The sequence below is a fragment of the Streptomyces sp. NPDC054961 genome, assembly GCF_053609145.1.
This window is the reverse complement of the sequence record NZ_JBSGWY010000004.1, coordinates 246,684-290,266: the sequence shown is the minus strand read 5'-3', so window position 1 is coordinate 290,266 and position 43,583 is coordinate 246,684. Positions and strand designations below refer to the sequence as shown.

The window sequence follows — 43,583 nt, the reverse complement described above, 5'->3', positions numbered from 1 at the left end:
GCGTCCCCGCCCGGCGCGCGCGCGCGCGGCGGGGCGGGGCGGGGGGGGGCGCGCGCCCCCCCCCGCCCCCGCCCGCGCGCCCCCCCCCCCCCCCCGGGCTTCGGCGTATGCGGGCCGCGCCTCCCGGAAAATTTCTGCAAGACATTGCTGAACTTCTCCTGACAAGTGGGGTCAGTGGCTGGATCCGACGTGCCGGGCGGCGAAATTCATCGTTCACGAGGGCTTCACGCACTGGTGACGGGCCGCTAGCCTCCGCGCAAAACCTTGCGGCAAGTTTCCAATGCCGCGGAGCCGCTGGGCTGTTGGGCCCCGCTTCGAGGAGCAGACCGTGAGACCACGCACACGATCAAGCGCGCGATGCGGCACGCGATCACGTACACGATCAGGTGCCCGGCCGGGCGCGAGGCCGGGCCGGGGAGGGCGCCCGACGGCCCTGGCCCTGGCCCTGACCCTGGCCCTCGCGGGCTGCCTGGCGGCCGCCCTGCCGGCGGCCGCGGGCGCCTCCGTCCCCGGCGCCCCCGTCCCCGGGGCCTCCGTCGCCAAGGTCGCCCCGGCCGCCGGGGCGACGGCCGCCACGACGGCGGCTGCCGACGGCACGGCGACGGTCTTCTACTACACCAAGACCCGCAACTGGGCCGCGTACGCCATGCATTGGGCCCCCGACGGCGGCAGCTGGACGACCGTCCCCGGGACCGGGATGGAAGCCGCCTGTACCGACTGGGTGAAGAAGACGGTCAGCCTCGCCGCCGCCACCGGCCTCCAGGCCACCTTCAACAACGGGCAGGGCACCTGGGACAACAACGGAGGCAAGAACTACGCGCTGGGGACCGGCGTCGTCACGGTCAAGGACGGGGTCGTGGCCCACAGCGACCCGTGCGCGGGCGAACCCGGCACGGGTACCGGCACCGGAGCGACCGCCACCGTCTACTACGCGACCACGACGGTCGGATGGCCGACGGTCAACCTGCACTGGGCTCCGACCGGCGGATCCTGGACCGCCGTCCCGGGCGCCGGCATGGATCCGGCCTGCGCGGGCTGGGTGAAGAAGACGGTCGCGCTCGGTTCCGCCACCGGCCTCGCCGCGACCTTCAACAACGGCAACGGCACCTGGGACAACAACAACGGCAAGAACTACGCCCTCGGTCCCGGTCCGTCCACGGTGAAGGACACCAAGGTCACGGCGAACGCCGCCGACCCGTGCGCCGCCGTCGTCCCCGACACCACCGCGCCCACCGTGCCCGCCCTCGTCCGGGCCGCCGCCACCGACGTGTCCACCGTGGTCACCTGGGACGCGGCCACGGACGACCGGGGCGTGAGCGGCTACCAGGTGACCCGCACCGGCGGCACCAAGGGCGCCGTCGTCACCGACACCACCTCCACCGTCCTCACCGAGTCCGGCCTGGAGGAGCGCACCGTCTACACCTACACGGTGAAGGCCGTGGACGCGGCCGGGAACCTGTCCGCCGCGTCCGCCCCGGCCGTCGCCACCACCGGCACCCGGCCCCCGGCGCCGGCCGCCTCCGCGCCCCTGGGCGGCGACCCCCGCAAGGACCCGGTCTACTTCGTGCTCACCGCCCGCTTCAACGACGGCGACACCGCCAACGACCGCGGCGGCAGCCAGCACGTGAAGTCCGGCAACGCGGCCGCCGACGACCCGATGTTCCGGGGGGACTTCAAGGGACTCGTCGAGAAGCTGGACTACGTCAAGGCCCTCGGCTTCTCCGCGATCTGGATCACCCCGGTCGTCCTGAACCGTTCCGACTACGACTACCACGGCTATCACGGCTACGACTTCTACAAGGTCGACCCGCGCCTGGAGTCCGCCGGCGCCTCCTACCAGGACCTGATCAACGCCGCCCACGCCAAGGGCATCAAGATCTACCAGGACGTCGTCTACAACCACAGCTCCCGCTGGGGCGCCAAGGGCCTGTTCACCCCCACCGTCTACGGCGTGCGCGACGCGCAGTGGTCCTGGTACTACGACGAGAAGCAGTCCGGCTTCGCGTACGACGGCCTCACCGTCGACCCCAAGAGCGGCAAGTCGTACTACAACGGGGACCTGTGGTCGACCGCCGAGCCGGCCGGGAACACCTGCGTCAACTGGGGTGCGCCCACCCCGTACAAGAGCGCCGAGGGCTACACGGTCTACAACTGCCAGTGGCCGAACCCGACCTCGGGCATGTTCCCCAAGACGCTGTTCCATCAGTGCTGGATCGGCAACTGGGAAGGTGAGGACGCCCGTTCCTGCTGGATCCACGAGGACCTCGCCGACTTCAACACCGAGAACCCGGCCGTCCAGAACTACCTGATCGGCGCCTACGACAAGTACATCGACATGGGCGTGGACGGCTTCCGCGTCGACACGGCCGTGCACGTCCCCCGCGTCACCTGGAACCGGCGCTTCCTGCCCGCCATCCAGCAGCGGGTGGCCCAGCAGTTCGGGGCGCAGAAGGCGAAGGACTTCTACGTCTTCGGCGAGGTCGGCTCCTTCGTCAACGACAAGTGGAACCGCGGCTCGGCGAACCAGTCCGCCCAGTACTACACCTGGAAGGAGTCCGCGACGTACAGCGCGGACGACGCGACCGCCGCCCTCCAGCAGTACGCGGGCGACAACGACCCGGCCAGGCAGCCGACGAGCGCCAACGCCTTCCTCAGCGGCAACCTCTACCACGCCCCCGACCACAGCATGTTCTCCGGTATGAACGTCATCGACATGCGCATGCACATGAACTTCGGGGACGCGGACAACGCCTTCCAGAACGGCAAGGACTCCGACGACAGCTACAACGACGCGACCTACAACGTCGTCTACGTCGACAGTCACGACTTCGGTCCGGGCAAATCGTCCACGCGCTACGCCGGCGGCACCGACGCCTGGGCCGAGAACATGGCCCTGATGTGGACCTTCCGCGGCATCCCCACCCTCTACTACGGCTCCGAGATCGAGTTCCAGGCCGGAAAGCAGATCGACTGCGGCCCGACCTGCCCGCTGGCCGGCACGGGCCGCGCCTACTACGGGGACAAGATCTCGGGGTCGGTCACCGCCTCCGACTTCTCCAAGGTCGCCACCTCCTCCGGAGCCGTCGCCACCACCCTCGAAGCGCCGCTCGTCAAGCACCTCCAGCGGCTGAACGAGATCCGTCGCGCCGTCCCGGCGCTCCAGACGGGGCAGTACTCGACCGAGGGCATCTCGGGAGGCATGGCCTTCAAGCGCCGCTACACCGACGCGGCCACCGGCGTGGACAGCTTCGCCCTGGTCGCCGTCACCGGCGGGGCCTCGTACGCGGGCATCCCCAACGGCACGTACAAGGACGCGGTCACCGGGGACGTGAAGACCGTCACCGACGGCACGCTGTCCGTCACCGCCCCCGGCAAGGGCAACCTACGGGTCTACGTGCTGGACCTGGGCGGCCGCAACGCCGCCCCCGGCAAGGTGGGCGCCGCCGGCCCGTACCTGAGGTAGCCGGCCCGGGGGCGCCGGCCGGTCCGGCGCCCCGGCTCCGGAGCCGGGGCCGTGGCCGTCAGTGCGGCGGCCCCGGCTCCGGGCCGGATGCCACCCCTGAGGTTGATATCGAGCGTATGTTCGAGTGGAGCGCTAGGCTGGACCCATGCAGCACGCACTCCAGGGTTCCCTCTTCGACCAGGGTGACGAGATCCGGCTCGGGCCGCCGACGGGTCTGCGGCGTACGGAGCTGGGCGCCGGGGCCTGGGTGGACCACCTGCCCGGCTGGCTGTCGGGCGCCGACGCGCTGTTCGAGCGGCTCGCCGCGGACGTGCCGTGGCATGCCGAGCGGCGGCAGATGTACGAGCGGGCCGTGGACGTGCCGCGCCTGCTCGCCTTCTACGGTGAGTCCGACCCGCTGCCGCACCACGTGCTCGTCCAGGCCCGCGAGGAGCTGACCCGCCACTACGGGCCCGAGCTGGGCGAACCCTTCGTCACCGCCGGCCTCTGCCTCTACCGCGACGGCCGCGACAGCGTGGCCTGGCACGGCGACCGCACCGGCCGCTCCGCCACCGAGGACACCATGGTCGCGATCCTCTCGGTCGGCGACCCCCGCGACCTGGCACTGCGCCCCCGCGACGGCGGCCCCACCCTGCTGCGCCTTCCCCTGGGCCATGGCGACCTGGTGGTGATGGGCGGATCCTGCCAGCGCACGATGGAGCACGCCATCCCCAAGACGGCCCGCGCGGTGGGCCCCCGTATCAGCGTCCAGTTCCGCCCGCGCGGCGTCCGCTGACGCGGGCGGGGGTGCGGGCGCGGGTGCGGGCGCGGGCCCTCTACGTCGCGTCGAGTTCCTTCCGGGGGCGGGCCGCCGAGGCCGCCGCGTGCAAGGAGCGGAGCGCCAGGAGCAGGATGCCGATGTCGTCGAGGTAGACCGGGTCCGGGATCAGGTCCACCGGCGAGACGGTGTACACCACGGCGGCCCAGAACAAGGCCTTGTCGTGCAACGGGATCCCCGCGTCGCGCAGCAGCCGCCGGGCCGAGAAGACCCGTACGAGGAGTACGGCCGCGGTGACCGCCAGGCCGGCCGCGACCACCGTGCCCACGATGAGCCAGGCCGTCGTCGAGTCCATCAGGTGCCCTGTTCCCGCAGTCGTCGGCTGACCTCGCCGAGCCCGTCGGCGAGCGCGTCGAGCTGTTCACGGGTGAGTACGTCCACGAGTATCTCCCTCACAGTGGTCACGTGCCCCGGTGCGGCCTCCGCCAATCGCGCGCGGCCGGTCTCGGTGAGGACGGCGTAGACCCCGCGGACATCCGAGGGGCAGGTGCGGCGGCGGACCAGGCCCGCCTTCTCCATCTGGGTGACCTGATAGGTCAGACCGCTCTTGGAGTTGATCAGCCCGTTGGCGAGCTCCGTCATGCGCAGTTCGCCCTCCGGCGCCCTGGCGAGCCGGACGAGGATCTCGTACTGCGGATGGGAGAGTCCGGAGTCGTCCTTGAGCTGCTGGTCGAGGCGGCGGTTCACCAGCGCGGAGGCGGCCAGGAAGCCTTCCCACGCGCGCATCTCGCGGTCGTCCAGCCATCTCGTCTCAGCCATGGATTCAGCCTACACGGGTCGTTCCAATTTGAATCACCGACAGGTGGAGGTTAGGGTTCCGGAGTAATTCCAATTTGAACAACATGCGCGGGCGGTGCCTCCGGCTCCGCCCGCGCCCCCCCTGCCCGCTCTGCCGCCCGAACGACTGGAAGGCCCCCCATGACCAGCTCCAGCCCCGCCGTCACCCCGCGCGCCGTTTCCGCCGCCCCGCCGAGCGCCCACGCCGTGGCCCTCTCCACCCCCGCCCACGACGTGGGCCTGCTCCTCCTGCGCGTGGTCCTCGGCCTGACCATGGCCGCCCACGGCGGCCAGAAGCTCTTCGGCTGGTTCGGCGGCGGCGGTGTCAGCGGCACCGGGAAGTTCTTCACCGCCAGCGGCTACCCCGCGGGTGACGCCATGGCCGTGCTCGCCGGGCTGACCGAGACCCTCGGCGGGCTCGGCCTCGTCGCCGGACTGCTCACCCCGCTCGCCGGCGCGGCCGTCGTCGGCACGATGATCAACGCCATCGCCGTCCACGGCGCCGGCTCGTTCTTCGCCCCCCAGGGCGTCGAGTACGAGATCCTGCTCACCGTCGGCGCCGCGGCCCTCGCCCTCACCGGCCCCGGCCGCTACGCCGCCGACCGCTTCCTGCCCGTCCTGCGCGGCCACCGCCTCGCCCACGGCGCCCTCGCGGTCGCCCTCGGCGCGGTCATCGCGGGGGCACTGCTCCTCGTACGGAACTAAAGGTTGCTGCAGAGGGCTCGGGTTCGGGTATTTCGCCTGTATGGGTGGGGTGTTGAGGGCTGAGCCGGTGTGGGTGGAGACGATCACGGGCTTGCGGATGGTCCGGTTCGCGAGGCTGGTGAAGGTCGTGCGGGACTCGCCCGAGCACCCTGTCGGCGCGGATCAGGTTCGTCGCTGCGCTGATGCGCTGCTCACGCAGAGCAGCGGCGTGGGCCTCTGCTGCGGCGTGGTCAGCCTGTTCCCGGACCGCTTGGAGGGTTGCTGTCGCAGCTGCTTTCGCTGCCTTCTCCGCGGCCTTGGCCTGTGCGACTCCTCCGGGAGGCCGACGACCCTGCCTCAGGCCTAGGGCCTGGGCCAGAGTGCCCCTGGTGGATCTCCGTGATGCTTTCGCTTCCCGGGGCCGGCCGACCACCATGCCCGCACGGCAGGGGCCCAAGTAACCCTGCACCGAGGTCACCCGCACCCCTGCGGGGCCGGACAACAGACTGTGGTCTATTGAAGATGACCGGCCCGGACCGCGGATGAGTTCCGTGGTCCGGGCCGGGCGCGACCGATGTCAGGCAAAGTGGCTGGGTCAGGTGCTGCGGCGCTTGGACCAGGAGCGGATCTGCTCCAGGGCGGGCAGCAGGGCCCGACCGTCGGGGTGTAGGTGGCGGGGCCGGGTGGGAGCTGGGCGTGGGGCCGCAGCCGGCCGGGGGGATGCCCGGCTGCGGCCCCGGGGCCACCTCGCCCGTTCCGGCGACGCGAGGCGGCGGCAGAGGGGTCAGGGCACCAGGACGACCTTGCCCTGGTTGCGGTGGGCTTCCAGGTCGGCTTGCGCCTGGGCCGCCTCCGCCAGGGGGTAGGTGCGCCAGACGGGCACGGTGAGCTTCCCGGCGGCGGCCAGCTGCACCAGCTCGGGCAGGGACTCCCCGATGTGCTCGGACGTACCGGCGCTGAAGCGCACGCCGTGCTGCGCGGCCGTCATGTCGGCGATGGTGATGACCTTGCCCGCGTCGCCGGTCAGGGCGACGGAGCCGTCGAGCACACCGGCGCCGGAGGCGTCGAACACGAAGTCCACGCCGCCCGGGGCGGCGGCCTTCACCCGCTCCGTCCAGCCGTCCCCGTAGCGGACCGCGGTGGCTCCGAGGGTGGTGACGCGCTCCAGGTCGCGCTCGGCGGCGGTGCCGATGACGGTGATCCCGCGGGCGGCGGCCAGCTGCACCGTGATGACGCCCACGCTGCCGGCGGCGCCGTGGATCAGCAGGGTCTGACCCGCCTGCACGCCCAACTGGGCAAGGACACGGGCCGCGGTCCGGCCGACCGTGACCAGTGAGGCGGCGACCTCCCACGACAGGGGTTCGGGCTTGGCCACCGGCCCCTCCAGCAAGGCGTACTCGGCGTAGCTGCCGCCGGCGGTGGAGCCGAGGACCTCGTCCCCCACCGTCGCGCCGGCTCCCTCACCGACGGCGTCGACGACACCGGCCGCGTCCAGGCCGGGGACCACGGGGAAGTCGGCCGGGGCCATGCGGGCCATCAGGCCGGACCGGATCTTCATGTCGATCGGGTTCACGGAGGCGGCCCTGACCTTGATCCGGACCTGGCCCGGGCCCGGCGTAGGCGGGGTGACCTCCGACAGTCGCAGCACCTCGGGCGCGCCGTACTCGGAGAAAGTGATCGCTTTGGACATCGGATGCTCCAGGGAAAGGACACGGATGCGAAGTGATCCGCGTCACAAGAGTGGGGTCAAAGCGGCGGGACGCCCCCGCGGCAGGCCGGAGGCCCGGGCCACGGAGGCTGCCTCGTCAGCTGGTGAGAGCGGGGTAGTCGGTGTAGCCGCGATGGTCGCCGCCGTAGAAGGTCGACTGGTCCGGGCTGTTGAACGGGCCGCCGGCCGCCAGGCGGGCCGGAAGGTCGGGGTTGGCCAGGAACAGCGCACCGTAGGCGACCATGTCCGCCGTGCCGTCCTCGATCGAGCGCAGCGCCTCGGGTCCGGTGGCCTCGGGGTAGGTGAACGGGTTGAGAACGAATGTGCCGGGCCAGGCCTTGCGCAGACGCGCGGTCAGCTCGCGGTCCGGGCCCTCCATCAGGTGCAGGTAGGCCAGGTCCAGGCCGGCGATCGTCCCGATCAGCGCCTCGTACGTCTCGGCCGGGCTGTCCTCGGCCATGTCGTTGTACGGGTTGCCGGGCGAGATCCGCAGGCCCACCCGGTCGCCGCCGATCGCCCCGGCCACGGCCGTGGCGACCTCGACGGCGAAGCGGATCCGCCCCTCGGCCCCGCCGCCCCAGGCGTCGGTGCGCCGGTTGGTGTTCGGCGCCAGGAACTGGTGGATCAGGTAGCCATTGGCTCCGTGGAGCTCCACCCCGTCGAACCCGGCCTCAATCGCGTTGCGGGCCGCGTCGGCGAAGTCGGCGATCGTCTGCCGGATCTCCGCCTCGCTCAACTCCTTCGGCGTCACGAACTCCTTCGGCCCCTCGGGGGTGAACACCTGGCCCTTGGCGGCCACCGCCGAGGGGCCCACCGGCACCAGGCCCTCGGGCAGCAGGCTCGGGTGGCCGATCCGGCCGGTGTGCATCAGCTGCGCGAAGATCACCCCGCCCTCGCGGTGCACCGCGTCGGTCACCTGCCGCCACGCCGCCACCTGCCCGGACGTGTGCAGCCCGGGGGTGTTCGGGTAGCCCTGGCCGGCCACCGAGGGCTGGATGCCCTCGGTGACGATCAGGCCGGCGCTAGCACGCTGCGCGTAGTACGTCGCCATCAGCTCGGTGGGCTCGGCGCCCGGCCCGTAGGCGCGGCTGCGGGTCATCGGCGCCATCACGACGCGGCTGGCCAGGCGCTTGCCGCCCAGGACGATCGGATCGAAAGCGGTGGTCATGATCAAAGCCCTTCACGCGGGAGAGGGGGGGGGTAGTGGCCGCGACGGCCTCTGTTCGCGGGGGCCACTGGTGCGACCCGGCGATTTACCTGTTCGAACAGTAAAATGCCGCAGCGGCATTCCGCAAACGACGTGACCCCCGTCACAGCGGTCGAGCTAACGGTCAGCGTCGAGCCGGATTGCGCAAGGAAGCGAGAGGGTGAATCGGGCGGGCCTGAACTGGCAGAGGTATCCTGTTCGAGCAACATTCACCATGAGCCAGGAGTGTCAGAGACCATGGCGGAATCCGCAGCCAGCAGCGAGGGCCGCTCCCCGGCCCCGGCCGACGCGACCGTCCCCCTGCCCGCAGCAGCCACCGGAGGACCCGTCAGTCACGCGATCTTCCGGGTGGCCCGCACGCACCGCATGATCGCCGGACACCTCCTGCGCCGCGTGGGCCTGCACCCCGGCCAGGAGCTGGTGATGATGCAGCTGTGGGGACTCGGACCACAGCGACAGGTCGACCTCGTCCGCCTGCTCGACTCCGACGCCGCCACCATGACCCGCACCATCCGACGCCTCGAACACGCCGGCTTCGTCCGCCGCTCACCCTGCCCCGACGACAAACGCGCCTCCGTCATCGAGGCCACCACCGCCAGTCACGCGCTGCGCAAGGAAGTCGAACAGCTGTGGCGCCAGCTCGAAGACGCCACCGTCGGCGACACCACCGACGACGAACAGGCCGCCGTCCTGCGCGCCCTGGAAGACATCGAGAAGCGACTCACCCGCACCGCCGCGCAGCTCGGAGCCTGACGGCGCACCACGGCGAAGAACCGACCGGCCGCGGGAGGCCGGACGCCGACCGCTGGGCAAACCGTCGGTCGGCAACGGCGCGAGCAGGCGAAGCTGCGGCTGTACCTGGACGGCCGCGACGTCCCCGATCCGTGGAAGCAGCCCGAGGAACCGTTGGCAGCGTCACGGCCGCGGAGGCCGGCGCTGAGGCGGACGTGACCTGCGTGTAGACACCGAGCATGTCGAGGAGCGGCCCTGACCCGCCAGGTCGGGGCCGCCCTCCGATGTCGATGGGGCCCGGTGCTTGCCCGGCAAGCGGCCGGCCCGGCTTCTTCGCTCCGCTCACGCAGCAGGCGACGCAAGCACAGACCATGGCGAAGCCGAGGCTGCCGAGGGAACTCGGGCGGGGCGCCGAGGAGAACTTCGTGCATGCGGGGATGGCGGGGCACGCCACGGCGGGGACCCTGGCGTGCCGTGCTCGGTTCGCGGTGCGGCGGACAAGAAAGCTGCACCCGGGCCCCTGGGTGCGTTGTGGGCGGGGGTCGGTCGCACGCAGCTCCGGTGAGTCGGCACCACGAGCTATCGGTGCCCCGCGAACGTCCGTCGCGTGACGCAGGTAGCTGCCCTGTCATCTTCTGGTCCGGCCGGGCACCGCGACCAGCAGCCTCACCCGGGCCCAAGGGAATGCCGATTCTCGCTGTTTACCAGGATGGAGTAGCTGGCACTCTCGCCTTCGAAGGAATTTGGTAGCTATGTGCGGGATGGCTCTTCTCGTTGAGGCCTAGAGCCAGACGGAAGCCGGTCGCCACCGTATTTCTCGGACTCGGATTTCATGAACCCTCTTTCTGCCCTCGTTCACCGGAACTCCGGAAAGCGCCCTGCAGCCACCTGCCTTCCCTGGCGGTGCTGCCGACTGCCCTGAAACGGGGGCGACTTGAACCATGGAACGTCACCCCAGAGGTGGACCTGCATAGTTCTCATTGATGATGCCGCGCCACGAGGCTTCAGACAGTATGAATTCGTGTCCGCGTAGGAGACTTATCCGACCACTAGTGGCAGTGCAGGCTCGCTGGCGTCTTTGTCCCTGGACGGCAGCACAATTCCAAGGAAGCCGAAGGGCATCGCATGCTGAAGCAGGGCCCCGAAATCCGGGAGCGGAGACGAGTGCTTACCAGAACGTTGCCAAATGTGTCCCGACGGGCGCGGATTTCGGCCCATCTTGTGCCCATCATCACACTGCCCTCCGGGCTCTGGCGGATCGCTCTGGTCGTGGGGCTTCCGGTGGACAGCAACGGCCCCCTCCTCTGGTGGGAACCGGCGTACATCACCTCGCTGACCCTCGTCTCCGAAGGCATCGCGCTGCTGACGCTCGGTCTCATCCAGCCGTGGGGCGAGACCGTGCCCCGCTGGATCCCGCTGCTGGGCGGACGGCCGATCGCCCCATTGGCAGCTGTCATACCGGCGCTGCTCGGTGCGGCAGCCTTGATCGCAATCACGACCTACGGCGGACTCGTTGCCCTCTTCGGCTCCAACCCCTCCATGGGTTCGCCGGCCAAGGACTGGTTGCTGGCTGTCTGCTACGCACCGCTGCTGGCCTGGGGCCCGTTGGTGGCAGCGGTCGCCATCTCCTACTACCGCCGCCGGCGCGCAACAACCACTTCATGGGGCGGTTCGTGAAGGTCCGTTTCCCGGTGAGACCAGGGCAGGGCTGCTGGTAGCGGTGCTCGGTCGGCTACTGCTTCCTGGTGAAGCCGCCGACGTCGACGTCTGTTGGTACCGCAGTACCAGGGCGCACGCCCCTCGCGACCCGTACGGCTCGATTGGATCCGGGCGCAGGGGGGAAGGGGCGATGAATGACGCAACCGATCGAAGATTACGCACTCATCGGCGACCTGATGACCAGTGGACTGGTCGGCCGCGACGGGTCCATCGACTGGCTGTGTCTGCCACGCTTCGACTCCGCCGCCTGCTTCGCCGCCCTCCTCGGCGACCAGGAGAACGGCCACTGGCGCATCGCCCCGGCCGGCGCCGACGAATCCGCGCACTGCACCCGCCGCGCCTACGTCGACGGGACGCTCGTCCTGGAATCCTTCTGGGAGACCGAGGACGGCGGCTCGTTCAAGGTCATCGACTTCATGCCGCAGCGCGACACCGCCCCCGACGTGATGCGGATCGTCGAAGGCCTCACCGGTGAATCCGTCGTGACGAGCGTCCTGCGCCTGCGCTTCGACTACGGACACGTCGTCCCGTGGGTGCGCCGCTGCGAGGACGACCGCGAGGGTGACCGCGTGGCCGTCGCCGGACCCGACTCCGCCTGGCTGCGCAGCGAACCGTCCGTGCCGACCTGGGGCGAGGACAAGAGCACGCGCTCCGAGTTCACCGTCGCCGCCGGCGAGCGCGTCGCCTTCGTGCTCACCTGGCACCCCTCGCACGAGCCGCGCCCCGAGCCCGTGGACCCGTACGAGGCCCTGGAGCACGGCCTCGCCGACTGGCGGGAGTGGACCGCCCAGTGCACGTACGACGGCCCCTACCAGGAGGCCGTGATCCGTTCCCTGATCACCCTCAAGGCCCTGACCTACGCCCCGACCGGCGGGATCGCCGCCGCCGCGACCACCTCCCTGCCCGAGGAGCTCGGCAGCGTCCGCAACTGGGACTACCGCTACTGCTGGCTCCGCGACTCCACCCTCACCCTCGGCTCGCTGCTGGCCACCGGATACCTCGACGAGGCCCGCGCGTGGCGGCGGTGGCTGCTGCGGGCCGTCGCGGGCGACCCGGCCGACCTGCAGATCATGTACGGGATCGGGGGCGAACGGCGCATCCCGGAGGTCGAACTGCCGTGGCTGAAGGGGTACGCGTCCTCCGCGCCGGTCCGGGTCGGCAACGCGGCCGTCGACCAGCTCCAGCTCGACGTGTACGGGGAGGTCCTCGACTCCCTGTACCTGGCCCGCTCCGCCGGCCTCCCCGCCGAGTGGCACGCGTGGAAGATCCAGCTCGCGCTCCTCGACTTCCTGGAGCAGAACTGGCACCGGCCCGACGAGGGCTTGTGGGAAGTGCGCGGCCCGCGCCGCCACTTCACGCACTCCAAGGTGATGGCCTGGGTCGCAGCCGACCGGGCCGTGCGCACCCTGGAGCGCAATCCCTCCGCGCCCGGCAACGTCGAGCGCTGGCGGGCCATAAGGGACGAGGTGCACAACGACGTCTGCGAGAACGGCTACGACCCCGAGCGGGGCACGTTCACCCAGTACTACGGCTCCCGCGAGCTCGACGCGGCCACCCTCCTCATCCCCCGCGTCGGCTTCCTGCCGCCCGACGACCCCCGGGTGATCGGCACCGTCGACGCGGTGCGCGCGGAGCTGGGGGGCGGCGGTTTCGTCCGCCGCTACAGCACCGAGGGCCCCTCGGTGGACGGGCTGCCCGGAGACGAAGGCGCCTTCCTCGCCTGCTCGTTCTGGCTGGCCGACGCGCTGTACCTGACCGGCCGGGAGAAGGAGGCGCGGGAGCTCTTCGAGCGGCTGCTGGCCGTACGCAACGACGTGGGGCTGCTCGCCGAGGAGTACGACCCGATCGCCGGGCGCCAACTCGGCAACTTCCCGCAGGCGTTCAGCCATGTCGGCCTGGTGAACACCGCGCTCACCCTCAGCGGCGCCGGACTGCCGGGCGGGCTGGCGGTGGGCCGGGGGTAGCCGGGGTACGCCGGGGGCCGCCGGCCGACCGGCAGCCGGGGTCCGCCGGCCGGCAGCGGTCCGGCGAGGCCCCGCGGCGCCGGGCTCAGCGGTCCGGGCCGCGCTCGCGGAGCTCCTCGCGCCGTCGCAGCAGATCGCCGGTCGCCGCGTCGGCCGGCAGGAAGGCCTCCAGGTGCAGTTCGGCCAGGGTCACGTCGACGGCGGTCGCGAAGGAGGTCAGCGTGGTCAGGAGCCGGAGCTCCCCGCCGGAGGTGCGCAGCCGCAGTGGGACGGCGAAGCCGAGGTGCTCGCCCGGAGCCCCCGCCGGGGCGGCGGACGGCAGATAGCCGGTCAACTCCACGAACAGTGCGTCGAGTTCGGGATCGGGATGGGCCGCGGCGCGGGCCCGTAGGCTCTCCGTGACGTGCCGGCCCCAGGCGGCCAGGTTCACCACGCGCGGCCCCATGCCCTCCGGGTGCAGGGCGAGCCGCAGCACGTTCACGGGCGGCTCGAGCAGGTGCGCCGCCGCGCCCTCCGTGAGGACCTCGAACGCCGCGTTCGACAGGATCAGTTCGCCCCGCGGTCCGGCCACCACCGCCGGATAGGGAAGGTGCCCGGCCAGGATGGACCGCAAGGCCTCCATGGCCGACTCGATGCTCTCGGCGTCCCGCGCCGACTCCGCGTACACGGGGGCGTAACCGGCGCTGAGCAGAAGGGAGTTGCGTTCCCGCAGGGTCAGTCCGAGCGATTCGGCCAGCCGCACCACCATCGCCCGGCCCGGCGTCGAGCGACCGCTCTCGATGAAGCTGAGGTGGCGCTGCGTGGTCCCGGCGAGGGTGGCCAGCTCCAACTGGCTCATCCGGCGCAGCGAGCGGCGCCGCCGCATCTCGCGGGCGAACGGGGGCGGCTCGCCGGTCACGGTCACGGTCGCGGCGCCGGAGGGGCTAGCGGTGTTGGCCATCCGCCCTTTCTAGCCGCCCCGGTGGCGGAGCCCCCGATTCCCCGGAGGGAATTGCCGCCCGTGTCCCGGCGGCGGAGCATGCGGGACATCGGATGTGAGGCGACCGGCCGGAGGCGAAGATGCGCGCGTACCACCTGGAGACGTTCGGCACGATCGAGGGCATCGTCCTGCGGGACGACGGCGGGCCGTGCCCGGCGCCCGCCGGGCCCACCGGGATCGTGGTGCGCGTCAGGGCCGCCTCCCTGAACAAGCGCGATCTGCTGATCCTGCACGAGCGCTACCCGCTGCCCGGCGTACCCGGGGTGGTCCCGCTCAGCGACGGCGCGGGCGAGGTGGTGGCCGTGGGCGAGTCGGTGACCCGGTTCGCGGTCGGCGACCGGGTGTCCTGCACCTACTTCCCGCGCTGGCGCGACGGCCGCATCACCGCCGCCCAAGTCGACCAGCCGGGCTGCACGCTGGACGGGATGCTCGCGGAGTACGCCGTACTGGACGAGGAGTGGGCGGTGCGCGTCCCGGACCACCTGACCTGGGAGGAGGCGGCGACCCTGCCGTGCGCGGCCGTCACCGCCTGGAACGCGCTGACCGGCGGGGAGGGCGGGCCGCCGCTGCCGGGCCGGAGCGTACTGACGCTGGGCACCGGCCCGGTCGCGCTCTTCGCGGTGCAGTTCGCGAAACTGCTGGGCTGCCGGGTGGTCTCGACGACCTCGAGCGAGGAGAAGGCGGACCGGCTGAAGGCGCTGGGGGCCGATGCCGTCGTCAACTACGTGCGGAACCCCGAATGGAGCCACGAGGTCCGGGAGCTGACCGGGGGCGCCGGCGCCGATCTGGTGGTGGAGACGGGCGGACCCGACACCATCGACCAGTCGGTGCGCGCCAGTTCGCTCTACGGGCAGATCTCCCTGCTGATCACCGCCAGCGCCTCGAAGCAGGGGATCGAGATCTCGCACGCCGCGTACGCGTCGAGCCTCGCGACGATCCGGCGCGTGTTCGTCGGCAGCCGCACGCAGTTCGAGTCGATGAACAGAGCGATCACCGAGCACGGGCTGCACCCGGTGATCGGCCGGGTGCACCCCTTCGAAGAGGCGCGCGCGGCCTATCACGGGTACGCCTCGGACGCGCCGTTCGGCAAGGTGGTGATCCGGATGGGGGACTGACCCCTCCGGGGGCGCCCCCCCCGGACGGGCGGGGCGCCCCCGGACAGGTCCTACAGGGCGGCGGCCGCCGGCAGCTCCGCCGCGTCCTCCTCGTCCACCGGGATGCTGACGAGCCAGCGGCTGTCCTTGCGCGGACGCAGGTACAGCGCCCAGTAGAGGGTGGCGAAGGCGGTGATCCCGCCGGTCCACAGCAGGTACTGGGTCTCCTGCTGGGTCAGGATGTACGCGAACACCAGGATCAGCAGGACCGGGACGGCCGGCCACAGCGGCATCCGCCAGGCCGCCGTGTTCCGGTGCGCCCCGCGCCGGCTGAACAGCGCGGCCACCGCGACCAGCAGGTACATGCCGGTCACGGAGACGCCCGTGACCCCGTACAGGGTGTCGAGGTTGACGAAGCACATCGCCGCGCCCGGAACGCCGACCAGCAGGGTGGCCACCCACGGGGAACCGAAGCGGCCGAGCCGGGAGAGCGCCGCGTTGACCGGGGCGGGCCAGGCCTTGTCGCGGGCGGAGGCGAACAGCACCCGGGAGTTCTGGATGACCATGACGATGCCGGCGTTGACGATGGCGAGGGCCACGCAGAGGCTGACGAAGGTGCCGACGGCCGAGTTGGACCAGGCGGTCACCATCGCGCCGAGGTCGCCGGAGGCCAGCGCGTCCAGGTCGGGGGCGCCCATCGTGATGGCGATGACCGGGACCAGGATGACGGCGGTGGAGATGGCGAGGGTGGACAGGACCGTCCGCGGGACGTTGCGGCGGGGGTTCTCCAGCTCCTCGGACAGGTAGACGGCCGTCGAGAACCCCTGGGTGATGAACAGGGCGATGGCGAGACCGGAGACGACCATCATCGCGGTGACGGTCGAGGTACCGCCGCCCTCCGAGGCCACCGAGCCGTGTACGAGGGCGTCGGCGCCCCGCTCGCTGTGGGCGAAGCCGAGTACGGCGACGAGCGCGGCCGCCACGACCTCCAGGACGAGGAAGATGCCCGTGATCCAGGCGTTGGCCCGCAGATCGAGGAGACCGGCGAGGGTGGCGAGCAGCATCACGCCGGCGCCCGCGGCCGGAGCGGGTATGTCGATCACCGGGGCGAGGTAGTCGGCCGTGCCCATCGCGATCACGGGCGGCACGATCATCACGACCAGGAGGGAGAGCACGAACACCAGCCAGCCCGCCAGCCGGCCGGACAGGGTGGAGACCATCGCGTACTCGCCGCCGGCGCTGGGGATGAGGGTGCCCAGCTCCGAGTAGCAGAACGCGACGCCGATGCAGAGCAGGGAGCCGATGGCGATGGTGAGCGCGGCCCAGGTGCCGAGGCTGGAGAAGAGGTCGGGCACGACGACGAAGAGGGTCGAGGCGGGCGTCACGCACGACAGCGTGAGCAGCGTCCCGCCGACGACACCGATGGAACGCTTGAGCTTCTGCGGGACGGGCCCGGTGGCGGGGGAGAGGGCCTGAGGAGCGCTGATCGTGTCAGTCATCGTGCGGTGTTCCGATCGGCAGATGCGGGGAGTGAGCGCGGGAGCGGTATCGCCTCCGGGGCGGTGGTGGGCACGAGTGGTTCGGTGCTCCCGAGCCGACATGCAAGCTCCACGAGATCCGCAGGTCAAGAGCTGCAAACCTGCGGATTCCCTCGTCTGTGGCCGTCCCGGCCGCGGTCCGCGGCGTCAAGACCGCGTCAACGCTGCGCAATCACCACGTGCGAGAACCGCAGGTGACCGCGGGTAAATTTTCCTCCGCTTTGCCGACCTGCCGCCCTACGGATACCGGCCCGTGCCCTACGGGGCCGTCGTGCGGGCGGCCAGCAGCAGCGCGATGTCGTCCGGCCGGTTGGCGGAGTTCCCCGCCTCGCCGATCAGCCGGTCCGCCGTCTCCGTGAGCTGGGCGTCCTCGGCCAGCGCCAGCGCGGCCCGCAGCCGCTCCACTCCCACGTCGATGTCCGTGCCCGGGATCTCCACCAGCCCGTCCGTGTACAGGGCGAGCACCGCTCCCGGCTCGATCGTGAACCCGGTGACCGGATATCCGGCTTCGGCGTCGATGCCGAGCACCACCCCGCCCGGAAGGTCCAGCACCTCGGTCCGGCCGCCCGGATGCCGCAGCAGCGGCTGGGGATGGCCGGCCCGGACAGCGAGGGCGCGGCCCGTCGCCGGTTCGAGCAGCACGTAGCAGCAGCTGGCGAACTGTCCCGGGTCGAGATCGATGAGCAGCCGGTTCGTACCGCGCATCACCTGCTCGGGGGAGGTGCTGCCGCCGAGCGTGAAGGCCCGTACCGCGCTGCGCAGCTGGCCCATGGTGGCCGCGGCCGCCACCCCGTGGCCCTGTACGTCGCCGATGACCAGCGCGAGGCGCCCGCCGCCCGCGTCGATCACGTCGTACCAGTCGCCGCCGACGTCCATCCCGGCGGTGCCGGGCAGGTACCGGGCCACCGTCACCACGTGTTCGGCCTCCGGCAGCCGGTGCGGCAGCAGCGCCGTCTGCAGGCCGCGGGCGAGCTCCGCCTCGTTGTCGTAGCGCCGCGCCCGTTCCAGGGCCTGGGCGATCAGCCCGGCCAGCGCCGTGAGGACCGTGCGCTCCTCCGGGCTGAACCCGCGCGGGGTGTCGAAGCCGAGGATGCACGAGCCGACCGGCCTGCCGGAGGCGATCAGCGGGAGGAAGGCGCGGGCCCCGTGGTGGGTGTCCAGCGGGATCCCGGGGTAGGCGGCGGCCAGGTGCTCCATCGACTCGAAGAACAGCGGACGGCCCGAGGTGAGGGTCTCCACGCCCGGCAGCCGGACGTCCAGGGCGACCCCGTCGAATCCGTCCAGGAACCCCTTCGGGAAGCCGGTCTCCCAGGCGAGGTGCAGATGCCCCTCGCCCAGCAGGTAGATCGCCAGCTGGCGTCCGCCGAAGGCCGGGAGCAGCTCCTCGGTGACCACGGCCGACACCTGGCGGGCCGTGACCGCCTCGGTCAGCGCGATGGCGAGGGCCACCGACCGGTACAGGGCCGAGGCCCGGTCGGCGGGCGAACCCAGAGGGGGCGAAGCGGCGTCGGACGGGCCGGGTCCCGCGCCGGGACCCGGCACCGACTCGGGTGGGTACGCGGGCCTCTCGGTCGCCGTGAAGGTGACGGTGAAGCCGTCGACGCCGGGGTGCAGGCCCACCGACAGCCACTGGCCGGGCTGCCGCGGGCCGAGCCGGGCCCGGAAGTGCACCGGCTCGGGTGCCAGGAGCACGGCCCGGAAGTGGTCCTCGTACGCCGGGTGACCGAGCCACGGCAGGGCCTCCCACAGCAGCCGCCCGCTGAGTTCGGCCCCTTCGGAACCTTGGGCTTTTTCGGCTCCTTCGGCTCCTTCGGCCCCGAGCAGGGTCCCGGCGGCCTCGCGGGCGGCGGAGTTGACGAAGCGGATCAGGCCCTGCCGGTCCACGGACAGGACGGCCAGGTCCAGCCGCTCCACGGCGCTGGAGACCCCGCCCGCCGGATCGGGACCGGGTACGCACACCGGATCCCCGTCCCAGGTCACCGAGGCTCCGCCCGCGGCCAGCGCCGCCAGTTGCCCGGCCAGCCGGTCCGCGACGGCGCGCAGCCGTTCCCGGTCGGCGGTCGCGACCGGGACGCCGGGGGTCGCCGGGCGCAGGACCACGAGGACGCCGTAGCGCTCCGACCCGCGGTACACGGGTTCGTACAGCGAGCCGAAGGAGAACGGCAGCCCGGCCATCAGCTGCGGGTAGCGCCGCACCGCGGACTCCGCGTCGGGCAGGTGCACCGGCTTTCCGGAGCGGTACGCCTCGGCGACCGGGTACGGGCGGTTCACGTGCATCCGCCACCAGGGGCGGAACAGCCGTCCCGGGATCCCGGTGAGGGACGCCATCCGCAGCAGTCCCTCGGTCTCGGAGCGCAGGTAGACCCCGCCCGCGTACCCGCCGGCGGCCCGCACGGCATCGAGAGCGGCCCGTGCGAGCACCCGGGCCGTGACGTCCGTGACGGAGCCGCCGATGTCCGGTCTCGCCGTCACCCCTCCAGGATGCCTCCGGCGTGGTGCCCGCGCACACCGCGCGGCCCTGCCACCGCCCGGCCCCTGCCCTCGCGCGCCGCGCCCTGCCGCCCGCGCGGCTCAGGCCTCGGGAGAGCCCGTCGCGGCGCGGGCGCGGTCCCGGTAGCCCACCACCACCGCGGCCGCCGCCACCAGCAGCGCCGCGGCCACCGTGCGCAGCGCCACCCCCATGGCGTCCGTGAAAGCCGCGACCTGCGCGGGATCCTGCGGCACCCCGTGGAACCGGGAGGCCAGGACCGTGCCGACCACCGCGACACCGAGGGCCGCTCCGATCTCCCGGGCCGCCGTGTTCAGCCCCGACCCCAGCCCCGCCTGGTGCGCGGGCAGCTCCGCGACCACCGTCAGGGTCAGCGCGGGTGCGCAGAGCCCGGTGCCCGCCGACAGGATCAGCAGGTACAGGGCGTAGAGGGCGTACGGGGTGCCCGCGTCGGCGGTGGAGACCAGCAGCAGCCCGCCGCCGATCAGGCCGAGCCCGGCCCCGACGGGCAGCCGGGGTCCGGTCCGCTCCTGGAGCCGTGCGCCGTACCGGGGCACCAGGGCCATGCCCACGGTCAGCGGGACGATCGCGAAGCCCGTCTGGGCCGGGGAGAAGCCCTTCGCGTACTGGAGGTACTGGGCGTTGACGAAGAACAGCGCGAACAGCCCGAAGAAGGCGGCGCCGATGCCGAGCGCGCCGGCGCGCAGCCGGCCCGAGGCGAAGATCCGGGGGTCCAGCAGCGGGCGGGCGGCACGCAGCGCGTAGCCGGTGAAGGCGGCCAGCAGCGCCAGGCCCGCGCCGAAGGCCGCCAGCACCCGCGCCGAGCCCCAGCCGTACGAGGGCCCCTCGATGATCGCGTAGACGACCGCGAGGAGGGCTCCCGCGAGCAGGGCCGCGCCGGCGGGGTCGACGGAGGCGTCGGCGCGCGCGGGCGTACGGGGCACCGTGCGGGCCACGGCCAGCGCGAGCAGCGCTCCGAGCGGGACGACGGCCCAGAACAGGGCCCGCCAGGTGAGGAACTGCCCGGCGAGGCCGCCGCCGACGTTGCCCGCGAGGCCCCCGAGGCCGGCGGACAGCGTCCAGGTGGCCAGCGCCTGGCCGCGCTGCTCGGGCGGGGACAGGTGGACCAGGACCGACATGGTGGCGGGCATGATCAGGGCCGCTCCGGCCCCGCACAGTCCGCGTCCGGCGATCAGGACGGCGGGGCCGGCGGCGAGCGCGCTGAGCGCCCCGCCCGCCGCGAACAGGCCGAGCCCGGCCAGCAGGGCGCCCTTGCGGCCGTACCGGTCGCCGAGGGCGCCGGCCGGGATCAGCAGCGCGGCGAAGACGATGACGTACGCGTCGACGGTCCACAGCAACTGCTCGGGGGTGGGGTGCAGGGCGGAGGCCGCCAGCTGCGGGATCAGCAGGTTGACGGCGGCGACCATGGCCTGGGCGACCAGGACGCAGGCGCACAGGACCAGCAGGGCGGCGCGGGTGAGCGCGGGGGTGGCGGGGGCTGCGGCTGGTTCCCGCGTGAGCGCATGGCGGAGCACGGCTCCTCCTCGGAGTCGGTGGCGTGCGTGTGGGTGTGGGTGTGTCTGTGGAGGGGAGTGGGGTGCGGGACGGCGACGGCGGCCTTGACGACGACGACGGTGACCGTGACGGCCCGGGTCCGGGACCGGGCGCCGGCCGGGTGGGGCGATGGTCGTGGCCCTGGCCCGCCCCGCCCCTGGCGGTGGGCGCGTCGGCGGGTGGTGCCGGGGCGACCGTCATCCGGCGGTGCTCCCGTGTCCCGTCCCTCACCGTAGAGTCGCTACGACCTGCTTTCCAGTGCAAGTTATGCAAGGGATCCATGCGTGTGACGCAATCCAACGCCTCCCGGCTCGACCTGAACCTCCTCGTCGCCCTGGACGTCCTCCTGGAGGAGTCGAGCGTGTCCCGGGCCGCCGCCCGGCTGCACCTGTCCGAGCCCGCGATGAGCCGTACCCTCGGCCGGATCCGCAAGGCGCTCGGCGATCCCGTCCTGGTCCGCGCCGGCCGCACCATGGTCCCCACCCCGCACGCGCTGTCGGTCCAGGGCGAGGTCCGGGCCGTCGTGGAGCGGGCGCGGGGGATCTTCCTGGCCGGCGGCCGGGTGGATCTGGCCACCCTGAACCGGACCTTCACGGTGCTCGCCAACGAATCCTTCACCGCCGTCTTCGGCGCGGCCCTCTTCGCCCGGGTCGCGCAGGCGGCGCCCGGGGTGCGGCTGCGCTTCCTGGCGGAGAGCCACATCGACGTGCCCGCGCTGCGCGAGGGCGTCGCCGACCTGGAACTCGGCATGATCGACACACGGTCACCGGAGGTGCGGACCGAGCACCTCGTCGACGAGCGCATGCTGGCCGTCGCGCGCGCCGGGCATCCTCTGCTCCGGGGGCGGCTCACCGCGCGCCGGTTCGCCGCCGCCCACCACCTGATCGCCTCCCGGCGCGGCCGGCAGGAGGGCCCGGTGGACTCCGCCCTCGCCGAACTGGGCCTCACCCGGACGGTGGTGGGCAGCGTCGGGACCTTCCCGACCTCCCTCTTCGTGCTCCGCGAGACCGACCTCGTGGGCCTGATCACCGGTCAGGCCGCGCCGCTCGCCACCGCGTTGGGACTGGAGGTCTTCGAGATCCCCCTCGAACTCCCCCTCCTGTCCTTCGGCATGGCCTGGCATCCGCGCCACGACGCCGACCCCGCGCACGCCTGGCTGCGCGACTGCGCCCGCACACTGGTCCCGGGCGGGGCCTAGGCGCGCGGCTGCCGGAGCTCGATGACACCGGGGTCGGGAGGTCGGCGTAGGCGGGGCGGGAGTGGTCGTCGGCGGCGGAGCGGGCGGAGGAGCAGGCGGGGGGCGCGTGGCCGGATCTCACCCCGGGCACGGTGTCCGGCCCCGGCGGCTCGGCCGCTCTCTTGACGGAACCGGGGACAACGGCGTTGCGTATCTGATGGAGTGACGGGTGAAGGCGCCGGTGCAGGTGCGGGTACGTGCTCCAGTCCGGACGGATCTCATCTCTCAGCGGGAAGGGCGAGGATGCTGTCGGAGGCGATGGCCGCGCTGGCTGCGGCGGGAGGCACCGCGGTGGTGCAGGCCGCGGGCACGGACGCATGGACAGGGGTGCGCCGGCAGGTGGCCGGCTGGTTCGGCCGGGGGAATCCCCAGCGCGAGCGCGCCGAGCTGGAGCGCCTCGATCAGACCGCGGGCGAGCTGGAGGCGGCGCGGCCGGCCGAGGTGGAGCGGGTGCGCATTCGTCAGGAGGCCGCGTGGGAGGGCCGGATCCAGGCCCTGCTGGAAAGTCTGGAGGACATCGACCGGGCCCGGGTCCTCGATGAGCTGCGCACCCTGCGGGACGGACAGGCCTCCCACCGCGCGGTGTCGGCCGGCCAGGGCGGTCTGGCCGTGGGCGGGAACCTGCGCGTCCAGTCCGACAACGGGTCCGCCGCCGCCGTGACCATGGGGGACGTGACACTGGGAAACCCTTCCCGGCCGGGTACGCACCAGGACTGAGCGCACCCGGTACCGCCCCGGCCACGCCGGCTCACCCCTTCGGTGGAGTCAGCGCCGACCACGGCAGTGTCGCCGTCGGCTACGCCGGGCAAGTCCACCACCACGCCGCGCCCCGCGCAGCGGCCGCCTGGCCGCGCCAGGTCGGCGTGATCCCGCCCCGTGCCCTGTCGTTCCAGCACCGCGCCGAGGTCGACCGGCTGCGGGCGGCGGTCGACAGCGGGGGTACCGCGGTGCTCAGCCAGGTACTGACCGGGACCGGCGGGGTGGGCAAGACGCAGCTGGCCGCCGATTACGCCCGCACCGCCTGGGACGGCGGCGGAGTCGACGTACTGGTGTGGATCAGTGCGAGCAGCCGCTCGGCGATCACGGCCGCCTACGCGCAGGCCGGTGTGGAGGTCCTTGCCGCCGACCCCGGCGACCCCGAGCAGTCCGCGCGGGCGTTCCTGGCCTGGCTGGAGCCGAAGGCCGGCCAGAAGCCGTGCCGGTGGCTGGTCGTTCTGGACGACGTCGCGGATCCGGCCGACCTCCGTGGCCTGTGGCCGCCCGCCAGCCCGCGGGGCCGCGTCCTGGTCACCACGCGGCGCCGTGAGGCCGCCCTGACCGGCGCCGGCCGACGCCTGGTGTCCGTGGGCTTGTTCACCCCCCGGGATGCCGCCGCCTACTTCACCGCCGTACTCGCCGAGCACGACCGCCACGAGCCCGGCGACCAGGTCGACGGCCTCGCCGCCGACCTGGGGTACCTGCCCCTCGCCCTGGCCCAGGCCGCCGCCTACGTCATCGACACCGACGTCACCTGCGCCCGCTACCGTGGTCTGCTGGCCGACCGGCTCAGGAGACTGGCCGACCTGCTCCCCGAACCCGGCGCCCTGCCCGACGACCAAGCCGTCACCGTGGCGGCCACCTGGTCCCTGTCCATCGAACACGCCGACCGGCTCCGCCCCGCCGGCCTGGCCCGCCCCATGCTCCAGCTCGCCGCGGCACTCGACCCCAACGGCATCCCCGCCGATGTCCTGACCAGCCGATCCGCCCTCACCCACCTCACCCGTCACCGCACCCCCGACGCCCGGCAGCCGATCCCCACGACCGCCGAGGACGCCGCGGGCGCGCTGCGCGCCCTGCACCGGCTCAGCCTGGTCACCTACGCGCCGGGCCAGCCCGTTCGGGTCCATGGCCTGGTGCAGCGCAGTGTGCGCGAGCAGCTTCCGCCGGAGCTGCTGGCCCGGACCGTCCGGGCGGCCGCCGACGCCCTGCTCCAGGCCTGGCCCCAGACGGAACCCGACTTCGCCACCGGCCAGCGGTTCCGCGCCAACACCGAGACGCTGCGGTCCCATGACGAACACCTGCTGTGGTCGGACCGCGACGTGCACGAGGTCCTGCTCCGGACCGGCCAGAGCCTCGCCCGTGCGGGGCTCTACCAGGCGACGACGCAGCACTACCTGCGGCTCGCGGCCACCTCCGCGCACAAGTACGGCGCCGGCTACCCGCGCACCCTCACCTGCCGCAGCAACTCCCTCCGCTTCCTGAGATTCACCGCGCACCCCGCGGAGGCCGTGGCCGCGTACACGGAGCTGGCCGCGGACTGCACCCGTCTGGTCGGACCGGACGGCTCCGCCACCCTCGACGCCCGCGGCGAACTCGCCGCCGCCCGGGTCAGCGCAGGCGACCTGGCCGGTGCGCTGGCCGACTACGAGGAACTGCTCGTCGACCACCGGCGCGTCCACGGCCCCCACCACCGCGACACCCTCTCGGTCCGCTCGAAGACCGCCTCCCTGCACGGCGAGAGGGGAGACGCGTCACGCGCCGCGGCCCTGTACGAGGAACTGCTCGGCGACTGCCGGACGTACATGGGGCCCCTCGACCACATGACCTTGGACGTACGCATGGAGCTCGCGCACCTGCGGGGTCAGGCGGGCGACCCCGCCGGGGCCCGCGACCGGTTCGGAGAGCTGCTGGACGAGCACGTGGCGGCGTTCGGCCGCGACGACCACCGCACCCTGGTGGTGCGCCACGAGCTGGCCGACTGGCGCGCCGCCGCCGGAGATCCGGCCGGAGCCGCCGCCGAGCTGGCGGATGTGATCGACGACGCCGTGCGCGTCCTGGGCGCCCACCACCTCGACGTCTCCCGTGCGCGCTACTGCCTGGGACTGCTGCGCGACAAGGCGGGCGACCCCACCGCGGCACCTCCTGGCATAGAGGAGTCGGCCCGTTTGCTGGAGCAGACGTTCGGGCCGGACCACCCGCTCGTCATCGTCCACCGCGGCTTCGTCCGGATGTGGCAGCACGGCCTCGCGGAGAGCGATCCGGTCGCCGCCGCCGAGGCCCTGAAGGAGATGATCGCCACCCTGCGCCCAGTCCTGGGCCCCGACGACCCCCAGGTGCTGTTCCACCGCAGGACCCTCCTCGGCATCGAGGGCGTGACCGGCGACCCGGGCCGGACGGCCGAGGAGTTCGCCGTGCTGCTCGCCGACTGCCGACGGGCCCTGGGACCCGAGCACCCCTCCACCCTGGTGACCCGCGCGGAGCTGGCCGACTGGCGCGGCGAGGCGGGCGAGCACGCCCGGGCGGTCGCCGAGCTCCGCGCCGTACAGGGAGACATGGCCCGGGTACTGGGCCCGCACCATCCGGAGACCCTGCGCACCCGCAAGCTGCTCGCCGAGAAGCTGCACGCGGCGGGCGACACGGCCGCGGCCCTCACGACGTACGAGGACTTGATCACCGTGCACCGCCAGGTGCTGGGTCCGCACCACCCGGACACCCTCCAGCTGCGCAGCGCCCTCGCCGACTGCCGCTCCCGCGACGCCGAGGCGGACACGATGATCCCGGTCTATCAAGAGCTGATCGCGGACTACACGCACGCCCTGGGCCCCGATCACCCGCGTACGCTCGACCTGCGCGGCAGCCTGCTCACCTGCCGCGCGGAGGCGGGCGACCCGGCCGGGGCGGCCGAGGAGTGCCGCGAGCTGATCCACGACTACCAGCGGGTCATGCCGCCGGACCACATCGAGACCCTTCCCGTCCGCGCCACCTACGCCAAACTGCTCGCGGACAGCGAAGACTTCGCCGGGTCGGTCACCGCGTACGAAGAGCTGATGCCGACGGCCCTGCGGATCTGGGGCCCGGACAACCTCGGCTCGCTGATGGTCCACGGCTGCCTGGCCGAGGTGCGGGCCCGGCGCGACCGCGCCCCGGCCGACGGCCTCGTCGCCTTCGCCGCCCTCCTCGAGGACTGCCTGCGCGTCCTGGGCCCCGACCACTACGTCACCGAAGCCACCCGAGCCTTCCGGGACGCCCTGCGCGGGAGCGGCCCGGCACTCCCGTCCACCACGTACGACAAGCTGCTGGACCAGTACGCGAGGGCCGAGCGCGCCGGCCGCGCGACGCCCACCGCCGGGTGATCCCGGCCGCGGAACCCGGCAGCCGGTCCGTACGCCGCACGGGCTGACCCGAACGCTTCCCCCGTCCGGGGGAGGTCCGGCGCCGGGGCGGCCCCCGGCGCCGCCGTCCGGGCAGGCTAGCGGGCATGCGACAGCAGTACGACACGTCAACGCCCCCGGTGGCCTTCTCGGTCGCCGACGCCTTCACCCTGAGCACGGCCCTCGACGCCCTCGGCGGCGTACGCGGCCTCGACACCCTCGACGCCGCCTGCGGACACGGCGGCACCACCCGGATGCTGGCGCGCGGCGGCGCCCGCCGCGCGGTGGGCGTCGACAACTGCCCCGAACGCATCCGGCGGGCGCGGGAGGGCGGGGGAGGGGCCGGGGGCGCCGCGGTCGAGTACGTCCTGGTCGACGACGCGGCCGCGATGCCGGAGCTGGGCCCCTTCGACCTGGCCACCGCCGTCTACCTGTTCAACCAGGCCCACGACAAGGCGACCCTGCACGCCATGTTCCGGGCCGTCCGCGCCAGCCTGCGCCCCGGCGGACGGCTCCTCGCCATCGTGCCGAACCCGGGCGCCTTCCCGTACGCGGACTGGGCCCCGTACGGGATCAGCGTCGTCGAGCGGTCTCCGGGCGGCGACGCGCCCCTGCTCCGGGCGCGGCTGGAGACCGACCCGCCGGTCCCGTTCGAATGCCGGGAATGGGCCCACGCCGACTTCGCCGAGGCCGCCTCCGACGCCGGCTTCGCGACGGTCTCCTGGCAGCCGACCCGGACCCCGCCCGCGTGCGCGATCCGCGACGAGACGTACTGGGCCCGCTACCGCACGGCACCCGTCGGCTCGCTGATGAACTGCGTGGCCTGACGAGCGGACCCGCGGGCGCCACCACCGCCGAGCCGGGTGGCGAACCGGAACCGGCCCTCCCCGCTGTTTTGACAGCTGTGTGCGGCGGGAGAACAGTGGAATGACTGCGGGGGGCGAGGGATGCACCCGAATCGGAGGCCTCCGATGCCTGCTACCGACCGTGGCAACGCCTTGGACCATGTGGTCGTGGTGATGTTCGAGAACCGGTCGTTCGACAACCTGCTCGGCCGGCTGTACGAGCCGGGTGAGGTCGCCGCCTTCGAGGGGGTCCTCGGCAGGGACCTGTCGAACCCGATCCCGGACTGGGCCGAGGACCGCTCGGGCCGGCAGGCGGTGGCGTACGGCATCGCCGAGACGATGGACACGCCCAACCCGGATCCGGGCGAGGAGTACCAGCACGTCAACACCCAGCTGTTCGGCGTGATCGACCCTGAGAGCAACCGCGGGGTGCTGGCCGAGCACATGGCTGCCCCGTTCAACACGCCACCGCCCGGACGGGCGCCGACCATGGACGGGTTCGTCACCGACTACATCAGCGCCTTCGCCGCGGAAATGGGCCGCCAGCCGAAGTACCACGAGTACGCGCAGATCATGGCCGGGTACACCCCTGACCAGATGCCGGTGCTGTCCACGCTGGCACGCGGTTTCGCGACCTTCGACCACTGGTTCGCCGAGGTGCCCTCACAGACGTTCACCAACCGCTCGTTCTTCCACGCCGCGAGCGCCTCAGGCTTCGTCGTCAACGCCCCGTACCCCACCTTCCCGCTGCACAACACCGCCGAGACGGTCTTCGAGCGACTGGAGGCCAGCGGCCTGACCTGGCGGGTCTACGTGGACGCACCGAGCCCGCTCCCGTTCACCGGGCTGATCCACGCACCGCGGCTGCGCGAGCGATTCGCCACCCACTTCGTCCCCACGGACCGATTCCTGGAGGACGCCGCCGCCGGCACGCTGCCCACCTACGCGTTCATCGAGCCCAACCTGTGGCACGGCCACAACGACATGCACCCGCCGGAATCCGCCCTGATCCAGGGCGTCCCCTTCGACATGCCGTCATCCCTCCTGGGCGGCGAGGCCCTGCTGGCCAGGATCTACGACGCCGTCCGCACCTCGACCGCACCGCAGGGCTCGAACGCCTTCAACACCTTGCTGATGGTCGTCTTCGACGAGCACGGCGGCACCTACGACCACGTCCCCCCGCCCGCCGCCGCGCCGCCGGACCCGGGCGCGCGGCCCGGGCAGATGGGCTTCGCCTTCGACCGGCTCGGCGTCCGCCTGCCCGCCATCGCCATCTCCGCCTGGCTGCCCGACCGCACCGTCGTCAACGGCATCCACCACCACACCTCGGTCATCCGCACACCCCGCGAACGCTGGAACCTCGGCCCGCCCCTCACCGCCCGGGACGCCGACGCCCCCGACCTGGCCGGCCTCCTGAGCCTCGACCGGCCGCGCGACCCCCAGGACTGGCCCGACGTCACCGCCCGCCCCGTCCCCGCATTCGACCAGGACCTCGTCCCACCGGACGCGCCACTCAACCCGCTCGCCACGGCCCTGTTCCACGGCTACCTCGCCCTCGTCGAACAACTCGGCGCCGCCGTGCCCGCCATCGACGACACGACGCCCCTCAAGGGCCGAGAAGCCACGGCGATCGTCCACGAGAGCGCACACACCCTCTTCCCCGGCCTGCGCCCACCGCCGGGCTGACACGCCCCCGGGACCTCCGGCTCACGCGGCGAGTCGGCGCGGCCGAGGAAGCCGCGGCGGCCTGTCCCTTCGTCCTGTCCAGCGCCTACGCCACCGGCGCCACGCTCGCGACACACGGCGGCGGCCCGACGCGTCGACCAGGTCCGGTGTACCGGCTAGGTCTCCCGCGCCGCCGCTCGGATCAGCTCCACGATCCGGTCGCGGGCCGCCCTGCCCTCCGGAACCGGCATCAGCGGGTACACGTGCGGCAGCCCCGGCTCCTCGTGGAACTCCACGTCGACGCCGTCCGCCCGCGCCCGGCGCAGCAGCTCGCGGCTGTCGGTCGTCAGGAGGTCCCGGGTGCCGGTGAACACCGTCAGCGGGGCCAGCCCCGCGAACGAACCGTGCAGCGGGCTCACCCGGGGGTCGTCGGCCGCGAGGTTGCCCGCGTACAGCCGCCCGGCCTCCCGCAGCCCTGCGCGGGCCAGCATCGGGTCGCCCGGCTCGAGGGCCTCCTGGCCGGGATGGCTCATGGACACGTCCAGCCAGGGCGAGATCAGCACGATCCGGGACGGCTGCGCCCCGGTGCGGTCGCGCAGCCGCTGGGCCGCGGCCAGCGCCAGCCCGGCGCCCGCCGAATCCCCGATGAGCAGGGCGCCGCCCGCGCCACCGCTCGCGATCAGGCCGCTGAGCAGGTCCGCGGCGACCGGGACCGTCCGGTCGGCGGTCCCGCGCGGGGCCAGCAGATAGGCCGGTACGACCACCCGGGCGCGGGCCCGCGTCACCAGGCTCCGGATCAACGACCAGTGCGGCCGGACCAGTTCGTTCACGTACCCGCCGCCGTGCACGTACAGCACCCGGGCGGCCGGTTCGGCTCCGCGCGGCGAGACGTCGTACACCGGCCAGGCCCCGACGAAGGTCCGGGAGACCTCCGCGACCCGGCCGAGCGAGCGCGGCGGCAGATGGGAAGCCGGCCTGCGGGCCGACTCGGCCACCCGGGTCCGGACCGCCTCCGCGCTCCCGAACCGTCTTCGCCACCCCGTCGCGATCAGCGCGACCGAAAGCGCCCTGCTGCGCAGACTCGGCACGCCCCTCACCTCCCCGTTCCCGGCCCGGTCCGCTCCCCGGCCCCGGCCCCTGCCCGACACCTGAGGAGCATAGGCGTGAAGCTGGCCTGTCGGCCCGCTTAAGAAATCCTCGATGGACTGTCACCTCGCAGGTCGGCAGATTGGTGACCGTCCGAACGCTGCCGGGCCCGCACGCCCCGTAGCGCTTCCTTCCGCATGCCTGGAGCCAGCCCATGAAGGCACTCGTCAAGCACAAGGCCGAACCCGGTCTGTGGCTCATGGACGTTCCCGAGCCCGAGTACGGCCCCGGCGACGTGCTGATCAAGGTGCTGCGCACCGGCATCTGCGGAACGGACCTGCACATCCGGTCCTGGGACGGGTGGGCGCAGGGCGCCGTCGAGACCCCGCGCGTGCTCGGCCACGAGTTCGTGGGCGAGGTCGCCGCGCTCGGTGCGGGCGTGACCGACATCGAGGTCGGCGCGCTGGTCAGCGGCGAGGGCCACCTGGTGTGCGGCAAGTGCCGCAACTGCCTGGCCGGGCGCCGCCACCTGTGCCGCAGCACGGTCGGTCTCGGGGTCGGACGCGACGGCGCCTTCGCCGAGTACGTCGTCCTGCCCGCGCAGAACGTGTGGGTGCACCGGACCGAGGTCGACCTCGACGTCGCGGCGATCTTCGACCCCTTCGGCAACGCCGTGCACACCGCGCTCTCCTTCCCGCTCGTCGGCGAGGACGTGCTGATCACCGGCGCGGGCCCGATCGGGATCATGGCGGCGGCCGTGGCCCGGCACGCGGGTGCGCGCAACGTGGTCATCACCGACGTCAGCCCGGAGCGCCTCGAGATCGCCCGCAAGGCGGGCGCGACGCTCGCGGTGGACGTGCGCGAGAAGACGATCGCGGACGCGCAGGCGCAGCTGGGCCTGCGCGAGGGCTTCGACATCGGCCTGGAGATGTCCGGCCGCGGCGAGGCCATGCGCGACATGATCGACAACATGACGCACGGCGGCCGGATCGCGATGCTGGGCCTCCCGGCGCAGGAGTTCCCGGTCGACTGGGCCAAGGTCGTCACCTCGATGATCACGATCAAGGGCATCTACGGCCGTGAGATGTTCGAGACCTGGTACGCGATGACCGTGCTGCTGGAGGGCGGGCTCGACCTCAGCCCCGTCATCACCGGCCGGTACGCCTACGGGGACTTCGACGCCGCCTTCGACGAAGCCGCGACCGCCCGCAGCGGGAAGATCATCCTGGACTGGACGGCCTGAGCCCGAGCGGCGGCCCCGGGCGGCCGGCGCGCCGGCACGTGGGCACGCAGGCGCGCCGGCAGGTCGGCGCCCCTCGCTCCCGCCCCGCCCCCGCTCGCGCACAGCCCTTCGGCGGCCCCCACGAGGCCTCCGCCGTTCCTCCCCCAAGCCACTCCTCCCCGGCCGGGCCCCGCACACCCTCCCCCCTCCGCGGGGCCCGGCCCCCCTCCTTCCTTCCGCCGCACCAGGAGAAAGAGAGCACCGCTCATGTTCGAGACCGTCCGCGAGGACTTCCGCGCCACCCTCGACGAGATCCGCGCCGCCGGCCTGCACAAGCCCGAGCGCGTCATCGGGACCCCGCAGAACGCCGCCGTCGCGGTGACCTCGGGCGGTGCTCCCGGTGAGGTCCTCAACTTCTGCGCCAACAACTACCTCGGCCTCGCCGACCACCCCGAGGTCGTCACCGCGGCGAAGGAAGCCCTCGACCGCTGGGGCTACGGCATGGCCTCCGTCCGCTTCATCTGCGGGACGCAGGAGGTCCACAAGGAGCTCGAGGCGCGCCTGTCCGCGTTCCTCGGCCAGGAGGACACGATCCTCTACTCCTCCTGCTTCGACGCCAACGGCGGAGTCTTCGAGACCCTGCTGGGCCCCGAGGACGCGGTCATCTCCGACGCCCTCAACCACGCCTCGATCATCGACGGCATCCGCCTCTCCAAGGCCCGCCGGCTGCGCTACGCCAACCGCGACCTGGCCGAGCTGGAGACCCGGTTGAAGGAGTCGCAGGACGCCCGCCGCCGTCTCATCGTCACCGACGGCGTGTTCTCCATGGACGGCTACGTCGCCCCGCTCGCCGAGATCTGCGACCTCGCGGACCGCTACGACGCCATGGTCATGGTCGACGACTCGCACGCCGTCGGCTTCGTCGGCCCCGGCGGCCGCGGCACCCCGGAACTGCACGGGGTCATGGACCGGGTCGACATCATCACGGGCACCCTCGGCAAGGCCCTGGGCGGCGCCTCGGGCGGCTACGTCGCCGCACGCACCGAGATCGTCGAGCTGCTGCGCCAGCGCTCGCGCCCGTACCTCTTCTCCAACTCCCTCGCCCCGGTCATCGCGGCCGCCTCGCTGAAGGTCCTCGACCTGCTGGAGTCGGCCGGGGACCTGCGCGACCAGCTCGCCGCCAACACCTCGCTCTTCCGCACGAAGATGACCGAGGCCGGCTTCTCGATCCTGCCCGGTGACCACGCCATCGCCCCCGTGATGATCGGCGACGCCGCGGAGGCGGCCAAGATGGCGGAACTGCTGCTGGAGCGCGGGGTCTACGTGATCGGCTTCTCCTACCCGGTGGTCCCGATGGGTGCGGCACGCATCCGCGTCCAGCTCTCGGCGGCGCACTCGACGGCCGACGTGGAGCGCGCGGTGGCGGCCTTCATCGACGCCCGGTCGGCGCTGGCGGCCCTGGCGGGCGCCGAGTCCTGACCTCCCGGCCGCCGGGGCCCGGCGCGGGCCCCGGGCCGGCCGGTCGGGCGGGCCTCCGGCGGGCCCCGGAGTCCCCGGCGGGCCCCGGCGTCCCCCGCGTCCCCCGGCCCGGGGCAGGCCTCCGGCCCGGCGGGCCTGGCATAGGCCCCCGGCCCGGCGGTCAGGCCCGGTACGGGCCTTCGGCGCCCCGGTCCGGGCCCGTCCCGCTGCCGCGGCGGCCGCGGCGGCAGCGGGACGGCAGGACCCGCCCGGCCTGCGAGAATGGCGGAGTGATCGACCCCCGCCGGCTGCGCATCCTGCGGGCCGTGGCGGACCACCGAACGGTGACCGCCGCGGCCGCAGCCCTGTACCTCACCCCCTCCGCCGTCTCCCAGCAGCTCGCTGCTCTGGAGCAGGAGACGGGGCACGCGCTGCTGACCCGCAGCGGCCGGGGCGTACGGCTCACCGCGGCCGGGGAGATCCTGCTCGGGCACGCCCACGAGGTGCTCGCACAGCTGGAGCGCGCGGAAGCGGAACTCGCCGCCTACGCGGGCGGCACGGCGGGCGAGGTCACCGTGGCCGCCTTCGCCACCGGCATCGCCGAAGTACTGGCCCCCGCCATCACCCGGCTCGCCGCGGACCACCCCGGGATCCGGCTGCGGGTCCGCGACGCGGAGGGCGACCAGAGCCTGCTGCTCCTGCTCGACGGGGAGGCGGACCTGGCGCTGGCCGTCGAGTACCGGGGCGCCCCGGGCGCCGGCGACGGCCGGCTGTCCGTGCTCCCGCTCTACGCCGAGCCCTTCGACGCGGTCCTCCCGGCCGGGCACCCGCTCGGCGACCTGCCCGAGGTGTCCCTGGCCGACCTCTCCGACGCGGACTGGGTGGGCCAGTACCCCGGCAACCCGTGCCACGACGTGATGCTCCTCGCCTGCGAACTGGCGGGATTCCAGCCCCGGCTCGTGCACTCCTCCGACGACTTCCGGGCCGTGGTGGCCCTGGTCGGCGCGAGCGCCGGAGTCGCCCTCGTACCGCGTTCGGCGCTGCGCGGCATGGACCTCAAGGAGGTCCAGGTCCGCCCGGTGTCCGGCCCGGCGCCCACCCGCCGCGTCTTCGCCGCGACCCGGCGCGGCGCCGGGGCGCACCCGCTGATCGCCCCGGTCCTGGCGGCCCTGACCCGCGAGGCGGACCGGCTCCCGGAGCACTGACCCCCGGCGCCCCGGCCGGCACCTACCCGATGGTGAAGACGGCGCCGGGCGCGGCGTGCGCCACGGGTCCGGGGTAGCGGGCGGCGGCACGGGCCACGGCCTCGGCCGGAGACAGGTCCCGGCCGACGTGCGTGACGACGAGCCGCCGGGCGCGCGCGGTGCCGCCGGCCTCCTCGGGAGTGTGGTGCACGGGTTCGCAGTCCGCCGGGTGCGCCGTGCTGTCGGCCTCGCAGAGCAGGAGCGAGCAGTCCTCGGCGAAGCGGGTCAGTGCCGGACACGGCGCCGTGTCCCCGGAGTAGACCAGCGAGGTGCCCCCCGATTCGGCGCGCAGGGCGAAGGCCGGCATGCCGTGGGACACGGCCCGGCTGGTGAGGCCGAGCCCGCCGACCCGTGCGTGGTGGCCGTCGTACAGAGTTGTCGGCCGCGGGGTAGGGCGTGGCGCTGCCCAGGACGGTGAGTCGGAGAAGAGCGTCGGCCATCCGGCGGAGTCCAGTGCTGTGACCGGAAAGGTTCACCGGGTCGCGGCGCTGGTGCCGTGACCGGAGAGGCCCACAGGGTCGCGGCGCCCGGCACGGCGGCGCCTCGCGGCCGCAGCGCCAGTGCCGCGCCCGGCCCCGCCCTCAGACGCGGATGACCTCCACGCCCGCCGCCTCGAACTGCCCGGCGACCGACGGGGCCAGCCCCGTGTCCGTCACCAGGACGTCCACGGCGTCGGTGGCGACGATGCGGGCGAAGGCGCGGACGCCCAGCTTGCTGGAGTCGGCCGCGATCACCACGCGGCTGGCCCGCTCGCACAGCAGCCGGTTCATGGCCGCCTCGTCCTCGTGGCGGGTGGCGGCGCCGTCGGCCGGGTCGAAGGCGTCCACGCCGACGACCGCGGTGTCCACGGAGAGCTGGCCGAGCACCTCCATCGCCAGCGGGCCGGTGAGCTCGTAGGACTGGGGCCGGGCCACGCCGCCCGTCAGCACGATCTTGAACTGCGGTCTGATGACCAGCTCGCCCGCGATGTTGAGGGCGTTGGTGACCACGGTGAGGGCGGGGGAGCCGGTGGCGAGGTCGGGCCGGGCGGCCAGCGCTCGTGCCACCTCGGTGGTCGTGGTGCCGCCGGTGAGGCCGATGACCTCGCCCGGGACGATCAGGGCCGCGACCGTCTCGCTGATACGGCCCTTCTCGGCGGCCCGGCGCGAGGTGCGGTAGCGCAGGGGGAGTTCGTACGAGACCCCGTGCAGGACGGCTCCGCCGCGGGTGCGGACCAGCAGCTGCTGTTCGGCGAGCTGGTCGAGGTCGCGGCGGATCGTGGCGGCGGACACGCCGAGGGCCTCCGCGGCGGGCTCCACCTCGAGCTCGCCCCGCTCCACCAGCAGGTCCAGCAGTGTCTGCCAGCGTTCCTTGCGGGTCATCGGCCGCCCTTTCGGTCTTCGTCTCGGTTTCGGTTCGGTCTTCGGCCAGGTCTTCGGCTCGGTCGGGGCTTCGATCGTCGCCCGGTCGTTCGCTTCGATGTGCCCACTTGGCCTACGGATCGGCCTGCACGTCGACATTAACGCAGGAGATCAGGCTCAAGATGCTTGAAGTTGCGCGAAAAACCCCAGTATCTTGCAAGAACACGCATTCAGGGATGCATGCACCGCGCTAGGGAGCCGCCATGAGTCATGTCGCGTACGAGCTGGGCACGCAGCCCGCATGCTGGGAACGGGCCGCCGAACTGGCCCCGGAGCACCGGGCGGCCCTGCCGCGGCCGGGGGAGCGGACCGCGATCGTCGGCTGCGGGACCTCGTACTACATGGCCCGTGCCGCCGCCGTGCTGCGGGAGGAGGCCGGGCAGGGCGAGACCGACGCGTTCCCCGCGTCCGAGTTCCCCCGCCACCGGCGCTACGACCGGGTCGTCGCGCTGACCAGGTCCGGGACCACCACCGAGGTGCTCGACCTGCTGGCCGGCCTGCGGGACGCGGGCACGCCCACGACCGCCGTCATCGGCGACCCGGCGACCCCGGTGATCACCCTGGCGGACGAGCTCGTCGTCCTGGACTTCGCCGACGAGCAGTCCGTCGTCCAGACCCGCTTCGCCACCACCGCCCTCACCCTGCTGCGCGCCCACGTCGGCCTGCACACCCCCTCCGTCGTCGCCGACGCGCGCGCCGCCCTCGCCGATCCGCTCCCCGTCGAGCTGGAGACCCGGGGGCAGTTCACCTTCCTCGGCCGGGGCTGGAGCGTCGGACTCGCCGACGAGGCCGCGCTGAAGATGCGCGAAGCCGCCCTGGCGTGGGCCGAGTCCTACCCGGCGATGGAATACCGGCACGGGCCGATCAGCATCTCCGCGCCCGGCACCGCCACCTGGTCCCTCGGTGAGGCGCCCGAGGGACTCGCCGACCAGGTCCGGGGGACCGGGGCCCAGTGGGTGGCCGGTCACCTCGACCCGCTCGCCGAGCTGGTCCGCGTCCACCGCCTGGCGATCGCCGTCGCCTCCCACCGGGGGCTGGACCCGGACGCGCCGCGCAACCTGACCCGCTCGGTGATCCTCACCGCGGGCGAGGAGGCGGTCCGATGAGCCTCGTCCGCGCGGGCGTCCTCGTCCAGCAGGCGGCCGCCCGGGGCCGCGCCGTCGCCGCCTTCAACATCATCACGCTGGAGCACGCCGAAGCGGTCGTCGCGGGCGCCGAGTCGGCGGGACTGCCCGTGGTCCTCCAACTCAGCGAGAACGCCGTCGCGTTCCGCGGCGGCCGGCTCCTGCCCATCGCCCGCGCGGCCCTCGCCGTCGCCGAAGCCGCCGGGGTGCCGGTCGGCCTGCACCTGGACCACGTCAAGAGCTCCGAGCTGCTACGACAGGCCGTGGACGCCGGATTCAGCTCGGTGATGTACGACGCCGCGCACCTGCCCTACGCCGAGAACCTGGACGCCACCCGCTCCGCCGCCGACTGGGCGCACGCCAACGGGCTCTGGATCGAGGCCGAGCTGGGCGAGGTCGGCGGGAAGAACGGGGCCGCGCCCCTGGCCCCGCACGCACCGGGTGCCCGGACCGACCCGGACGAGGCGCGGCGGTTCGTCGCCGACTCCGGGGTGGACGCGCTGGCGGTGGCGATCGGCAGCAGCCACGCCATGACCAGCCGCACCGCCGCCCTGGACCACGCGCTGCTCGCCCGGCTCGCCAAGACGGTGGACGTCCCGCTGGTCCTGCACGGATCCTCCGGCCTGCCGGACGGGGAACTCGCCGCCGCGGTCGCGGGCGGCATCCGCAAGGTCAACATCGGCACCGCCCTCAACGTGGCGATGACCGAAGCCATCCGCGCCCATCTGACCCCGGCGGACCCGCGCCCGTACCTCGCGGCCGCCCGGACGGCCATGACGGCGACGACCGTGGCTATGATCAGCGCCTTGAACTGAGCGAGCGGCGGACGCACCCGGGGGACTTGATGGACGCGCGGCGGGACCGCACTGGCAGACGGCGACTTCTCCTGATGCTGGGGGTCCCGCTGGTCCTCGCGGGGACCGGATGGGGCGTGGCCGCCGCGATGACGGGGGACGAGGATCCGAAGCGCGGGATCCGCACCGACCTGGAACCGCTGAACACGCGGTTCGCCCCGTACACGGGCGAGCTCGCCGGGGCGCACTGGCAGGCCTACGACATCGACGACCGAGGTGACCGGCTCACGGTCCCGAGTCCCGATCGCCGCATCCGCCTCGTCGGCGTGGCCCGTCTGGGCGCGGGAAGCGCCCGCCGAGCGCTGGACGGCGGTTCCACCTTCTTCCCGTCCGCCCCGCGGGACCTGCCCGGCCCGCTGAAGCCGTACCTGCCGGCCGACGCGCAGTGGCAGCGCAGCGCGCACTTCGACACGCTCGTGGCCGGGTCGGACGCGGAGACCGCGGGCACGAGCGAGATCTGCCTCGACGTGCAGCGCGACCTGATGTACTTCGACCTGCTCGTCCTCTGAGCGGGACCGGGGGCGGTCCCGGCCGCGCGGCTACGCCGTGAGCAGGGGTTCCCCGTAGTGCTCGACCTCGGGGAACGGCTCGTAGAAGCGGTGCAGCAACGCCCGCCACCGCTCGTACTCGGCCGAGCGGCGGAAGCCCTCGGTGTGGTCGGCCAGCGCGTCCCACTCCACCTGGAGCAGGAAGCGCGACCCGCGCGCCTCGTCCAGGCACCGCCGCAGCTCCAGCGAGCGGAAGCCCTTCTGGACCGAGATCAGCGGCCTGGCCTTCGCGAACGCGGCGAGGAACTCCTCCTCCAGGCCGGCGCGGACGTCGAGCAGCGCACTCTCCAAGATCATGGAGCGCATCCTAAGGGCGTTGCCGCTCCGCCGGGTTGCGCCGGGTTCCACCGGGCTCCGCCGCTGATCCCTCACCGACCCTTCCGGATTCTTGTAACAGGTTCTAGTCTGCCCCCGCACCGGCGACGGACGCCCGCGAGCCGACCAGCCACGAGAGACCCGGAGGGGCCGTGCACCTCGAATACACGCCTGAGCAGCAGCAGTTGCGCACCGAGCTGCGCGCCTACTTCGCCGAGCTGATCCCCGACGACGTCCATGCCCGGTACGAGGATCCCGTCGAGCAGAAGCGCTTCTACCGGGAGACCATCCGCCGGCTGGGGGCCGACGGCTGGCTCGGGGTCGGCTGGCCGGAGGAGTACGGCGGGCGCGGGATGTCGCCCATGGACCAGTTCATCTTCTTCGACGAGGCCGCGCAGGCCGTCGTGCCGCTGCCGCTGATGGCGCTCAACACCGTCGGGCCGACCATCATGCAGTTCGGCACGGACGAGCAGAAGGCGTACTTCCTCCCCCGGATCCTCGCCGGTGAGATCGACTTCGCCATCGGCTACAGCGAGCCCGACGCCGGTACCGACCTCGCCGCCCTCAGGTGCAAGGCCGTCCGTGAAGGCGACGAGGAGACCGGCACCTACGTGGTCGACGGACAGAAGATCTGGACCACCAACGGCGACACCGCCGACTGGGTCTGGCTCGCCGTCCGCACCGACCCGCAGGCCCCGGCGCACAAGGGCATCACCATGCTCCTGGTGCCGACCAGCGACCCCGGCTACTCCTGCACCCTCATCAACACGCTCGCCTCGCACGACACCACGGCCAGCTACTACGAGAACATCCGCGTGCCCGCGAGCCGCCGCGTCGGCCAGGAGAACAAGGGCTGGCGCCTGATCACCAACCAGCTCAACCACGAGCGCGTCACCCTCGCCGCCCACGGCACCATGGCCATCCGCGCCCTGCACGACGTCCAGCGCTGGGCCGCCGACACGAAGCTCGCGGACGGCCGCCGCGTCATCGACCTCACCTGGGTCCGCAGCCGCCTCGCCCGCACCCACGCCCGGCTCGACGCGATGAAGCTGCTGAACTGGCAGATGGTCAACGCCGTCCAGGACGGCACCCTCACCCCCCAGGACGCCTCCGCCGTCAAGGTCTACGGCTCCGAGGCGCGCAGGGACGCGTACGCCTGGCTGATGGAAGTGGTCGGCGCCGCCGGCTTCCTCAAGGACGGCTCCGCGGGCGCGGTCCTGCACGGCGAACTGGAACGCGGCTACCGCAGCGCGGTGATCTTCACCTTCGGCGGCGGCAACAACGAGATCCAGCGCGAGATCATCTCGTGGATCGGCCTCGGCATGCCCCGCGTCCGCCGCTGACCTCGTGCTCGCGGTCAGGTGTGGGGCGGCCGTCATTCACGTGACCAGGGCACGCTGGATTCGCCTTCGAGGCCGCCCGCTACCGCACTGTCACGGGCCACGCGGCGGTAGCCGCTGTGTGATCCGGTCGAACAAGTCCGTCAGCGGCGCACCGATGTCCTGGCCGAACTCAGTCAACCCGTAGGTGACTTGGGGTGGCGTCGTCGGCTCGACCTTCCGCCAGACCAGGTCGTCCTGGACCAGTGCGCGCAGGGTCTGAGCGAGCATCTTCTCGCTGATGCCCTGGATGCTGTCGCGCAGCTCGTAGAACCGAAGGTCGTTGCTCCGCAAGGAGATCAGCACCCAGATACCCCACCTGCTGGTCACGTGGTCGACCACGTCGCGCGCGGGGCAGTCGGTGTGAAACACCTCATACCGATTGCCCGCCTCAGCCTGCGTCAGCTGCGCACCTTCCATCATGTCAGGAGCTTACCTCCGGGTACGTCCTTACGAAAAGTAAGCCCGACTCCTAGCGTCAATTGCCTTGGCGCACAAAGGACTAGGAGCTGAACATGATCGTGGTGACCGGGGCTACCGGGAATGTGGGCCGACCTCTGACACAGGCCCTGGCCGAGGCGGGCGAGCAGGTGACGGCGGTGTCACGGCACGCCGTGGCGATGCCGGACGGAGTCCGGCACGTGGCGGCCGACCTGGCCGAGCCGGCGAGCCTCACACCCGCCCTGGACGGGGCGAAGGCGCTGTTCCTCTTGCTGTCCGGCGACCTGCACGCCCCCGAAGCCAGGCCGGCCGACATCATCGGCCTGGCCGCGGCCGGCGGGGTCCGCCGGGTCGTCCTGCTGTCTTCGCAGGGTGTGGCGACCAGGCCGCTCGGCCCGTCGCGGATCACGATGCGCACGGTGGAGGACGCATTGCGGGAGTCCGGCCTGGACTGGGCCGTCCTGCGACCGGGCGGTTTCGCCTCCAACGCCTTGGCGTGGGCGGAGTCCGTCCGCACGCACGGGACGGTCGCCGCGCCGTTCGGCGACGTGGGGGTGCCGGTCGTCGACCCGGCGGACATCGCCGAGGTCGCGGCGGCCTGCCTGCTGGACGACCGGCACATCGGCGGGGTGTACGAGCTGACCGGGCCCGAGGTGATCACGCCCCGTCAGCAGGCGGAGGCGATCGCCGCCGCGCTCGGCTCGCCCGTACGGTTCCACGAACTCACCCGCGACGAGGCCAAGGCCACGATGATCCGGTTCGTGCCGATGGAACTCGCCGACGACACCCTTGACATCATCTCCGCCCCGAACCCGGCCGAGCTGCGGATCAGCCCTGACGTGGAACGGGTCCTCAGCCGCGCACCGCGCTCCTTCGACGGATGGGTCGCCCGCAACACCGCCGCTTTCCGCTGAGGCGCAACTCAACCGAAGCACCCGGGCGGCCTCGTGTGGCTGCGGCCGCACGAGGCCGCCCACCCCCGTAGTGCCGCCACCGCCGTCGCGCGAGCTGCCGGCCCGCGCAAGCCCGCAGGCCGGCCCCTGCAGAGCCCGTCGAACCGGGAGGCGAGCGGGCCGGGGGTGCCGGCGGGGCGAACAGGACCGTGTCGGGTCCCTCCTCATGAGCCGCTCGACATGAGCGCCTTCGTGGACAAGAGGTCCCCGGACTTCACCCACCGCTGATGCCGCCCCCTGAGCGGCTCCTCGTCCCGCCCGGAGCGAGGAGCGGATCGGGGTCTTCGCTGCGCAGACACGCCTGGTACGTGGCCTCGTGCACGGCCCGGGCCAGCCGTGCGCCCCAGACCGACCGCGGGCCGGCGAAGGGTTCGGCCGGATGCCCGTCCGAGGGCCGCATCGCGGCGACGCACACGGCATCGGTCGGAGTACCGGAGGCATCCACCCCCGCGTCGCGCAGCGCCTGCACCTTCGCCTCGGTGGCGGTGGCCACCGCGTTCACCAGCGCCGCGTCGGAGAAGGCGACGGGTACGGAGACGACGATGTTGATCGTCCCGGCCGGCCTCGGCCCCGGAACACCCGGGGCCGGGTCGGCGGCCCAGCCCCGGACGCCGAGCCCGGCGGACGCCAGGGCCCACACGCCCCCGTCCGAGGCCCGGCCGCGATCGGCGATCGAGGGGGCCGTCATGAGCCCCACGCCCGGCCCCGGGGCCCCGGCCCGCAACGCGAGTTCGGCGAGGTGGGCGCCGGGATCCATCCGCCGGTATCCATGTGCCACTTGGGCGTTGAGCACCCATCGCCGCTCCCCGATGCCGCCGCCCAGGGGAGCGCTGGAGATCATGCGCCGACTCCGGCCGGGCACCCACAGGAACATCGGCAGCTCCTGGCCGTCCTCCACGCGCGAGAGGAGCGGCAGGCGCTGCAGGGAGGACAGGTCGAGCGGCGCGTAGGACATGCCGCACCCTACCCGGCAGTCTCAGCCCCGGTGCGCGACCGCGGCCAGGGCGTTCTTGACCTCGCGCACCACGCGGGCGGCGTCCTCGGGGTTGTTCACGATGTCCGTGTGGTTCATGTCGACGACGAGGACGTCGCTGGCCGAGTAGTGCTTGTGCACCCAGTCGTCGTAGCCGGACCACAGCGTCCGGTAGTACTCGACGAGGCTCTCGTCCTGCTCGAAATCGCGGCCCCGCAGTCCGATGCGGTGCAGCACCGTCTCGAAGTCCGCCTTGAGGTAGACCATGAGGTCGGGTGCCTTGCGGTAGGGCAGGCCGTCGATCTCGCGCATCATCTCGCCCAGCAGTCCCTCGTACACCCGCATCTCGAGGGAGCTGATCCGGCCCAGGTCGTGGTTGACCTTGGCGAAGTACCAGTCCTCGTAGATGGAGCGGTCGAGGACGTTGTCGCCCTCCTTGTACGCCTCTTTGATCGAGGCGAACCGGGTCTGCAGGAAGTAGAGCTGGAGCAGGAAGGGGTAGCGATTCGCCTGGATCTCTTCGGGGCTCGACGTGTAGAAGAGCGGAAGGATCGGGTTGTCGTCCACGCTCTCGTAGAAGACGTCACTGCCCAGCTCCTTGGCGAGCAGCTCGGCAACGCTCGTCTTCCCGATGCCGATCATGCCTCCGACGCAGATCACTGCCATACCTCGCTTCTCCCTGGGGATCATCTGTTCAAGAGCGGTGGGCCGTGCGCCCCACAGCGGTGGGGTACACGGCGACAGCCATTCGATTCCGATTTCCCCAGAGGGCACTATATATGGCTACCCAATTGCCGAAGTGCCACTAGATGTAGTGCTGGAGGAGGGCATTCTGTGTGCCTGAAATCCGGATGCGCGGGACCGGGACCGGGGCCGATGCTGGTCAGATCGAGGCTGTCACGGCGGAACCCGCTACCAGTACGGGCCGGCCCCGGGCCGGGTCACCGCGGGGCGCGGCCGAGGCCTTCCACCGCCTGGGCGTGTTCCTTCGGGTGTCTGTCGGCGCCGGGTACGGCGAGCGCGGCCAGGAACTCGTCCCTGGCTTCGGTGAGCCGGCCCGCCGCGGCGTAGGCGCGGCCCAGTCGGCAGCGGACGTCCATCTCCTGGCGGTCGGAGTCGGGGTCGCCCAGCGGGGCCAGGCTCCGGTGCTGGGCGAGCGCCTGCCGGTAGGTAGCCGCGGCGGCGCTCAGGTTGCCCGCGCCGTGCTCCGCCGTGCCCAGCCGGGTCAGCGCGAGCGTGTGCAGGAGGACGTCCCCGGTCCCGTGCACCAGGTCGGCGACCCCGCGCAGGAGCGTCCGGGTCTCGGGGCGGTCGAGGTAGAGGTACAGGTCGAGGGTCGTCGTCAGGGCCCTGCCGATCGCCCGGGAGCGGTCGGCCTCGGTGCTGCGGTCGCACCCGGCGCGGAAGTGGGCCAGCGCCTCCTCGGTCCGCCCCTGGTTGTGGCGGACGAGGCCGAGGGCGAAGGACGCCATGGCGACGAGCCAGAGGTCGTCGTACCGATGGGCCAGTTCCAGACTCGTGGCGAGCTGGGAAGCCGCGTGGCCGTCCCGGTCCGCGCCCGGCCCGGAGGTCCCCAGCCCGGTCATGGTGCCCAGCGCGACCAGGGCGCGGGCCTCCTCGTGCCGGTCGTCGCGCTCGCGGCTGAGGTCCAGGTTCTCGACGAGGCAGGCGAACGCCTCCGGGAAACGGGCCCGGTGCATGAGGGTGAGGCCCAGGCTGTTGCGCAGCACGAGGTCCATCCGCCGGTCCGTGGAACGTTCCGCTTGCGCGAGCGCGATCTCCAGGGCGGTCTGGCACTCGTGGTAGCGCCCCCGGCCGAGGAAGTGGTCCGTCAGGGCCTCGGCGATCCAGCAGGCGTGGGGGGGGGCGGCGCCCCCGGCCGCGGGGGGGGCCCCCCCCCCCCGCCCCGGCCCCGGCCCGCGCCCCCCCCCCCCCCCCCGCGCCCCGCCCCGGTGACGCGCCCGGGCGCGACGCGGGGCGCGGGT

The 43,583-nt window shown here is 72.9% G+C and carries 35 protein-coding genes and 2 pseudogenes; 21 read left to right on the top strand and 16 right to left on the bottom strand.

All coding sequences use genetic code 11. The annotated features are described in order from the left end of the window. Positions 1 to 451: 451 nt before the first annotated feature. Together ACWF9Z_RS07085 and ACWF9Z_RS07080 are read left to right on the top strand one after the other, a co-directional pair. Positions 452 to 3,463 (top strand): carbohydrate binding domain-containing protein, encoded by a 3,012-nt coding sequence (locus ACWF9Z_RS07085; protein ID WP_453598323.1) that lies wholly within the window; start codon positions 452 to 454, stop codon positions 3,461 to 3,463. A 145-nt stretch (positions 3,464 to 3,608) separates the two neighbouring features. Further along, positions 3,609 to 4,238 (top strand): alpha-ketoglutarate-dependent dioxygenase AlkB, encoded by a 630-nt coding sequence (locus tag ACWF9Z_RS07080; protein ID WP_453598299.1) that lies wholly within the window; start codon positions 3,609 to 3,611, stop codon positions 4,236 to 4,238. Positions 4,239 to 4,278: 40 nt separating this feature from the next. Here ACWF9Z_RS07080 and ACWF9Z_RS07075 read toward each other — a convergent pair whose 3' ends face one another. Both ACWF9Z_RS07075 and ACWF9Z_RS07070 read right to left on the bottom strand, forming a co-directional pair. Beyond that, positions 4,279 to 4,575 carry a YkvA family protein gene (locus ACWF9Z_RS07075; RefSeq protein ID WP_453598297.1) on the bottom strand — a complete coding sequence of 99 codons (297 nt, stop codon included), beginning with the start codon at positions 4,573 to 4,575 and terminating at the stop codon, positions 4,279 to 4,281. After that, positions 4,575 to 5,039: a MarR family winged helix-turn-helix transcriptional regulator gene (locus tag ACWF9Z_RS07070; protein ID WP_453598295.1), complete on the bottom strand. Its 465-nt coding sequence runs from the start codon at positions 5,037 to 5,039 to the stop codon at positions 4,575 to 4,577. Before ACWF9Z_RS07070 ends, ACWF9Z_RS07075 begins: the two co-directional genes overlap by 1 nt. A 159-nt stretch (positions 5,040 to 5,198) precedes the next feature. On the opposite strand from ACWF9Z_RS07070, the gene ACWF9Z_RS07065 reads away from it, so the two are divergent. Next, positions 5,199 to 5,762, top strand: coding sequence for a DoxX family protein (locus ACWF9Z_RS07065; RefSeq protein ID WP_453598293.1), 564 nt, complete (start codon positions 5,199 to 5,201; stop codon positions 5,760 to 5,762). Between the two features lie 40 nt (positions 5,763 to 5,802). Further along, positions 5,803 to 5,898 (top strand): annotated as a pseudogene (locus ACWF9Z_RS07060) (IS5/IS1182 family transposase); the annotation flags it as partial. A gap of 627 nt (positions 5,899 to 6,525) precedes the next feature. Here ACWF9Z_RS07060 and ACWF9Z_RS07055 read toward each other — a convergent pair. Beyond that, entirely contained in the window at positions 6,526 to 7,431 is a 906-nt protein-coding gene (locus ACWF9Z_RS07055; protein WP_453598291.1) for an NADP-dependent oxidoreductase, read from the bottom strand. A 115-nt stretch (positions 7,432 to 7,546) separates the two neighbouring features. Beyond that, positions 7,547 to 8,617: an alkene reductase gene (locus ACWF9Z_RS07050; RefSeq protein WP_453598289.1), complete on the bottom strand. Its 1,071-nt coding sequence runs from the start codon at positions 8,615 to 8,617 to the stop codon at positions 7,547 to 7,549. A gap of 276 nt (positions 8,618 to 8,893) precedes the next feature. Here ACWF9Z_RS07050 and ACWF9Z_RS07045 point away from each other — a divergent pair, with 276 nt between their 5' ends. From ACWF9Z_RS07045 to ACWF9Z_RS07035, 3 genes are all read left to right on the top strand, one after another. After that, positions 8,894 to 9,409, top strand: coding sequence for a MarR family winged helix-turn-helix transcriptional regulator (locus tag ACWF9Z_RS07045; RefSeq protein WP_453598287.1), 516 nt, complete (start codon positions 8,894 to 8,896; stop codon positions 9,407 to 9,409). 1,200 nt (positions 9,410 to 10,609) lie between these two features. Continuing rightward, a complete protein-coding gene (locus ACWF9Z_RS07040) occupies positions 10,610 to 11,065 on the top strand; it encodes a hypothetical protein (protein ID WP_453598285.1) in 456 nt (151 codons plus the stop codon). A gap of 176 nt (positions 11,066 to 11,241) precedes the next feature. Next, positions 11,242 to 13,071, top strand: coding sequence for a glycoside hydrolase family 15 protein (locus ACWF9Z_RS07035; protein WP_453598283.1), 1,830 nt, complete (start codon positions 11,242 to 11,244; stop codon positions 13,069 to 13,071). 85 nt (positions 13,072 to 13,156) lie between these two features. Here the strand turns inward: ACWF9Z_RS07035 and ACWF9Z_RS07030 are convergent, their stop codons facing one another. Next, positions 13,157 to 13,936, bottom strand: coding sequence for a helix-turn-helix domain-containing protein (locus tag ACWF9Z_RS07030; protein ID WP_453598321.1), 780 nt, complete (start codon positions 13,934 to 13,936; stop codon positions 13,157 to 13,159). A gap of 194 nt (positions 13,937 to 14,130) precedes the next feature. Here ACWF9Z_RS07030 and ACWF9Z_RS07025 point away from each other — a divergent pair, with 194 nt between their 5' ends. Further along, the gene (locus ACWF9Z_RS07025) at positions 14,131 to 15,165 is read left to right on the top strand and encodes a zinc-dependent alcohol dehydrogenase family protein (RefSeq protein ID WP_453598281.1); all 1,035 of its coding nucleotides are present in this window, start codon (positions 14,131 to 14,133) and stop codon (positions 15,163 to 15,165) included. 50 nt (positions 15,166 to 15,215) lie between these two features. Here ACWF9Z_RS07025 and ACWF9Z_RS07020 read toward each other — a convergent pair whose 3' ends face one another. From ACWF9Z_RS07020 to ACWF9Z_RS07010, 3 genes are all read right to left on the bottom strand, one after another. Beyond that, entirely contained in the window at positions 15,216 to 16,643 is a 1,428-nt protein-coding gene (locus ACWF9Z_RS07020) for an APC family permease (protein WP_453598279.1), read from the bottom strand. Positions 16,644 to 16,940: 297 nt separating this feature from the next. Then, a complete protein-coding gene (locus ACWF9Z_RS07015) occupies positions 16,941 to 19,154 on the bottom strand; it encodes a SpoIIE family protein phosphatase (protein ID WP_453598277.1) in 2,214 nt (737 codons plus the stop codon). 99 nt (positions 19,155 to 19,253) lie between these two features. Further along, positions 19,254 to 20,705: an MFS transporter gene (locus ACWF9Z_RS07010; RefSeq protein WP_453598275.1), complete on the bottom strand. Its 1,452-nt coding sequence runs from the start codon at positions 20,703 to 20,705 to the stop codon at positions 19,254 to 19,256. Positions 20,706 to 21,004: 299 nt separating this feature from the next. Here ACWF9Z_RS07010 and ACWF9Z_RS07005 point away from each other — a divergent pair, with 299 nt between their 5' ends. From ACWF9Z_RS07005 to ACWF9Z_RS06985, 5 genes are all read left to right on the top strand, one after another. After that, entirely contained in the window at positions 21,005 to 21,922 is a 918-nt protein-coding gene (locus ACWF9Z_RS07005) for a LysR family transcriptional regulator (RefSeq protein ID WP_453598273.1), read from the top strand. Positions 21,923 to 22,219: 297 nt separating this feature from the next. Then, positions 22,220 to 22,678, top strand: coding sequence for a hypothetical protein (locus tag ACWF9Z_RS07000; protein ID WP_453598271.1), 459 nt, complete (start codon positions 22,220 to 22,222; stop codon positions 22,676 to 22,678). A gap of 146 nt (positions 22,679 to 22,824) precedes the next feature. Next, positions 22,825 to 26,073, top strand: coding sequence for a tetratricopeptide repeat protein (locus ACWF9Z_RS06995; protein WP_453598269.1), 3,249 nt, complete (start codon positions 22,825 to 22,827; stop codon positions 26,071 to 26,073). Positions 26,074 to 26,198: 125 nt separating this feature from the next. Continuing rightward, on the top strand, positions 26,199 to 26,918 hold the full coding sequence (locus tag ACWF9Z_RS06990; protein ID WP_453598267.1) for a class I SAM-dependent methyltransferase: 720 nt from the start codon (positions 26,199 to 26,201) through the stop codon (positions 26,916 to 26,918). Between the two features lie 144 nt (positions 26,919 to 27,062). Next, positions 27,063 to 28,622, top strand: coding sequence for an alkaline phosphatase family protein (locus ACWF9Z_RS06985; protein ID WP_453598265.1), 1,560 nt, complete (start codon positions 27,063 to 27,065; stop codon positions 28,620 to 28,622). 155 nt (positions 28,623 to 28,777) lie between these two features. Here ACWF9Z_RS06985 and ACWF9Z_RS06980 read toward each other — a convergent pair whose 3' ends face one another. Beyond that, positions 28,778 to 29,689 carry an alpha/beta hydrolase fold domain-containing protein gene (locus tag ACWF9Z_RS06980; RefSeq protein ID WP_453598263.1) on the bottom strand — a complete coding sequence of 304 codons (912 nt, stop codon included), beginning with the start codon at positions 29,687 to 29,689 and terminating at the stop codon, positions 28,778 to 28,780. Between the two features lie 212 nt (positions 29,690 to 29,901). On the opposite strand from ACWF9Z_RS06980, the gene tdh reads away from it, so the two are divergent. The 3 genes from tdh to ACWF9Z_RS06965 all read left to right on the top strand — a co-directional run bounded on the left by tdh (position 29,902) and on the right by ACWF9Z_RS06965 (position 33,572). Then, positions 29,902 to 30,930 (top strand): L-threonine 3-dehydrogenase, encoded by a 1,029-nt coding sequence (gene tdh / locus ACWF9Z_RS06975; RefSeq protein WP_453598261.1) that lies wholly within the window; start codon positions 29,902 to 29,904, stop codon positions 30,928 to 30,930. Between the two features lie 246 nt (positions 30,931 to 31,176). Beyond that, the gene (locus ACWF9Z_RS06970) at positions 31,177 to 32,388 is read left to right on the top strand and encodes a glycine C-acetyltransferase (RefSeq protein WP_453598259.1); all 1,212 of its coding nucleotides are present in this window, start codon (positions 31,177 to 31,179) and stop codon (positions 32,386 to 32,388) included. A gap of 269 nt (positions 32,389 to 32,657) precedes the next feature. Beyond that, complete coding sequence (locus ACWF9Z_RS06965) at positions 32,658 to 33,572, top strand: LysR substrate-binding domain-containing protein (protein WP_453598257.1); 915 nt, start codon at positions 32,658 to 32,660, stop codon at positions 33,570 to 33,572. Positions 33,573 to 33,594: 22 nt separating this feature from the next. Here ACWF9Z_RS06965 and ACWF9Z_RS06960 read toward each other — a convergent pair. Both ACWF9Z_RS06960 and ACWF9Z_RS06955 read right to left on the bottom strand, forming a co-directional pair. Further along, positions 33,595 to 33,990: pseudogene (locus ACWF9Z_RS06960) on the bottom strand (MBL fold metallo-hydrolase); the annotation flags it as partial. Positions 33,991 to 34,192: 202 nt separating this feature from the next. Further along, positions 34,193 to 34,972, bottom strand: a complete 780-nt coding sequence (locus ACWF9Z_RS06955) for a DeoR/GlpR family DNA-binding transcription regulator (RefSeq protein WP_453598255.1) — start codon at positions 34,970 to 34,972, stop codon at positions 34,193 to 34,195. A 242-nt stretch (positions 34,973 to 35,214) separates the two neighbouring features. Here ACWF9Z_RS06955 and ACWF9Z_RS06950 point away from each other — a divergent pair, with 242 nt between their 5' ends. The 3 genes from ACWF9Z_RS06950 to ACWF9Z_RS06940 all read left to right on the top strand — a co-directional run bounded on the left by ACWF9Z_RS06950 (position 35,215) and on the right by ACWF9Z_RS06940 (position 37,498). Next, entirely contained in the window at positions 35,215 to 36,117 is a 903-nt protein-coding gene (locus ACWF9Z_RS06950) for an SIS domain-containing protein (protein ID WP_453598253.1), read from the top strand. Continuing rightward, entirely contained in the window at positions 36,114 to 36,950 is an 837-nt protein-coding gene (locus ACWF9Z_RS06945) for a class II fructose-bisphosphate aldolase (protein ID WP_453598251.1), read from the top strand. Before ACWF9Z_RS06950 ends, ACWF9Z_RS06945 begins: the two co-directional genes overlap by 4 nt. Positions 36,951 to 37,024: 74 nt before the next feature. Further along, on the top strand, positions 37,025 to 37,498 hold the full coding sequence (locus tag ACWF9Z_RS06940) for a hypothetical protein (protein WP_453598249.1): 474 nt from the start codon (positions 37,025 to 37,027) through the stop codon (positions 37,496 to 37,498). 30 nt (positions 37,499 to 37,528) lie between these two features. Here the strand turns inward: ACWF9Z_RS06940 and ACWF9Z_RS06935 are convergent, their stop codons facing one another. After that, positions 37,529 to 37,834, bottom strand: coding sequence for an antibiotic biosynthesis monooxygenase family protein (locus ACWF9Z_RS06935; protein WP_453598247.1), 306 nt, complete (start codon positions 37,832 to 37,834; stop codon positions 37,529 to 37,531). A 170-nt stretch (positions 37,835 to 38,004) separates the two neighbouring features. Here ACWF9Z_RS06935 and ACWF9Z_RS06930 point away from each other — a divergent pair, with 170 nt between their 5' ends. Continuing rightward, the gene (locus ACWF9Z_RS06930; protein ID WP_453598245.1) at positions 38,005 to 39,195 is read left to right on the top strand and encodes an acyl-CoA dehydrogenase family protein; all 1,191 of its coding nucleotides are present in this window, start codon (positions 38,005 to 38,007) and stop codon (positions 39,193 to 39,195) included. A 90-nt stretch (positions 39,196 to 39,285) separates the two neighbouring features. Here the strand turns inward: ACWF9Z_RS06930 and ACWF9Z_RS06925 are convergent, their stop codons facing one another. Further along, positions 39,286 to 39,654 carry a winged helix-turn-helix transcriptional regulator gene (locus ACWF9Z_RS06925; RefSeq protein ID WP_453598243.1) on the bottom strand — a complete coding sequence of 123 codons (369 nt, stop codon included), beginning with the start codon at positions 39,652 to 39,654 and terminating at the stop codon, positions 39,286 to 39,288. A 92-nt stretch (positions 39,655 to 39,746) separates the two neighbouring features. Between ACWF9Z_RS06925 and ACWF9Z_RS06920 the strand changes: the two genes are divergently transcribed. Beyond that, the gene (locus ACWF9Z_RS06920) at positions 39,747 to 40,586 is read left to right on the top strand and encodes an SDR family oxidoreductase (RefSeq protein ID WP_453598241.1); all 840 of its coding nucleotides are present in this window, start codon (positions 39,747 to 39,749) and stop codon (positions 40,584 to 40,586) included. Between the two features lie 253 nt (positions 40,587 to 40,839). Here ACWF9Z_RS06920 and ACWF9Z_RS06915 read toward each other — a convergent pair whose 3' ends face one another. The 3 genes from ACWF9Z_RS06915 to ACWF9Z_RS06905 form a co-directional block, all read right to left on the bottom strand. Then, entirely contained in the window at positions 40,840 to 41,580 is a 741-nt protein-coding gene (locus tag ACWF9Z_RS06915; protein ID WP_453598239.1) for an adenosylcobinamide amidohydrolase, read from the bottom strand. A gap of 21 nt (positions 41,581 to 41,601) precedes the next feature. Next, positions 41,602 to 42,264: a deoxynucleoside kinase gene (locus tag ACWF9Z_RS06910; protein ID WP_453598237.1), complete on the bottom strand. Its 663-nt coding sequence runs from the start codon at positions 42,262 to 42,264 to the stop codon at positions 41,602 to 41,604. A gap of 275 nt (positions 42,265 to 42,539) precedes the next feature. Then, positions 42,540 to 43,337 (bottom strand): hypothetical protein, encoded by a 798-nt coding sequence (locus ACWF9Z_RS06905; RefSeq protein ID WP_453598235.1) that lies wholly within the window; start codon positions 43,335 to 43,337, stop codon positions 42,540 to 42,542. Positions 43,338 to 43,583: the final 246 nt, after the last annotated feature.

Coding starts and splice junctions, on each gene's coding strand:
- ACWF9Z_RS07020 (WP_453598279.1), bottom strand. CDS start 16,643: ATGACTGACACGATCAGCGCTCCTCAGGCCCTCTCCCCCGCCACCGGG.
- ACWF9Z_RS06935 (WP_453598247.1), bottom strand. CDS start 37,834: ATGATCTTGGAGAGTGCGCTGCTCGACGTCCGCGCCGGCCTGGAGGAG.
- ACWF9Z_RS06955 (WP_453598255.1), bottom strand. CDS start 34,972: ATGACCCGCAAGGAACGCTGGCAGACACTGCTGGACCTGCTGGTGGAG.
- ACWF9Z_RS07050 (WP_453598289.1), bottom strand. CDS start 8,617: ATGACCACCGCTTTCGATCCGATCGTCCTGGGCGGCAAGCGCCTGGCC.
- ACWF9Z_RS07070 (WP_453598295.1), bottom strand. CDS start 5,039: ATGGCTGAGACGAGATGGCTGGACGACCGCGAGATGCGCGCGTGGGAA.
- ACWF9Z_RS06990 (WP_453598267.1), top strand. CDS start 26,199: ATGCGACAGCAGTACGACACGTCAACGCCCCCGGTGGCCTTCTCGGTC.
- ACWF9Z_RS06970 (WP_453598259.1), top strand. CDS start 31,177: ATGTTCGAGACCGTCCGCGAGGACTTCCGCGCCACCCTCGACGAGATC.
- ACWF9Z_RS06915 (WP_453598239.1), bottom strand. CDS start 41,580: ATGTCCTACGCGCCGCTCGACCTGTCCTCCCTGCAGCGCCTGCCGCTC.
- ACWF9Z_RS06940 (WP_453598249.1), top strand. CDS start 37,025: ATGCTGGGGGTCCCGCTGGTCCTCGCGGGGACCGGATGGGGCGTGGCC.
- ACWF9Z_RS06905 (WP_453598235.1), bottom strand. CDS start 43,337: ATGGACCTCGTGCTGCGCAACAGCCTGGGCCTCACCCTCATGCACCGG.
- ACWF9Z_RS07035 (WP_453598283.1), top strand. CDS start 11,242: ATGACGCAACCGATCGAAGATTACGCACTCATCGGCGACCTGATGACC.
- ACWF9Z_RS07080 (WP_453598299.1), top strand. CDS start 3,609: ATGCAGCACGCACTCCAGGGTTCCCTCTTCGACCAGGGTGACGAGATC.
- ACWF9Z_RS06910 (WP_453598237.1), bottom strand. CDS start 42,264: ATGGCAGTGATCTGCGTCGGAGGCATGATCGGCATCGGGAAGACGAGC.
- ACWF9Z_RS07030 (WP_453598321.1), bottom strand. CDS start 13,936: ATGCGGCGGCGCCGCTCGCTGCGCCGGATGAGCCAGTTGGAGCTGGCC.
- ACWF9Z_RS07045 (WP_453598287.1), top strand. CDS start 8,894: ATGGCGGAATCCGCAGCCAGCAGCGAGGGCCGCTCCCCGGCCCCGGCC.
- ACWF9Z_RS07055 (WP_453598291.1), bottom strand. CDS start 7,431: ATGTCCAAAGCGATCACTTTCTCCGAGTACGGCGCGCCCGAGGTGCTG.
- ACWF9Z_RS06945 (WP_453598251.1), top strand. CDS start 36,114: ATGAGCCTCGTCCGCGCGGGCGTCCTCGTCCAGCAGGCGGCCGCCCGG.
- ACWF9Z_RS06985 (WP_453598265.1), top strand. CDS start 27,063: ATGCCTGCTACCGACCGTGGCAACGCCTTGGACCATGTGGTCGTGGTG.
- ACWF9Z_RS07000 (WP_453598271.1), top strand. CDS start 22,220: ATGGCCGCGCTGGCTGCGGCGGGAGGCACCGCGGTGGTGCAGGCCGCG.
- ACWF9Z_RS06925 (WP_453598243.1), bottom strand. CDS start 39,654: ATGATGGAAGGTGCGCAGCTGACGCAGGCTGAGGCGGGCAATCGGTAT.
- ACWF9Z_RS07025 (WP_453598281.1), top strand. CDS start 14,131: ATGCGCGCGTACCACCTGGAGACGTTCGGCACGATCGAGGGCATCGTC.
- ACWF9Z_RS06950 (WP_453598253.1), top strand. CDS start 35,215: ATGAGTCATGTCGCGTACGAGCTGGGCACGCAGCCCGCATGCTGGGAA.
- ACWF9Z_RS07065 (WP_453598293.1), top strand. CDS start 5,199: ATGACCAGCTCCAGCCCCGCCGTCACCCCGCGCGCCGTTTCCGCCGCC.
- ACWF9Z_RS07005 (WP_453598273.1), top strand. CDS start 21,005: ATGCGTGTGACGCAATCCAACGCCTCCCGGCTCGACCTGAACCTCCTC.
- tdh (WP_453598261.1), top strand. CDS start 29,902: ATGAAGGCACTCGTCAAGCACAAGGCCGAACCCGGTCTGTGGCTCATG.
- ACWF9Z_RS07075 (WP_453598297.1), bottom strand. CDS start 4,575: ATGGACTCGACGACGGCCTGGCTCATCGTGGGCACGGTGGTCGCGGCC.
- ACWF9Z_RS06920 (WP_453598241.1), top strand. CDS start 39,747: ATGATCGTGGTGACCGGGGCTACCGGGAATGTGGGCCGACCTCTGACA.